This window comes from Streptomyces sp. NPDC007189 (genome assembly GCF_040703635.1).
Classification (GTDB): domain Bacteria; phylum Actinomycetota; class Actinomycetes; order Streptomycetales; family Streptomycetaceae; genus Streptomyces.
The window spans coordinates 56,636-113,059 of sequence record NZ_JBEYEY010000022.1 but is presented as its reverse complement, the minus strand read 5'-3'; the positions used below and the strand labels follow the sequence as shown (position 1 = coordinate 113,059).

The following is a 56,424-nucleotide window of genomic DNA, read 5'->3' as shown; positions in this document are numbered from 1 at the left end:
CCCCGTCCGGGCGGGGCGGCGCGCCGGCGTAGACGCGCTTGGTCGGCAGGGTGTCCAGCTCGATCGCGGTGGCGCGGGTGCGCAGCACCAGCCGTACGCCGGAGGGCTGGGACTCCACCATGGCCAGCTGCGGATCGGCGCACTGCGCGCGGGCGCGGGCCGGCAGCCGGTGCGGCAGCAGTCCGTGGGCGGTGCGTTCCCATTCGAGGGCGCCGCGCAGGAGGTCGGGGGTGAGCGGGATGGTGTGCATGGTGTTCGGCCTGCTTCGGGGGTTCAGGGGGTGGGCCAGTTGCGCAGCAGGGAGTCGAGGGCGTCCAGGATCCGGGTCCAGGACTCCTGGGAGTCGGGGGCGCTGTGGCTGAATCCGCCGGCCGACTCCAGGCTGACGTAGCCGTGGAAGACGCTGCCGAGGAGCCGGACGGCGTGTGTCTGGTCGGGTTCGGCCAGGTCGTAGCCGCGCAGGATCGCCCGGGTCAGCTGGGAGTGCCGGGGGCCGGCGCTCGCGGCGGCCGTCTCCGGGTCCAGCGGGTACCGGGCCGCCGCGTAGCGGCCTGGGTGCCGTCGGGCGTAGTCGCGGTACACGTCGGCGAAGGCGGCCAGGGCGTCCTTGCCGGCCCGGCCGGCGAGCGCGTCGGCGGCGCGGTCGGCCATCTCCTCCAGCGCCAGCAGCGCGATCCGGGTCTTCAGGTCCTGGGAGTTCTTCAGGTGCGAGTACAGACTCGCCACCTTGACGTCGAACCGCCGGGCCAGCGCCGACACGGTCACCTGGTCGAAGCCGACCTCGTCGGCGAGTTCCGCGCCCGCACGCACGAGGCGCTCGGTGGTCAGGCCTGCACGCACCATCACGTTTCCCTCCTCTGCCATAGGCGAGTATGAAACTTCCTAAAGCTTTTAGGCAAATGAGGGAGTGGCGAAGGAAGAGCGCTCGCCGACTGGAGGAAGGCTCAGCCGCCCGTCGACTCGCGGATCACCAGGGAGAACGGGCCGACGAACTCCTCCCGGTCCGCCGGCCGGCCCGCGCTGCCCAGCCGGGCGACGAGCAGGGCGACGGCCCGCTCGGCCATCAGATCGTGATCCGGATCCACCGTGGACAGCGACGGGACGAGGAACGCGCTCTCGTCGACGTTGTCGAAACCGATCACCTTGACCTGCTCGGGCACCCGCACCCCCGCGTCCGCCAGGCCGCGCAGCACGCCCATCGCCACCGTGTCCGTCACACAGAACACGCCGTCGAAGTCCAGCCCGCCCGCCGCCATCGCCCGCGCCTCACGCGCGCCCGCTTCCATGGTGAGCGCCGGCAGGCAGCGCACCAGCTCCGGGTCCTCGGGCAGAGCGGCGGCGGCCAGCGCCCGCCGGTACCCGGTGTGCCGCAGGCTCGACACGTCGACCTCGTCGCGCAGCTCCCCGCAGACGACGGCCACGCGCCGGCAGCCCCGCTCGATCAGATGCCCGGTGCCGGCCGCCGACGCCTCGACGTTGGGCATGGCCACGTGATCCACGGGCCCGCCGAAGATCCGCTCGCCGAGGATCACCACCGGGCGGTCCACCTCGAGCGCCTCGGCATCGGCCGGGCCCATGCCGACGGTGCTCAGGATCAGCCCGTCGTACAGCCGGTTGCGCGACTGGGACAGCGCCGCCAGCTCGTTCTCCCGGCGGGCGCCGGTCTGCTCGATGCCCACCCGCAGCCCGTGCCGGTCCGCGGCCGCGATGATGGCCTCCGCGAGCCGGCCGTAGTACGGGCGGTTCACCTCCGGGACGGCGAGCCCGATGGTGCCGGTGCGGCCCTTGCGGAGGTTGCGGGCCGCGACATTGACCCGGTAGTCGAGGCGGGCCATCGCCGCCAGGACGCGCTCGCGGGTAGCGGGCCGCACATGGGGGTGGTCGTTGATGACGTTGGAGACGGTCATCGCCGACACTCCGGCCGCCCGCGCCACGTCCTGGATTGTCGCCACGCTCACTCCTGCCCGGTGTCCTGCGCGGTGTCCTGTCCGGAAAGCCGCACGCCGTCCTCCGCGAGACGATAGAGCGCGGCGCCATGGGCGGGCAGGTCGGCCACCAGGCGCCGGCCGTCGTGCGCCACGCCGGTACGGGTCCACAGCTCCCGGACACGGTCGGCCGGGCGGGCGCCGATCGAGCCGAGCGGCACCTCGTACCGGCGGGGAGAGCCGGCGAGTGAGAACACGGCGGCGTAGCGGGTACGGCCGTCGGTGTCGTGGGCGGTCCACAGCACCAGGTCGCCCTCGCGCAGCACCTCGCGGTTGCCGGTGCTGTGCCACAGGACCGCCAACGCCTCGTCGTTGGTGAGCAGTTCGACCGTCTCCGGCGGGCTGGTGGGCAGGTCGCCGCCCATCATCAGGGGAGACCGGGAGATCAGCCACAGGGTGACCAGGCTGATCTGCTCGGGCCGGGTGAGCCGGGACAGCCGGTCCTCGCCGCGTTCGGCGCGGATGCCGATGCGGCCGAGCGGCAGCATGTCGGCGTCCGCCCAGCCGCCCTCGCCCTGCCAGGGGGCCCAGCGGGCCATCCGGGCGAACTGGGCCGCCACGTCCTCCCAGCGGTCCCACAGGTCGTCGCAGACCCGCCACATCGTGGCGTGCTCGCGCAGGTGGTCCAGCCGGGCGAGGGAGACGTCGGTGCCGGGGGACAGGCTCAGCTCGATCGGCCGGCCGCTGCGCTCGATCGCCCGCGCGTAGGCGGCGATCTCCCGTTCGTGGTAGGGGAAGAGCATGTCGTCGGCCTTGACGAAGTCCACGCCCCAGTCGGCGAACTGCGCGACCTGGGAGTCGTAGTAGGCCTGCGCGCCCGGATGGCCGTGGTCCAGGCCGTAGTTGTCGGGGTTCCAGGGGCACACCGAGCCGGTGTCGGCGATCTCGTCGGCCGTGAACTCCGTTCCGTGCACGGGCAGTCGGGCGGCGACGGCCCGGCGCGGGATGCCGCGCATGATGTGCAGCCCGAAGCGCAGCCCGAGGTCGTGGACCCGCCGGGCCAGCGGGGCGAAACCGGCCCCGTCGGTGGCGGAGGGGAACCGGTTGGGCGCCGGGAGCTGGCGGCCGTACCCGTCCAGGACCAGCGGCGCGTCCGTGTTGTAGCCGTGGGCGCGGGCCGTGGGCTCGTACCACTGGATGTCCACCACGACCGTGTCCCAGCCGTGGGGGAGCAGATGGCCGGCCATGAAGTGCGCGTTGGCGAGGACCTCGTCCTCGGTGACGGTCGTGCCGTAGCAGTCCCAGCTGTTCCAGCCCATCGGAGGCCGCAGCCGCCGGCCGGGAAGGGGTCGGTTCATGCTCGCGGCCTCTCAGCTGGCCAGGGCCACGGGCGCCTGGACGGTCACGAAGGAGTGCGGAGGCAGGGTCAGCACCGGCCCCCGGTCCGTCATGGAGAGGCCGTCGAAGGTGCGCGGCGCCACCGCCCGGGGCGTTTCCGGGGTGTTGTGCGCCTGCAGCCTGTCCGCCGTGAGGATACGGGCCCGCGCCTCGCCCACCCGGCCGCCGCGCAGGTCCAGGCTCACCTCGGCGGGCTCCTCGGCGTCCAGGTTGCTCAGCGACACGAGCAGCGTCCCGTCCTTCACGCTGGCCGAGACGGACACGGTCTCCAGCTCCGCGTCCCCGACCGTGCGCCGGGCGTCGTCCGCGCGCAGGTGGACGGGGAGCGACGTGGCGTCCTGGTGGCCCTTGTTCATCTCGAAGACGTGGTACGTCGGGGTCAGCACCAGGGCGTCCCCGTCCGTGAGGACCATGGCCTGCAGGACGTTGACGGTCTGCGCGATGTTGGCCATGACCAGCCGGGCCGCGTGCCGGTGGAAGACGTCGAAGTGGACACCGGCCACGAGTGCGTCCCGCAGGGTGTTCTGCTGGAACAGGAACCCGGGGTTCGTCCCCGGCTCGACGTTCCACCAGGTGCCCCACTCGTCCAGTACCAGACCGACGGTGCGCTTCGGGTCGTAGCAGTCCATGACGGTGGAGTGACCGGTGAGGATGCGGTCGACGCGCCGGGCCGAGACCATCGTGCGGTAGTAGTCCTCGGTGCCGAAGACCGTGGCGCTGCCCTTGGCGTCCCAGGGCCCGGCCAGCGTGTAGTAGTGCACGGACAGGGCCTGGTAGTAGGTGCGCGGAGCGGCCTCGCAGCCGAAGCAGTTGATCTGCCGCATCAGCGTCTCGGTCCACTTGTAGTCGTCGTCGGAGGCGCCCGAGGCGATCCGGTAGAGCGTGTTGTCACCGTGGTCCCGGCAGTACGTCGCGTACTGCCGGGCGAGGTCGGCGAAGTACTCGGCGCGCATGTTGCCGCCGCAGCCCCAGGTCTCGTTGCCGATGCCCCAGAACCTCACCCGCCACGGCTCCTCGCGCCCGTTGGCCCTGCGCAGCCGCACCATCGGGCTGTCGCCCGCCCGGGTGAGGTACTCCACCCACTCGCTCATCTCCCGGACGGTGCCGCTGCCCACGTTGCCGCTGATGTACGGCTCCGCGCCGAGGAGTTCGCACAGCGCCATGAACTCGTGGGTGCCGAAGTGGTTGTTCTCCTCCACGTCGCCCCAGTGGGTGTTGACCATCCGGGGCCGCCGCTCGCGCGGCCCGATGCCGTCCTTCCAGTGGTACTCGTCGGCGAAACAGCCGCCCGGCCAGCGGAGGTTGGGGATGTCCAGGGCGCGCAGCGCCTCGACGACGTCCCGGCGGATGCCGCCCTCGTTCGGGATCGGGGAGTCCTCGCCGACCCAGAACCCGCCGTAGACGCACCGCCCGAGATGCTCGGCGAAGTGCCCGTACAGATGGCGGCTGATCCTCGGCCCCTCGATGTCGAGGTTGATGATCGCGGTGGCGGTGGGCACGGGGGTACTCCAATCCGAGATCCTTTGTATCGATAAAAAGTCGCACCGGGGAGAGGGGCCGTCAAGGGTGGGTGGCCGTGCATCACATGTCTCAACGGAACGGCCGCCGACCGGAGATCCGGTCGGCGGCCGTACACATGCCGGTGAAGGGGATCAGACCGACGTCGTGGGGAAGGTCGGGTACTCCACGCCCGACACGTGCTGGACGACCCGGACGACCTGGCAGGAGTAGCCGAACTCGTTGTCGTACCAGAGGTAGAGGATCGCGTTGTCGCCGTCGACCTTGAGCGCGCCGGCGTCCACGATCGAGGCGTGGCGGGAGCCGATGAAGTCGCTGGAGACCGCGTCGGGCGCCGTGATGAAGTCGATCTGGCGCTTGAGCGGCGAGGTCAGCGACACCTCGCGCAGGTAGTCGTGGACCTCCTCGCGGGTGGTCTCGCGGGCCAACTGCAGGTTGAGGATCGCGATGGAGACGTCCGGCACGGGGACGCGGATCGAGCTGCCGCTGATCTTCGCCTTGAGGTCCGGCAGCGCCTTGGCGACGGCGGAGGCGGCGCCGGTCTCGGTGATCACCATGTTGAGCGGCGCGGAGCGGCCGCGGCGCTCGGACTTGTGGTAATTGTCCAGCAGGTTCTGGTCGTTGGTGAACGAGTGGACGGTCTCCACATGGCCGCGCAGCACGCCGTACTCGTCGTCCATCGCCTTCAGCGGCGGCACGATCGCGTTGGTGGTGCAGGAGGCGCAGGACAGGATCTGCTCGTCCGGCTTGATGGTGTCGTGGTTGACGCCGTGCACGATGTTCGGGACGTCGCCCTTGCCCGGCGCGGTCAGCACGACCTTCTCGATGCCGGGGCGCAGGTGCTTCGACAGGCCCTCGCGGTCGCGCCACTTGCCGGTGTTGTCGATGAGGATGGCGTCCCGGATGCCGTACTCGGTGTAGTCCACGTGCGACGGGTCGTCGGCGTAGATCACCTTGACGGCGTTGCCGTTGGCGACGATCGTGCTGGTCTCCTCGTCCACGGTGATCGTGCCCTGGAACTGGCCGTGGATGGAGTCGCGGCGCAGCAGCGAGGCGCGCTTGACGATGTCCTGGGCGCCGCCGCCGCGCACCACGATGGCGCGCAGGCGCAGGCCGTTGCCGGAGCCGGACTTCTCGATCAGCAGCCGGGCGACGAGCCGGCCGATGCGGCCGAAGCCGTACAGCACGACGTCACGGGGCTCGCGGCGCTCGATCTTGTTGGCGCCGGTGGCGCCGGCGACCGCCTCGGCGGTGAACTCGGCCACGCTCAGGCCGCGGTCGTCGGCCTTGTAGGTGGTGGCCAGCATCCCGAGGTCGATCTGGGAGGGCCCGAGGTCGAGGGTGGTCAGGGCCTCGAGGAACGGCATGGTCTCCGTGACCGACAGTTCCGCGCCGTCGATCTGACGGGCGAAGCGGTGGGTCTTGAGGATGCTGACCACCGACTTGTTCACCAGGGAGCGGCTGTGCAGCAGGACGGTCACGTCCCGCTCGCGGTGCAGCTTCCCGATGAGCGGGATCATCGCCTCCGCGATCTCCTCGCGGATCTTCCAGTTGGTGAACGAGTCGTCGTTGACAGTCACGGATCCATCTTTCGAGCTAGGGAGCGCTCATATGGTAACCACACCCCTCACCTGCTCCGTCCGGGGGAGGCGGAGTAAGGGAAATGCACCCATTCCTTGACCCATTCCTGAATCAGGGTGGAAGTGCGTAAGAAACCCGGGTCGCGGATTGCACGTCTTACCTGGCGTGCCCAAGGTCAACAGAGTGAGCACCTCCTCCGTACCGCGGCCCGACGCCGCCGCACCGTCCCGTCCCCTCGGTCCCCCGGCCCTGTCACGGATCGCCCGGCGCGGGATCCCCGAAGGGGCGCTCCCGGCCCTCGCCCTGTTCGCGGCCGTCCGGCTCGCCGGGGTCCTCGTGGTGGTCCTCACCAACGCCGCCAGAGGGCACCGGCTCGTCAGGAACTTCGCCCACTCCTGGGACTCCCGCTGGTACCTGCACATCGCCGCCCAGGGCTACGGCCACAAGATCTGGATCACCCCGCAGGGCGCCGTGCAGAGCGACTGGGCGTTCTTCCCGCTGTACCCGGGCCTGATCAGGGCGCTGACCACCGTGCTGCCGTTCACCCCCGGCCAGGCCGCGCTGCTGATCGCCTGGGCCGCCGCGGGCGTGGCGGCGTACGGCGTGTACGTCATCGGCCACCACCTCTACGGGCGCGGGGTCGCCACCGCGCTGGTCGCCCTGTGGGCCGCGCTGCCGCACTCCGTCGAACTGACCATCGCCTACACCGAGTCGCTGTTCGCCGCCCTCGCCGTCTGGTCCCTGTACTGCGTGCTCAAGGGCCGCTGGCTGTGGGCCGGCGTCCTGGCCGCCCTCGCCGGTCTCTCCCGGCCGAGCGGCTTCGCGGTCGCGGTGGCGGTCTCCCTCGCCGCCGCCCATGAGGTGCTGCGGCGGCGCGGCCGGGTCCCGGCGAGCCTGTGGGCCGGCGCCGTGACCGCCCCGCTGGGCTGGCTCGCCTATGTGCTGTGGGTGGGCAGCCAGACCGGAGACCTGCTCGGCGGCTACTTCCAGGTGCAGAGCGCCTGGGACTCCCGCTTCGACTTCGGTGTCGGCGCGGCGCGGTTCGTGAAGGCGCTGCTGCTGCACGGGGGCGGCGCCGTCTACCCCATGTCCCTGGTGATCGTCGCGGCGGGCGTGCTGCTGTTCGCGCTGCTGTGCCTGGAGCGGGCCCCGCTGCCGCTGGTGATCTTCGCCGGGGTGCTGGTCCTGCTCGTGGTCGGCGGCTCCGGCTCCTTCTCCTCCAAGCCGCGGTTCCTGCTGCCCGCCTTCCCGCTCCTCATCCCCATGGCCCGGGCACTGACCCGCACCTGGCGGGTCCGGCCGGCCCACGCCGTGGTCGTCTACGGCGGCCTCGCCGTGGTGTCCCTGCTGTTCGGCGCCTTCGTGACGGTGGTGGCCCACTCCCCGCTGTGAGTCCGCACCGGAGCGTCATGCCACGGCGGCGTTGTGCGAACGCCGTGAATCGGGGTAGGCGGGGGGACGCCCGAGGAAAGGATCGCCATGACGACGTACGTGATCAGCGTCCCCGGTACCTTCATCGCGGACATCGGGACGGACACCCGTGCCCGCCTGGCAGGCACGCTCGGCCCGTCCGACCCTCACGGGACCCGGATGGGCAACGCCCAGGGCCTGGACGTGCTCAGCGTCAACGAGGACAACACCTTCACGCTCCGTCTCACCGTCGAGGCGGACACCGGCCGGCACGCCGAGGAGGAGGCCCGCCGGGTCGCCGACGCCGCGCTCCGGGACGCGGGGCTGGACGAGCGGAGCGCGGCGCTCGGTCCCGCCGTGATCACCGGGATCGACTCCGAGGTGCGCTGACCGGGAGCCGTACCACGGCCGTCCGCGGGGCGAGATGTCCGGGTACAGGTAAAATTTAGGCGTTTGCCGAAATGTCAGGCGGCCGTCGTCGAGGGCCACCGCCTCGCCGGAAGTGATCGATGCCCCGCAAGCGCTCCACGGACGAAGGCGACGAGCTGCTGGCCAGACTCGGCTCGCTCACCGCCCAGGCACGGGAGCGCGCGGAACTGCAGCGCAGCCAGGTGGAGCTGGCCATCGCCCTCCAGCGCGGCATGCTCCCGCGGGACCTGCCCGCGGCGCCCGGACTGCACATCGCGGTCCGCTACACACCGGCCAACCTCGGCCTCAACGTGGGCGGCGACTGGTACGACGCGTTCACCCTGCCCGACGGGCGGATCGGGCTGGCCATCGGCGACGTCCAGGGGCACAACATCGAGGCCACCGCGTTCATGGGCCAGGTGCGGGCCGGACTGCGCGCCCTCGCCTCCGTGACCGGCGATCCCGGCGAACTGCTGTCCCGCACCAACGACCTGCTGCTGTCCCTGGGCACCGACCTGTTCGCCACCTGCACCTTCATGCGCCTCGACCCGGCCACCGGGGTGCTGGAGAGCGCACGGGCGGGCCACATCCCGTTCGTGTGGGCCACGGCGGACGGCAGGGCCGGCGTCGCCGACGACGAGGGCGGGCCGCCGCTCGGCATCGACTCGTGCATGGAGTTCCCGGTGAGCAGACACCGGCTCACCACGGGCGGCCACTTCGTCCTGGTCACCGACGGCGTGGTGGAGGGCCCCTCGCTGGACATCGACGACGGCCTGGAGCAGGTGGTGAGCCTCGCCGGCATCGCCGCCGTCGCCGGCCTCGCGGCCCCCGCGCTGGCCGCCGCCGTGATGAAGGGCGCCGAGGGCGTCGGCCACGACGACGACGCGGCCGTCCTGGTCGTGGGCCTGGACGGCCCCGGCAGGCACCATGCGACGGGGCCGGACCGGTCGGCGGGCCGCGTGTGACGAGGCCGGTCCGGTCGGCGGGCCGCGTGTGGCGGAGCCCGGTCCGGCCGCCATGCCGCGTGTGACGGGCTCGGTTCGCCCGCCAGGTCCGGTCCTGACGGGCCCGGTCCGGCCGGCAGGTCTTGACCGGCTTGGTCCGCTCGGTAGGTCCCGTGTGACGGGCTCGGTGCGCTCGGCAGGTCTTAACCGGCCTGGTCCGCCCGGTAGGTCGGGTGTGACGGGCCCGGTGCGCTCGGCAGGCCGCGTGTCACGGCCCGGTCCGATCTGCAGGCCGTGTGTGACCGGTCCGGTCCGATCCGGTCGGCAGGTCCTGACTGGCCCGGTCTGGTCGGCGGGCTGCGTGTGACGGAGCCCGTCGGGCGGCAGGTCTTAACCGGCCTGGTCCGCCCGGTAGGTCGGGTGTGACGGGCCCGGTGCGCTCGGCAGGCCGCGTGTCACGGCCCGGTCCGATCTGCAGGCCGTGTGTGACCGGTCCGGTCCGATCCGGTCGGCAGGTCCTGACTGGCCCGGTCCGGCCGCCATGCCGCGTGTGACGGAGTCCGTCCGGTCGGCAGGTCTTGACCGGCCTGGTCCGCCCGGGCACGTCCCGTGTGACGGGCCCAGTGCGCTCGGCAGGCCGCGTGTCACGGCCCGGTCCGGTCTGCAGGCCGTGTGTGACCGGTCCAGTCCGGTCGGCAGGTTCTGACCGGCCTGGTCCGCCCGGTAGGTCGGGTGTGACGGGCCCGGTCCGCTCGGCAGGTCCTGTCCGGCCCGGTCCGCTAGGCAGGTCCCGATTGATGGGGCCCGTGCGCCTGGCAGGCCGCGTGTGACGGGCTCGGTCCGCCTGGCAGGTCCTGACCGGCCCGATCCGCTCGCAGGTCGCAATTGACGGGGCCGGTCACGCACGGCAGGCCCCGTGTGACGGGCCGGGCCGGATGCGGGAAGGGGCTCCGCGGCGTCCGCGAGCAAAGAGTCCCGGAATTCAGCCATAGGGCTGGCCGCGCCGGGTCTCGCCTCGCCGAGCCGGGGCCTTCGGTGTGAGATGGCTGCTGTGGTGGGTAACGACGATCTGCGCCGGCCGGGCGGCTCCGCCGTCCAGGTACTGGCCGTCGCGGCCTGCTACTACGGCTCGGCCCGGCTGGGACTCCTGCGCGAACTCTCTGTGGAGGGCGCGGTCGTCAGCCCCATCTGGCCCCCGACCGGCGTCGCCGTCGCCGCCCTGCTGATCCTCGGCCTCCGCTGCTGGCCCGGCATCACCATCGGCGCCTTCTTCGCCGTGCTGGCCATCGGCACCCCCCGCATCGACGTGCTCGGCACCCTCGCCGGTCAGACCCTCGCACCCGTGTGCGCGGCGCTCCTGCTGCGCCGGGCCCGCTTCCGCACCGACCTGAGCCGGCTGCGGGACGGCATCGCCCTGGTGTTCCTGGGCGCTCTGCCCGCCATGCTGATCAGTGCGACCACCGGCGCCGGCCTCCTCGTCCTCATGCACAGGTTGAACGCGCACAGCTTCTGGCCCGCCTGGCTGGCCTGGTGGGTGGGCGACGCCATGGGCGTGCTGCTCATCACCCCCCTGCTGCTGTTACTGCACAACGCGCGCTGGCCGCCCTCCCTGGCCCGCTGGAAGGAGGCGACCGCACTGGCCCTCGTCACCTGCGGAATCGTTCCGGTGGCCGTCTACAGCACAGTCAGCGTGCTCTTCCTCGTCTACCCGCTGATCATCTGGGCCGCCCTGCGGTTCCAGCTCGTCGGCAGTGTGCTGTGCGCGCTGGCGACCTCCGTGCTGGCGACGATCGCGGCGACGGACGGCGCCGGGGCCTTCGTCGGCCTGAGCCGGATCGAGGTCATGGCGAAGCTCCAGGCGTTCAACGGCGCGATGGCCCTGACCACGCTCCTGCTGTCCGCCCTGATCACCGAGCAGCACAACACCCGGCGCTCGGTGGCAAAGGCGTGCCAGGAACTGGTCGAGGTCCTGGAACACCTCACCGCCGGCGAGGCCCCACCACCCCGCGCCCAGCCGGAGACTGGACACATCGACGGCACCGACGGCGGACCGGGCCCGCTCTCACCTGGCAGATCCCCCTAGCCGGGCCAGCACCGCCGGCAGCCCCGTAGCCGGTCCGCCCCACTGGGCAGCCCCATAGCCGGTCCGCCCCACGGGGCAGCCCTCCGTGGCCGGTCCGGTGCCACGGGGCAGCCCTCCGTGGCCTGTCCGGCACCACGGAGCAGACCCCCCTGGCCGGTCCGGTGCCACGGAGCAGGCCCCCATGGCCGTCCAGCAGCACTGGGCAGCCCTCTAGCCGGTCCAGCATCACCGGGCAGCCGCCCCCGTAGCTGGTCCGGCGTCGTCCGGCAGCCGTAACCGTCCCGCCTCACCGGCCGGAGCGGTTCACCGGTCCCTCGTCCTCGCTGCCCGGCTCCGCGGATCCTTTGCGTGACCCGGTGTCCCGTGGCGTAGGCGTCGGCGGGTGTGCGGCGCCGGTGCCGCCGGGCTGACCGCCGCCGGTGGTGCCGTAGCCGCCCGGGATGCCCGGCGGCATGTCCGCGGCGGCCTGCGCCTCGCTCACATGGCGCCGCGCCCGGACCCCCGCCCGGCGCTCCGGGTACGGGTAGTCGAACGGCTCGGCGGAGGCCCGCTCGCGGTCGCTCTCGCGCTGCCGGCGTGCGGCCTGCTCGGCGGCCGGCGTGCTCTCGCTGCGCCGTCCGTGCTCCTGGCCGTGCGTACGGCCGTCGTCGTGCTGTCGGTCCCTGTCGTTCATGCGGCGCCGAGTACCCGGGCCGTGCCCGCCGTCACCAACGTCCCGGCGTGTCGGACGGCCGGTCCGGGGCACTGGGAGACGATGGGCTCAGCCCGGAAGGGCACGGGCGGGACCGGAGGAGCGGACGCGGCATGGACCAGCGGACGACGGGCGCGGCGGACCGGCCCCGCGCCCACCGCCAAGAACGGCCCGGCGGCACGGTCGCGGGAGCGTCGGACGGCGTCGTACGGCTGCCCGAGAACGGCCCGCCCTCGCCAGGCGGCGCCGATGCCCGCCGCCGTATTCCGCGCACCGACCGCCTGCTGAGTGACCCCCGGCTGTCCGCGGCGGTGGAGCGGCTCGGCGCCGGTGTGGTGAAGGCCGCCGTGCGCGAGGCGCAGCAGCGGGCCCGGGAGGGCGGCATCCGGCCCGAGCAGGTGCCGGAGACGGCCGTCGCGCTGCTGCCCGGCACCGCGAGCGGACTGCGGCCGGTGATCAACGCCACCGGGGTGCTGCTGCACACCAACCTCGGCCGGGCCCCGCTGTCGGCGGCCGCCCGGCAGGCCGTCCAGGAGGCCGCGGGGCCCACGGACGTCGAACTGGACCTGGCGACCGGCGTGCGCGCCCGCCGGGGCCGCTCCGCCCTCGCCGCTCTGACCGAGTGCGTCCCGTCGGCGGGGGCCGCGCACGTCGTCAACAACGGCGCCGCCGCCCTCGCGCTCGCCGCCACCGCCCTCGCGGCCGGCCGGGAGATCGTCGTCAGCCGGGGCGAGATGGTGGAGATCGGCGACGGCTTCCGCCTGCCCGACCTGCTGGTCTCCACCGGCGCCCGGCTGCGCGAGGTCGGTACGACCAACCGCACGACCCCCGCCGACTACGCCGCCGCGATCGGCCCGGACACCGGGTTCGTGCTCAAGGTGCATCCGTCCAACTTCCGTATCACCGGCTTCACCCGGTCCGCCGAGACCGCCGAACTCACCGGTCTCGGTGTGCCCGTCGTCGTCGACATCGGCTCTGGGCTGCTCGCCCCGCACCCGGCGCTGCCCGAGGAACCCGACGCCGAGACCCAGCTGCTGGCCGGCGCCTCGCTCGTCACCGCGAGCGGCGACAAGCTGCTCGGCGGCCCCCAGTGCGGGCTGCTGCTCGGCCAGCGGGACCTGGTGCGTTGTCTCGCCCGGCACCCGCTGGCCCGCGCCCTGCGCGTCGACAAGCTGACCCTGGCCGCCCTGGAGGCCACCCTCACCGGCCCGCCCACCCCGACCGCCCGCGCCCTCACCGCCGACCCGGCCCGCCTGCGCGAGCGCGCCGACCGGCTCGCCGGCGCTCTCGCCGCCGACGGCGTCGACGTACGGGCCGTCGACTCCACCGCCACGGTCGGCGGCGGAGGCGCCCCCGGCGTGACGCTGCCCAGTGCGGCGCTCTCCCTGCCCGAGGCGTACGCCGCCGCGCTGCGCACCGGCCCGGTCCCCGTGGTGGGACGGCTGGAGGCGGGCCGCTGCCTGCTGGATCTGCGCGCGATGCCCGAGGGCGACGACGAACGGCTGGCCGACGCCGTGCGCTGCGCCCGGCCGGCCGGGGGAGGGCGGGCGTGATGCGGGTGCTCGCCACCGCCGGCCACGTCGACCACGGCAAGTCCGCCCTGGTCCGCGCCCTCACCGGCATGGAGCCCGACCGGTACGAGGAGGAACGCCGCCGGGGACTCACCCTCGACCTGGGCTTCGTGTGGACGCGGCTCGGCCCGGACGGGGACCACCTGGCCTTCGTCGACGTGCCCGGCCACGAACGCTTCGTGCCCACCATGCTGGCCGGCGTCGGACCGGTGCCCGCCGTGCTGTTCGTGGTCGCCGCCGACCAGGGCTGGCAGCAGCAGTCCGAGGAGCACCTGGCGGTCCTCGACGCGCTCGGCGTCCGGCACGCCGTCCTCGCGGTGACCCGCAGCGACCTCGCCGACCCCGGACCCGTCCGCGCCGACGCCGTGGAGCGGCTGGCCCGCACGAGCCTCGGCAAGGCGCCCGCGGTCGCCGTGAGCGCGGTCACCGGGGCGGGACTCGACGAGCTGCGCGGCGAACTGGCCCGGCTGGCGGGCGAGTTGACCGACCCGGACCCCGACGCCGACGTACGGCTGTGGCTCGACCGGGCCTTCACCGTGCGGGGGCACGGCACCGTGGTGACCGGCACCCTCGGCGCGGGCACCCTGCGGGTCGGCGACCGGCTGGTCACCGGCGACGGCTCGGCCGTGCTCCGGGTGCGCGGACTGCAGAGCCTGCACCAGGACCGGACGGCGGTGAGCGGGGTGGCCCGCGTGGCGGTCAACGTGCACGGCCCCGGCGACGACGGCCTGCGCCGCGGCCAGGTGCTGCTGACCCCGGACCGCTGGCTGGGCAGCGAGGTGATCGACGTGCGGGTCACCGGGGAGCGGGTAGCCGGCCTGCCCCGCTGTGTCACCCTGCACATCGGCACCGCCGCCGTCCCCGTGACCGTCCGTCCGCTCGGCGAGGACACCGCCCGGCTCACCCTCGCCCGCGCCCTGCCCCTGCGGGTCGGCGACCGGGCCGTGCTGCGCGAACCGGGCGGCGGCCGCATGCCCTGCGGCGTGACCGTCCTCGACGTACGGCCGCCCCGGCTGACCCGGCGCGGCGCCGGCCGGGCCCGCGCCGCCGAACTCGCCGGGATGACCGGCCGTCCCGACGCCACCGCCGAACTCCGCCGCCGCAGGCTCATCCGGCGCGCGGAGCTGCGGGCCATGGGCGTCCCGCCGCCTGCCGCTTCCGAGGCCGGGGACCCGGCGCGCACCACCCCCACGGAAGGAGCGGAGAAGGGCGTCCCCGTGGGTCCCGTCGCCGGGGACTGGCTGGCCGACGCGGCGTACTGGAACACCCTGAAGGAGCGGCTGGCCGCCGAGGCCGGCCGGCACGCCCGCGCCCACCCGCTGGAGCCCGGCCTGCCCACCGAGGCGGCCCGCCGTCTGCTCGGCCTGCCCGACCGCGCCCTGGTCGACGCGCTCGCGGAGGCCACACCCCGACTCCGTGCCCGCCAGGGCCGGCTGTACCACGCCGACAGCCTCCGGCCCGACCTGCCCCCGCCCGTGCGCGCCGCCGTGGACGCCGTGCGCCGCGACCTCGCCCACGCCCCCTTCCGCGCCCCCGAGGCCGGGCGGCTCGCCGAACTGGGCCTGGATCGCCGGGCGTTGGCCGCCGCCGTCACGGCCGGGGCGCTGCTGCGGATCGCCGACGGGATCGTGCTGCTGCCCGGCGCCGACGCCCAGGCCGCCGCCGTGCTGCGCACCCTGCCCCAGCCGTTCACGCTCAGCGAGGCACGCAAGGCGCTCGACACCACCCGCCGGGTCGCCGTACCGCTGCTGGAGTTCCTGGACGCCCGGGGACACACCGAGCGCGTCGACGACCAGCGCCGGCGCTGCCGTACGGAGGCGGTGGACGGAGGCGGACGGGAATCGAACCCGCCGGCCCGAGATCCTCGGGCCCCTCGGTTTTGAAGACCGGGAGGGCCACCAGGCACCCACACGCCTCCACCGCTCGTCAGGCTACTGCCCCAGGAGACCGCCGGTATGACCTCGACATCCGCATCGATCCGCCAGGCGCCCGTCCGGCTCACCCAGTACGCCCACGGCGGCGGCTGCGCCTGCAAGATCCCGCCCGGAGAGCTGGAGGAGGTGGTCGCCGGGCTGACCGCACCCCCGCTCACCGGCGGTGACACCCCGCTGCTGGTCGGGCTCGCCACCGGCGACGACGCCGCCGTCGTCACGCACCGGGGAACGGCACTCGTCTGCACGGCCGACTTCTTCACCCCGGTCGTGGACGACCCCTACGACTGGGGGCGCATCGCCGCCGCCAACGCCTTGTCCGACGTGTACGCCATGGGCGGCCGGCCGGTGCTCGCCGTGAACCTGCTGGCCTGGCCCCGCGACCGGCTCCCCTTCGACCTGGCCCGCGAGGTGCTGCGCGGCGGCCTGGACATCGCCACCGAGGCCGGCTGCCATGTCGGCGGCGGGCACAGCGTCGACGACCCGGAGCCGAAGTACGGCATGGCCGTCACCGGTCTCGCCGACCCCGATCGGCTGCTGCGCAACGACGCCGGCCGGCCGGGGCTGCCGCTGACGCTGACCAAGCCGCTGGGCGTGGGCGTGCTGAACAACCGGCACAAGGTCACCGGCGAACGGTTCGAGCAGGCCGTCGCCGCGATGACCGCGCTCAACCGGGACGCCGCCGAGGCCGCGCTCGCGGCCGGGGCCGTCTGCGCCACCGACGTCACCGGGTTCGGATTCCTCGGCCATCTGCACAAGCTGGCGCGGGCCTCCGGCGTGACCGCCGTGGTCGACACCGCGGCCGTCCCGTACCTGGACGGCGCCCGGGAGGCCGTACGCGACGGGTACGTCAGCGGCGGCACCCGGCGCAACCTGGAATGGGTCGCCCCGCACACCGACTTCGGCGACACCGACGAGGACACCCGGCTGCTGCTGGCCGACGCCCAGACCTCCGGCGGGCTGCTGGTCGCGGGCGAGGTGCCCGGGGCGCCGGTCGTGGGGGAACTGGTGCCGCGCGGGAGCCATTCCGTCGTGCTCAGGTGATCCGGCGCCGACCCCTCGTGCTCGGGTGACCGGAGGCCGGCCCACGGGGGCTCGGGCGATCCCGCTTCGCCGATCCCGTGCCGGCCCTCCCGGGCTTGGCTGTTCCCGGGCCGGCCCCTGCGCTCAAGTGATCCAAGCGCCAGCCCCCCGCGGCCCGCGTGTCTCAGGGCTCGGTCCCGGTGTGCTCGTCGATGCGCGCTCGCGTCCGGTAGGCGCGCACCAGCTCCACGGACGCCGGGCCCCGGGGCCTGCGGCCGGGGCGGATGTCCACGGCGAACGCCTTCGTCTCCTGGATGTGGGTGTTCGGGTCCAGGGCCAGGTGCAGCAGCTCGTTGGCTGCGTCCCCGGTGCTGTAGCCGTTGGGCCCCCAGTGGTAGGGCAGGCCCACCTGGTGCAGCCGGCGCCCCTGCACCGTCAGCGGCGCCATCCGGTCCGTCACCAGCACCCGCGCCTCGATCACCCCGCGCGCGCTGACGATCGTCGCCCACCCGGTGTGTTCCAGGCCCCGCTCGGCCGCCAGCTCGGGGGAGACCTCGCAGAAGAACTCCGGTTGCAGCTCCGCGAGATACGGCTGCCAGCGGGACATGCCGCCCGCCGTGTGGTGCTCCGTGAGCCGGTAGGTGGTGGCGACGTACGGGAACACCTCGGAGCCCGGTTCGTCACCGCTCGGCTGGTAGCGGTTGTCGGGCACCGACGGCATCAGCTGCCGTACCGGATTGCGCTGCTGGTCGTAGAGCAGGTTGGGGAACGGCGAGTCCTGCGGCTCGTAGTGGGTGGGCAGCGGGCCGTCGGTGAGTCCGGACGGCACGTACAGCCAGGCCTTGCCGTCGGCCTGCATGATGAACGGGTCCGTGCCGGTCAGCGCCTCCGGGCCGGTCGCGTCCTCGGGCGGCCGGTGGCCGGGCGACTTGTCCTTCTTGAAGTCGGGCACGTCGTGCCCGGTCCACTCGCCCTTCTCCGCGTCCCACCACACCAGCGCCTTGCGCTCGCTCCACGGCCTGCCCTGCGGGTCGGCGGAGGCGCGGTTGTACAGGATCCGGCGGTTGGCCGGCCAGGCCCACGCCCACTCGGCCGCCACCCAGTCCTGCTCCCGGCCCGGCCTGCGGCGGGCGGCCTGGTTGACGCCGTCGGCGTACACCCCGCAGTAGATCCAGCAGCCGCAGGCGGTCGAGCCGTCGTCCTTCAGTTCCTCGTACGAGGACAGCGGACGGCCCTCGGCGTCATGGCCGTTGATCTCGGCGAGTACCGCCTCCGCGTCCGGTTCGGCGTGCCGGCCCTTCGTCGGGTAGTCCCAGGCCAGGTCGAGCACCGGCCGGTCCATCTCGTCGGCGGACCCGGCGAGCTTCTCCCGGATGATCCGCCCCAGGTGGTAGGTGAACCACAGGTCGCTGCGCGCCTCGCCGGGCGGCTCGACCGCCTGGTGGTGCCACTGCAGCAGCCGCTGGGTGTTGGTGAAGGTGCCGTCCTTCTCGGTGTGCGCGGCGGCCGGCAGGAAGAACACCTCGGTGCGGATGTCCTCGGTGCGCAGCTCACCGGTGTCGATCTCGGGCCCGTCCTTCCACCAGGTCGCCGACTCGATCAGGGAGAAGTCGCGCACGACCAGCCAGTCCAGGTTCGCCATGCCGAGCCGCATCAGCTTGGAGTTGGCGTTGCCGACCGCCGGGTTCTCGCCGTACAGGAAGTAGCCCTTGCAGGTGCCCTCCCGCTGGGCCATGGCCGTCTCGTACGTCGAGTGGCTGCCGGTCAGCCGGGGCAGGTAGTCGAAGCAGAAGTCGTTGTCCGCGCTCGCCGCGTCGCCCCAGTACGCCTTGAGCAGACTCACCAGGTACGAGCGCATGTTGCCCCAGTAGCCCTTGTGGGCCGCCTCGGCCTGCACGAAGGCGTCCAGGTCCTGGTTCTGGTGGGCGTGCGGCATCGGGATGTAGCCCGGCAGCAGGTTGAACAGGGTCGGGATGTCCGTGGAGCCCTGGATGGAGGCGTGCCCGCGCAGCGCGAGGATGCCGCCGCCCGGCCGGCCGATGTTGCCGAGCAGGGTCTGCAGCACGGACGCCGCGCGGATGTACTGCACGCCCACCGTGTGCTGCGTCCAGCCGACCGAGTAGGCGAACGCCGTGGTCCGGTCGCGGCCGGAGTTCTCCGTGACCAGCTCGCACACCTGCCGGAAGAGGTCCCGCGGCACCCCGCAGACCTGCTCGACCATCTCCGGTGTGTAGCGGGCGTAGTGCCGCCTGAGCAGCTGGAACACACACCGCGGATGGGCCAGGGTCTCGTCCCGCTCCGGCTCGCCCTCGCCGATGACCGCGCCGCCGGAGCCGTGCGCCTCGCCGCGCGCCGCCTCGGTCACCGAGCTGCCGCCGCGGGTGCGCTCCTCGTACTCCTGGTCGCGTTCACCGGAGGCCGCCTGGACCTCCGTGCCCTCGTACTGCCAACTGCCGTTGTCGTAGGACCGGTTCCGGGCGTCGAGGCCTGAGAAGACGCCGGCCAGGTCCTCGGTGTCGCGGAAGTCCTCGCGCAGGATCACCGGGGCGTTGCTGTAGGCCACGAGGTAGTCGCGGAAGTACTTCTCGTGTTCCAGCACGTAGTGGATGATCCCGCCGAGGAAGGCGATGTCCGTGCCCGCGCGCAGCGGCACATGGACGTCGGCCAGCGCGCTGGTGCGGGTGAAACGCGGGTCGACGTGGATCACCTTCGCGCCCCGCGCCTTGGCCTCCATCACCCACTGGAACCCGACCGGATGGCACTCGGCCATGTTCGAGCCCTCGATGACGATGCAGTCCGCGTTCTGCAGGTCCTGCTGGAAGGTGGTCGCGCCGCCGCGTCCGAACGAGGTTCCCAGACCGGGAACGGTGGAGGAGTGTCAAACGCGCGCCTGGTTCTCGATCTGGATCGCTCCGAGCGCCGTGAACAGCTTCTTGATCAGGTAGTTCTCTTCGTTGTCGAGGGTGGCCCCGCCCAGGCTCGCGATGCCGAGCGTGCGCCGGGTGCGGGTCTCGTCGACCTCCCACTGCCAGCCCGCCCGGCGTGCCTCGATGACCCGGTCGGCGATCATGTCCATCGCCGTGTCCAGGTCGAGGCGCTCCCACTCGGTGCCGTGCGGGCGCCGGTAGAGCACCTGGTGCTCGCGGGCGTCCCCGGTGGTCAGCTGCAGGCTCGCCGCGCCCTTGGGGCACAGCCGGCCGCGCGAGATGGGGGAGTCCGGGTCGCCCTCGATCTGGGTGACCTTGCCGTCCTGGACGTACACGTTCTGGCCGCAGCCCACCGCGCAGTACGGGCAGACGGACTTCACCACCTGGTCCGCGTCGGCCACGCGGGGCGTGAGGCGCTCACTGCGCCCGCTCTTCGCCGCGGCGCCCCGGCCCAGCGGATCGGTGCCCGTCAACTGGCGGTAGACCGGCCAGGAGCCGATCCAGGTGCGTACGCCCACGGCCACTCCTCCCGCTCGGTGCCTCGATTTTCCCGCAGCCCGCCCGCCACGGCATCCGGGGCCGCGGTGAGCCGTGGAGTACCCGCACCGGCGGTGACCAAACGGACACCGGCAGGTGTGAGGGCGGCGAGCCGGGAAACTCCGCCGCTGGTGTGTCGGCGCACGGACCGTACCGGGTGCCCGTAATGTCCGGATGGCCACGGTCCCGACGGAGGTGACGGGAGTGATCGCATGAGCGTCAGGGGCATCGGGATGAAGGCGGCGGAGCCCGTCGGCATGACGTCGGTGGCGCTCAGCGGGCCGCCGGCCACGGTGCCAGGCGAGGTGAAGGCGGTGGCCCGGTGAGGCAGCGTCAGATCTTCGGGACCGTCTTCACGCTGGAGGCGATCGTCGCCGGCGGCGTTTTCCTGGTGATCCTCGGCGTGCTCGCCTGGGTGCTGGCGCGGCGCCGCTCCGAGGTCTCGGACCGGTCCGAACGGCCCCGGCTGGAGGCCTTCTACGTCGGCGCCCTCGCCGCCTTCGCGGTCTTCCTGGTGGCCTGGACCGCCTGGCAGAACCACCGCGAACACCACACGGCCGACCCGGCACCGCTGCGTGTCGACGTCACCGGCTTCCAGTGGTGCTGGACCTTCGGCTATCCGCAGTCCCCGGCGCACCGCAGCGTGACCGGCACCTGCAAGGGCAAGGACATCCCGACGCTCGTCGTGCCGACCGGCCGCACGGTGCAGCTGCGCCTCACCTCCCGGGACGTCATCCACTCCCTCTGGGTGCCGGACCTGCGGTACAAGATGGACGCCTTCCCGCACCACGTGAACACCTTCGCCCTCACCCTGGACCGGGCGGGCCGCTGGCGCGGCCGGTGCGCGGAGTTCTGCGGACAGCGGCACTCCACCATGGACTTCTGGATCAAGGCGGTCCCGCCCCGGGAGTACGACCGCTGGGCGCACGGGGGGAGCGCTGCCGTATGACGGTCGCGCCGCCCGCCGCCGAGCAGCGCGGCAGCTCAGGCCGCCCGGTGCCGCCGGGCGGCTGGCTCGGCTGGCTCTCCACCACCGACCACAAGCGCATCGGCCTGCTGACCGTCGGCACCTCCCTGGTGCTGATGCTGGTCTACGGCGTCTTCGCGCTCTTCATGCGCAGCCAGCTCGCCCAGCCCGACGAGAACTTCCTGACCCCGCAGACGTACAACGAGCTGTTCACCATCCACGGCTCCGGCATGATCTACATGGTCATGACCCCGTTCGCCATCGGCATGGGCGTCTATCTGGTGCCGCTGCAGATCGGCGCCCCCGGCATGGCGCTGCCCCGCCTGACCCTGCTCGGCTACTGGCTCTACGTGTTCGGCGCCCTCACCATGCTGGCCGGCTTCGCCACCCCCACCGGGGCGGCGGCCGACGGCTGGTTCTCCTATCCGCCGATGGCCGACAGCACGCACTCGCCGGGCGCCGGCACCGATCTGTGGATCGCGGGCGTCCTCCTCGCGGTCACCGGCACCATCCTGATGGGCTGGGCGGTGCTGTGGACCGTGCTGCGCCGCCGCACCCGCGGGATGACCATGCTCCGGCTGCCGGTCTTCTGCTGGTCGATGATCGCCACCTGCCTGATGGTGATCGGCGCCTTCCCGGCCCTGCTCGCCGCGCTCGTCCTGCTCGCCGTGGGCCGGGCCGATCCCTCGGTCTTCGCCTCCAACGTGTGGAACATCGGCTACCAGCACATCTTCTGGTTCTACGGCCACCCCGTCGTGTACGTGATGTTCTTCCCGTACCTGGCCGCCGTCGCCGAGGTGCTGGCGGTCTTCTCCGGCCGCCGCTTCTTCGGCTACAAGGGCATGGCGCTGTCGCTGCTGGTGTTCGCCGCGCTGTCCATGAGCGTGTGGGGCCACCACATGTTCGCCACCGGCCAGGCGGCGAACGACTACTACTCGCTGACCTCCATCGCCCTGCTCGTCCCCGCCGGAGTGGAGTACTTCGGCATGCTCGGCACACTCCTCGGCGGCCGGCTGCGGCTGCGCACGCCCATGCTGTTCGCGCTCGCGTTCGTCCCGCAGTTCCTGATCGGCGGCCTCACCGGCATCATGGTCGGCACCCCGGTGATCGACTACCACGTCACCGACAGCTACTTCGTCGTGGCCCATCTGCACTACGTGCTCTTCGCGGGCAGCGCCTTCGGCCTCTTCGCCGCCGTGTACTTCTGGTTCCCGAAGGTCACCGGCGCCCTGCTCGACGAACGCATGGGCCGCACGCACTTCTGGCTGCTGGTGCTGGGCACCAATCTGACGTTCCTGCCGATGTTCGCCCTCGGCTACCTCGGCATGCCCCGCCGGGTCGCCACCTACGCGGCCTTCGACGGCTTCGGCCTGCTGAACCTGCTCGCGACCGTCGGCGCCGCCTTCCTCGCCGCCGGCATGACCGTGTTCGCCGTCAACGTGCTGTGGACCCTGCGCAGGCGCTCCCTGGGGCGGTCCGAACCGGCCGGCGACGACCCGTGGGAGGCGCACACCCTGGAGTGGGCGACCACCTCCCCGCCCCCGCGGCTGAACTTCCCGGCCGACCGCCCCCTCCCGCCGGTCAGCAGCTTCGCCCCACTGCTGGACCTGCGGCAGCGGGAGAGGAGCGGCACGTGAAACGGCACCTGTCCGCGGTGGTGGTCGCCGGCTGGGGCCTGCTCAACGGCGTCCTCCTCGCCGTCCTCGCGGTCTACGGCGAGAGCGCGCTGGTCTTCTGGCTGTGGGGCGGCGTCGTCCTGGTCCTCGAACTGGCCGCCGCGGCCGTGCTGTTGTCCTCGCGCACGGCCCCCGACGCGCATGTCCGCTATCGCGTCCCCGACCGGGGCGCGGGCGCCGTCCTGCCCGCGGCGGTCGGCCTGCTGCTGGTCGCCCTGTGCTTCGTCTACGGCCGCTGGCTGCTCGCCGTCGCCGTACCGCTGCTGGCCGTCTCCGCGGCCCTCGCGGTGCGCGGCACGGCGGCCCGGGAGAGGTGAGGAACATGGACCACTCCGCGCACATGTCCGTCGTCCCGATGGCCTTCTCCGCCGTGCTGGTCGCCGCCCTGATCCCCGGCGCCGTCCACCTGCTGCGGCGCTCCCCGCTGTGGGAGCGGATCAGCGTCCCCGCGCCCGTGGCCCTGCCCCTGCTGGTGCTGGTCCACGCCTGGGCCGTCCTCGGCGCGGACGCCGGCCTGGGCACTCCCGGCGGCGCCCTGGCCCGCGAGCCGGCCCTGCTCGCCGCCGCCGTCCTGTTCTGGATCCCGGTCCTGGCCCGCACCCGGCACCGCCTCGACGACCCGGGGCGCTGCCTGTACCTGTTCCTCGCCACGCCCCTGCTGGACCTGCCCGCCGTGGGCGTCGTCGCCACGGGCCGCTCCATGGAGGGCCTGACCATGATCGTCGGCATGCTGCCCGTCGGCATCGCCGCGGCGGCCCTCACCTGGTCCTGGGTGAACCGCGAGGAACGGGAGGCGCAGCGTCTCGGCGTGTCCGCGCCCGGAGGCGACCCCCTGGCCCGCTGACGGCGCGGGCGACGCGGTCACGTCTGCCGGGAGTGCGTGGGGTCGTTGGCGACCTCGTCCGGGCACTTCCGGTGCGGCCGGGGCCCGCGCCGGTCGCGCTGCCAGTCGAACGCCGCGAGCGCCAGGGACGCCGCCATGCCGACGAGGGCGGCACCCAGCGCGGTGGCGAGGGCGGTGCGGTAGTCGCCGCCCCTGCCGAGGACCAGGTAGAAGAAGCCGGGCAGGGCGGCGGTGCCCACCGCGGCGCCCAGCCGCTGCCCGGTCTGCAGGGCGCCGCCCGCCGCGCCCGCCATGCGCACCGGCACGTCCCGCAGCGTCATGGTGATGTTGGGGGAGACGACGGAGCCGCTGCCCACCCCGGCCAGGAACAGCACCGGCACGGCGGCCCAGGGCGCGATGCCGAGGGGTGCGAGGCGCAGCAGCAGCGCGGTGCCGCCCAGGCCCACGATCACGGCGGTGAGGCCGCACACGGTGAGCAGGCGGCCGAACCGGTCCACCAGCCGGCCGGCGACCACGGACGAGCCCGCCGAGCCCAGCGCGAAGGGGGTCACGGCCAGACCGGAGCGCAACGGCGAGTAGCCGAGACCGTGCTGGTAGAACAGCGCGAAGACCAGCCACACACCGCTGAACCCGATGAAGTACAGCGTGCCGACCCCGGCCCCGACGGCGTACCCGCGCACGGTGGTGAACAGGCGCGGGTCGAGCAGCGGCTGGACACCCCGGGCGACGAGCCGGCGCTGCCACCAGGCGAAGCCGCCGAGGATCGCCGCGCCGGCGGGGAACAGCCACCACACCCGGCCGATGCCGCCGGAGTCCGCCTGGACCAGCGGATACATCAGCGCGAGGACACCGAGACCGAGCAGCAGGATCCCCGGCACGTCCAGGTGCCCGCGGCCGGAGCGCCGGGTGCGGGGCAGCAGGCGGCGGCCGAGGAGCACGGCCAGGACGCCGATGGGCACGTTGACGTAGAAGATCCACCGCCAGCCCTGGGGGCCCGAGGCCAGGGCGAGGATGACACCGCCGGTGACGGGCCCGGTGGCCGCCGACAGGCCGACCGTCGCGCCGAAGAAACCGAAGGCGCGCCCGCGCTCGGCGCCGCGGAACATCTGCTGGATGAGCGCGGAGTTCTGCGGCGCCATGAAGCCCGCCGCCAGCCCCTGGGCCAGCCGGGCCACCACCAGCAGCGTGATGTCCGGGGCCGCTCCGCAGGCCGCGCTGAAGAGCACGAAACCGCTGAGGGCCAGCAGGAAGATCCGGCGCCGGTCCAGCGCGTCCCCGAGGCGGCCGGCGGTGACGAGGGCCAGGCCGAAGCTGAGGGCGTATCCGGACACCACCCACTGCACCTGCGCGGGGGAGGCGTGCAGATCGCGCTGGACGGTGGGCAGGGCGACCGCCACGATCGTCACGTCCAGCAGGCTCATGAAGCCGGCCACCAGGGTGACCCACAGGGCCCGCCACCGGTTCGGATCCGGCTCGTACCCGGCCTCCGGGGCGTCCTGGTGCCGCCCGCCCGCAACCGACCTCGTCACCTGGGCTCCTCTCGCCGGGTGCGCACCCGGTTGGACGAGGTTCCCCGACCGGGGCACAGGCACACACACCGGCGCGCGCCATCCGCCCGGCCCGCCCCGACAGCGCACCGGAGGACGCCGCCCGTCACGGTCCGTAGCCACGTGAACGCCTCCGTTTGAGTCCGCGAGAACTGCGCAGGCGGTGGTGGGAGAACACGTACGGCGAAAGGAACACCCCCATGGCGGTGACGGGCGGCGAGTCGGTGGACCCGGCGGCGATGAGGCGGCACCGGGTGCTGTTCCGCGCGGTCGAGAAACGACGCCACCCCAAGCTGCGCCGCAGCGACATCACCGTGACCGACGAGGCCGTGGTCAAGCGCGCCACCAAGGCCGCCGCCCTCGGCAACGCGATGGAGTGGTACGACTTCGGCATCTACAGCTATCTGGCCGCCACGATCGGGAAGGTCTTCTTCCCCTCGGGCAGCGACACCGCCCAGCTCCTCAGCTCCTTCGCGACGTTCGCGGTGGCCTTCCTGGTGCGCCCGCTCGGCGCCATGGTCTTCGGGCCGCTCGGCGACAAGATCGGCCGCAGGAGCGTCCTCGCCGTCACCATGATCATGATGGCGGTGGGGACCTTCGCCATCGGCCTCATCCCCTCGCACGACGCCATCGGCTTCGTGGCCCCGGGCCTGCTGATCTTCTTCCGGCTGGTGCAGGGCTTCTCCACCGGCGGGGAGTACGGGGGCGCGGCGACCTTCATCGCCGAGTACGCGCCGGACAAACGGCGTGGCTACTTCGGCAGCTTCCTGGAGTTCGGCACGCTCGGCGGGTACGTCGGCGCCTCCGGCCTGGTCGTCGTCCTCACCGGCGTGCTCACCCAGGACCAGATGCTGCACTGGGGCTGGCGCATCCCCTTCCTGGTCGCGGCCCCGCTCGGCTTCATCGGCCTCTACCTGCGGCTCAAGCTGGACGAGACGCCCGCCTTCCTGAAACTGGAGGGCGGACGGGCCGGGACGAGCGACGCCGCCGCGGTGGAGACCTCGGCCACCGCCGACCTCGGGAAGATCTTCACCCGCTACTGGCGGCCGCTGGTGCTGTGCCTCGCCCTCGTCGCGGCGTACAACGTCACCGACTACATGCTGCTGTCGTACATGCCGGCGTACCTGTCCGACGAACTCGGCTACGGCACCAACCGCGGCCTGCTCATCCTGGTCCTGGTGATGGTCGTCCAGATGTGCGTGATCAACCAGGTCGGACGGCTCTCCGACCGCTTCGGGCGACGGCCGCTGCTGATGACGGGGATGCTCGGCTTCCTCGTCCTGTCCGTGCCGTCGTACCTCCTCATCCGGCAGGGCAGCATCGCCCTGATCGCCCTCGGCCTGCTGCTGCTCGGGCTCTGCCTGGTGGCGCTGCTCGGCACGATGTCCGCGGCGCTCCCGGCGATCTTCCCCACCCATGTCCGCTACGGCTCCCTCGCGGTCGCCTACAACCTCTCCACCTCGCTCTTCGGCGGCACGACCCCCCTGGTGACCACCGCCCTGATCAGCGTCTTCCACACCACGCTCATGCCGGCCTACTACGCGACGCTCGCCGCCGCCGTCGGCGTCGTCGCGGTGCTGTGCATGAAGGAGACCGCCCAAAAGCCCCTCGCCGGCTCGCCGCCGTGCGTGGAGACGGACGAGGAGGCGGCCGAACTGGTCCAGGACCAGTCCCCGCGCCCCCGGTTCTGAGCAGCTCCCGCTGCGGCAGGACCGTGGCCGAAGCGCAGGGCTGCCGAGCCGGTGAGCAGTGCGGCGCCGGCGGCGAGCGCCGGACACCGGTCACGCCCGCAGAACAGGGCCAGGGCGGGCGTCAGCGTCCGCGTCGCTCCATTCGCTCCCGCTGGGGTACGACCGTGTACTTCGGGTCCTCCGCCGAGGCCACCCCGGCGTGGAAGACACCGAAGCGCAGCGCCGCCGAGCCGGTGAGCAGCGCGGCGCCGGCGGCGAGCGCCAGACGCCGGTCCCGACCGCCGATCAGGGCCAGGACCGCACCGCCCGCCGTCAGCGCCTCCGCCGCGCGCAGCAGCAGGTGCGGCCTGCCCTGCTCGAAGGGCTCGGCGGACAGGCCCATGCGCCGCTTCATCGCCTGGAACGCGCCCAGTTCCAAGGCCGCGCCGAGGACGGCCAGCCGGCGGGCCGGGCCGGCCTGCGCGACCGGGGCGGCGGCCAGCGCCAGGCCGGAGGCGGCGGTCGCGGCGGAGCCCGCGAAGACGAAAGGCAGCTCGCGGTAGCCCTCGTGCCAGGACGGCACGGCCGTGTCCGCGAGCAGCACCGCCGTGTACGTGGCCACGGCCGGGCCCAGCACGGCGGAGGCCACCGTGGCCGCCGAGCCCAGCAGCCGGTACCGGCCCGCCACCTCGGTCGCCGCGGCGGTCAGCGTCAGCGGCGCGTACCCCGCCAGCAGCCACGAGCCCACGCTCATGGGCGAGGTGGGCTTCAGCACCCGCAGCATGTTCAGGAACCGGGCCGGCCTCCCCAGGTCGTGGACCAGCGCGGCCAGCGACAGGGAGATCGCCCCGGCCGCCCCGAGCTTCGCCGGAGCCGCGAGCCCCGGCCGGCCGCTCGCCTGCGCCCCCGCCGCGAGCAGCGAGGACGCCCCGGCCAGGCCGCCGAGGTACAGGTATCCGGCGATGTCCAGCGGCTTCCATGTCGGCTTGTTCAGCACCGGCTTGCCGTAGTACGACGAGAACTCCGCCTCCGGCACCATCGGCTGCTCGCCGCGCCCGCGCCGTCCCCGGCGGCGCCCGGCGTGCGCGCCCGTCGGCGCCTGCCGGCCGGGCCGTGCGCCCTGGACGCCGTCCCGGGTGACGTCGGACTCGCTCATCGCGGCCTCCTCGCGAAGCTGCCCAGGGCGAGGGCGGCCAGCGACACGGCGGCCAGCGCCGCGTGCCGCCACATGTCGGGCAGGTCCCGGGTGGTCACCACCGGGTCCGGGGGCAGGCCGTAGACCTCCGGCTCGTCCAGCAGCAGGAAGAACGCGCCGTCGCCGCCGACCCCGTCGTCCGGGCTCTCGCCGTACAGCCGGGCGTCGGTCACCCCGGAAGCGTGCAGCTGCGCCACCCGGCCCGCCGCCCGCTCCCGCAGCTCCTCCAACGGGCCGAACTGGATGGAGTCGGTGGGGCAGGCCTTGGCGCAGGCGGGCTCCATGCCGGCGCCCAGCCGGTCGTAGCACAGGGTGCACTTCCACACCCGGCCGTCGTCCTCGCGCTGGTCGATGACGCCGTAGGGACAGGCGGGCACGCAGTAGCCGCAGCCGTTGCAGACGTCCTCCTGGACGACGACCGTGCCGAACTCGGTGCGGAACAGCGCACCCGTCGGGCATACGTCCAGGCAGGCGGCGTGCGTGCAGTGCTTGCACACGTCGGAGGCCATCAGCCAGCGCAGCTCGGTGCGGCCGTCCGGGGAGAGGGGCGAGATCTCCCCGGCGGGGGCGCCCGCCGGGGCCCGCCCGGGCGGGGGAGCGGTGGCGCCCGGTCCGGGGGAGGAGGCGCCGGTGCCGAGCCGTGCGGCGGCGGCGAACACGTCGACGTCCTCGTGCGCGACCCCCGGCTCCTGCCCGCCGAACGGCTTGCGCTGCTCGATGAAGGCCACATGCCGCCAGGTGTCGGCGCCCAGGCCCTGGGTGTTGTCGTACGACATGCCGGTGAAGACGAGACCGTCCTCCGGGATGGCGTTCCACTCCTTGCACGCCACCTCGCACGCCTTGCACCCGATGCACACCGAGGTGTCCGTGAAGAACCCCATCCTCGGCGGGGCGTCCGGGTAGCCGGAGGCCCCGGCCACGTCCGGCTGCGGGCCGTACAGCAGATGTCCGCGCCCCTCGTCGCCGTCCCTCATCGCCGTACCTCCCTGCTCATGACTCCTCTGCCCCCTCGGTTACCTCGCCCGGCGCGGCCCGCACGAACTCCACCCGGCGTTTCTCCCAGGCGGTGGCCGGCATCTCCACGCTCTTGCCGAAGTACCAGCGGCTGAGGGCGTTGCGCAGCCGGTGCCGGTGGAACCAGCGCCACGCCTCCGTGCCCTCCGCGCGGGGCCGGGGCGTGTCGCGCACGAGGATGCGATAGGCCTCCTCGCGGGGCAGCAGGGTGTGCGCCTCCTCGTAGCCGCCGCCCGCCGTGCGCCGCACCTCCCCCGTCGCCCCGCCGTCCAGCAGCCGCTGCCGGTCGGCGGCCTGCAGACCGAGGCAGGCCCGTTTGGTGGCGTGGTACGTCACGAACGGCAGCACGAACAGGGCGGTGCGGAAGGAACGGGTGAGCAACTCGACCGGCAGGTCGAACTTGTAGGCCAGCACGTCCTGTCCGCCGGCCATCAGCAGCACCGCGTACGCCGCGACGGCCGCCGCGCCCAGCGCGGTGCGCGTCGGCTGGTTGCGCGGCCGGTCGCACAGGTGCTGCTCGGGCAGCGGCCCGGTGAGCCAGCGCTCGAAGAACGGATAGGCGTACAGGACCAGGAACAGCACCGCGGGCAGCATCACGCCCGGCAGGAACACGTCCCAGACGATCGTGTGCCCGGCGAAGTCCGTCTCCCAGGCCGGCATCAGCCTGAGCGCGCCCTCCAGATAGCCCACGTACCAGTCGGGCTGCGCGTCCAGCGACACATGGTCCGCGCGGTACGGCCCGAAGGCCCAGACCGGGTTGATCTGGAGCAGGGCCGCCATCAGCGCGAGGACGCCCGCCTGGATGAAGAACAGGCCCGCGGACTTCGTCGCGTACTGGGGGACCAGCGGCTTGCCGATCACGTTCCGGTTGGTGTGGCCGGGCTTCGCCCACTGGGTGTGCTTGTGCACCACGACGAACGTCAGATGCGCCCCGACGAGCGCCAGCAGCAGACCCGGCACCAGCAGGATGTGGGTCACGTACAGCCGCGGGATGATCTCGTGCCCCGGGTACTGGCCGCCGAAGACGAAGAACGACAGGTAGGTGCCCACGACCGGGATGGACAGCACGATGCCCTGGGCGGTGCGCAGACCGGTGCCCGAGAGCAGGTCGTCCGGGAGCGAGTAGCCGCAGAAGCCCTCCAGCAGGGAGAACAGGAAGAGCGTCACGCCGATGGTCCAGTTGACCTCCCGCGGCCGCCGGAACGCCCCGGTGAGGAAGATCCGCAGCAGGTGCACGCCGATCGCCGCGACGAACACCAGGGCCGCCCAGTGGTGCATCTGCCGTATCAACAGCCCGCCGCGCACATCGAAGCTGATGTGCAGCACCGACGCGTACGCCTCGGACGTCATCGTGCCGCGCAGCGGCAGGTACGAGCCGGTGTACGGCCGTTCCGTCATGTCCGGATGGAAGAAGAACGTCAGCCATACCCCGGTGAGCACCAGCACCAGCAGGCTGTACAGCGCCAACTCGCCCAGCAGGAACGACCAGTGGTCCGGGAACGCCTTGCGCAGGAACTCCTTGCCGGCCGAGGCGACGGGCAGCCGCCGGTCCAGCGCGGACACCAGGCGCTCACCGCGCCCGTCGTCCCCGTCCGACCGCCGTTCCTCGGACACCGCCACCGCGCCCTCGCCTTCCGTCCGTGCCGGATCCTTCACTCAGGGTGCTCTTCCTCGAGCCTGGCACGGGTCCCCCGGCTGCGCCCGCCCGAAACGGCCGCCACTCGTTTGCCCCGACCGGCGCCGGGCTACCCGTGGGCGCGGACGTGTGCGGGCGGGAGGAGGCCGGCGTGGTGAACGTGTCGGAGGGCGTCGCGGCCCGGCTGCGGGCCTGGGGCGCCGAGCGGGTGTACGGCGTGCCGGGACCGGAGGCCGATCCGCTGGCCGCCGCCCTGTGCGGCGGGCCGGAGGCGGCGTGGTTCGTCCAGGCGCGCGGCGCGGAGTCCGCCGCCCTCATGGCGTGCGCCGACGCCAAGCTCACCGGCCGCCTCGGCTGCTGCCTCGCCCCGGCCGGCGCGGCGGCGCTCCGGCTGCTGGGCGGACTCTGGGACGCGGCGGCGGACCGGACCCCGGTGCTCGCCGTCGTCGGCGAGGAAGCGACCGCCCGGCCGGTGGGGGGACGGATCGTGCGCCATCTGGCGGAGCTGTCGGTGTTCTGCGAGGAGGTCTCCGGGCCGGAACTCATGGGCGACGCCCTGGACCGGGCCGCACGGGCCGCGCTCACCGACCGGGGCGTGGCGAGCCTCGTCGTCTCACGCACCGTCCTCGAGGCGACGGCACCCGACGGCTCGGGCCGCGCGGCACCCGTCCACGCGGCCCCGCCGGTGCGCGTCCCGGACGAGGGGGACCTCCGGCGCGCCGCCGAGACGCTCGACGGCGCCGGGAGGCCGGCGGTGGTCGTGGGCAACGCCGGGCGCGCCGCCTCCGGTCCGGCCACGGGCGTGGCGTCGCTCCTCGGCGCCGGTGTCGCCACGACGGCGCTGGCCCGCGACGTCCTGCCCGACGACCTGCCGTACCTGACGGGCGTGGCCGGCCCTCTCGGCAGCGAGGCGGCGGCCGCACTGCTGCGGGAGTGCGACACGCTGCTGCTCGTGGGCGCGGAGGACCTGGACCCCGCGCTGCTGCCCCCCGAGGACGGCTGCCGGATCGTCAGCGTCGACCCCGGACCGGCCGACTGCCCCCTGGACCGGGCCCGTCCGGCCGTGCGGCTGACCGGCGACGTCGCCGCCGCCCTGGAAGCCCTCATCCCCCTGCTGCACCGCGCCACCGACACGAGGTGGCGCACCCGTGTCGAGGACGCGGTACGTGCCTGGCGGGACGAGGGGGACACGCGGGCGAACCGCTATTTCGGTACGTCCGTCAACCCGCGCTCCGTCGTCGCCGAGCTGTCCGAGCGGCTGCCCGACCGGGCCGTCGTCGTCACCGACTCCGGGACCGCCCTGGACTGGTGGACCCGGCACCTGCGGCTCCGCAACGGCATGCGCTCCCTGCTGTCCGGGCATCTCGGGATGCCGGGCGCCGCCGTCCCCTACGCCGTGGCCGCCCGGTTCGCCGTCCCCGACCGGCCGGTCGTCGCCCTCGTCGGCGACGGCGCCTTCCAGTCCGGCGGGCTGAACGAACTGATCACCGTCCGCCGCCATCTGGACCGGCTGGCGGACCTTCCCCCGCTGGTCTTCTGCGTCCTGAACAACGGCGACCTGAACCGGCTGACCTGGCAGCGCCGGGCGGCGGCCGGCGATCCGCTGATCCCGCTGTCGGCCGAGGTCCCCGCCATGCCGTACGCCGAGTGGGCGCGGCTCACGGGACTGCCGGCCGTCCGCTGCGACCGGCCCCGGCACGTCGCCTCCGTCTGGGCCGACGTGCTGCGCCAACCCGGGCCGGCGGTGGTGGAGTTCGTGGTGGACGGCGAGATCCCGCCGGACTGGGCCCGGGGCGAGGGATCCCGTCAGGCGGGGGTGACGACGCGCAGGAAGACGCCGGGTTCACTGTTGTCGTCGCGGTAGGCGTCCTGGCTGTCGACGGCGGGCCGGCCTCCGGGCGCGCGGTCCGGCCAAGCCCCGGGCGCCCGCACGCGGGCCCTCACTCGGCGGTCAGCGGCACGATGGCGGTGACCCGCTTGCCGTACGACAGCCGTGTCACCTCCAGGGCGTTGGAGAGCATCGTGACGAGATGCAGGCCGTGGCCGCCGACCCGGCGCGGATCGGGAGGGCGCCGCAGGGGCGGGTCGGGGGAGGTGTCCGTCACCGTGATGCGCAGCGCGGCGGCGTCGGGCGGCAGTTCCAGGCGGACGGCGCACGGACCGGGGGCGTGCTTGGCCACGTTGGTGACGAGTTCGCTGACGACGAGCTGGGCGTCCTGCACCGAGCGCTTCCCCGGGGCGGGGCGCACCCGGGAGAGCAGGGCGGCGACGGCGTCCCTGGCATCGGCGATGCCGGCCGCGGCGGAGTCCCAGGTACGGCTGTAGCGCAGGGGCGCGGGCCGTGCCTGCGTCGTCGTGTGCGTCCCGAGCGTCATGTCCATGTGGCGTCGCCCTTTTCCTCCGGCACCTGGTGCTCGTCCCTGTCCCTGCTCATGTCCCTGTCTTGTCCCGGCTCTTGTCCTGCCTGCTGGACCCTCCCTCGTTGCCCGGATACCCGCTGATCCTCCGCGCAAAGGGACGTCCGCCGTGAATCCTCCGGTTGCACGGGTCTCCCTGGTCACGGGCGGCTCCGGCCGGGCACACGGAACCGGTCCGGAGGTGGTCAGCACACTGCACACGGTGCTCGCCCCCCGGACCGGTTCGTGATCGGCAGAGCGCGTCAAGCGGGCGCGATCAGTGCTTGAAGGTGTCCTTGGTCTTCTCCTTGGCCTGCCGGGCGTCTCCCTCCGCGCCCTTCATCCGGCCCTCGGCCTCCATCTGCTCGTTGCCGACGGCGCGGCCCACGGCCTCCTTGGCCTTCCCCTTGGCCTGCTCCGCCTTGCCCTTCGCCTTCTGGTTGCCAGCCATCGGGTCTCATCTCCCACGTTCTCTGCGATTTCCGGTCCCCACTCGGCTTGCCGCTGGAACGCCCCCCAAACCGGAAATCCCGGACACATGGTGAAACCTCGGCCCGGATTACTTACGCTTGGTTGAACAGTCCAGACTGATAAACCTATCGTTAGTAATCATGGACACGATTGCACTCGCCGCCGCCCTGCGGCTGGCCATGGGCCGGATCGTGCGCCGACTGCGCCAGGCACACGCGGTCGGCGACGTGACGCTCTCCGGCGTCTCGGTGCTGGCCCGGCTCGCCCGCACCGGCCCGGATTCGCCCGGCGCGCTCGCCGAACTGGAACGGGTCCGGCCGCAGGCGATGGCCAGCACCCTCGCCGGGCTCGAACAGCGCGGACTGGTGAGCCGTACACCCGACACGGCCGACGGCCGCCGGGCCATCGTCTCGATCACCGACGAGGGACGGACCATGCTGGAGCAGCGCCGCTCGGAGTCCGTGGGCCGCCTCGCCCACGCCCTGGACGAGTTCACCCCGCAGGAGCGGCAGGCCCTGCAGGACGCCCTGCCCCTGCTCGACCGGCTGGCGGACCGGCTGTGACCGGCGGCGCGCCCGCACCGGGCATACGCGGCCGCCTCCTCGCCCGTTCGGCGCGGCTGAGGGACACGCCTCCAGGCCCCCGCTACAAGTGGATCGCCCTGTCCAACACCACGCTCGGGGTCCTGATCGCCACGATGGACGCCTCCATCGTGATCATCTCGCTGCCCGCCATCTTCCGCGGCATCGGCCTCGACCCGCTCGCCGCCGGCAACATCGGCTATCTGCTGTGGATGATCCTCGGCTATCTGCTGGTCTCGGCCGTCCTGGTGGTCGTCCTCGGCCGGCTCGGCGACATGTTCGGCCGGGTCCGCATCTACAACCTGGGCTTCCTGGTCTTCGCCTGCGCCTCCGTCGCGCTGTCCCTGGACCCCTTCGCGGCAGGGGCGGGCGCACTGTGGCTGATCCTGTGGCGCATCGTGCAGGCCTTCGGCGGCTCCATGCTCACCGCCAACTCGGCCGCCATCCTCACCGACGCCTTCCCGGCCCGGCAGCGCGGCATGGCTCTCGGCGTCAACCAGATCACCGCGCTCGCCGGGCAGTTCCTCGGCCTGCTCGCCGGCGGCCTGCTGGCCGCGGTCGACTGGCGGGCGGTGTTCTGGGTGAGCGTCCCGGTCAGCGTCACCGGCACCGTCTGGTCGTACCTCAGCCTGCGCGAGACCTCGGCCGGCGGCCGCGGCCGCGTCGACTGGCTGGGCAACCTCACCTTCGCCTCGGGCGCCGGCATCCTGCTCGCCGGCATCACCTACGGCATCCAGCCCTACGGCGGCCACCCCACCGGCTGGACCAGCCTCTGGGTGCTCACCGGCCTGATCGGCGGCGTGCTCCTGCTGCTGGCGTTCGTCTGCGTCGAGAGGCGCGTGGCCGAGCCGATGTTCCGGCTGTCGCTGTTCCGGGTGCGGGCGTTCGCCGCCGGCAACCTGGCCGCCCTGCTGACCGCGATCGCCCGCGGCGGACTGCAGTTCATGCTGATCATCTGGCTGCAGGGCATCTGGCTGCCGCTGCACGGCTACGACTTCGAGGACACCCCGCTGTGGGCCGGCATCTTCATGCTGCCGCTCACCCTCGGCTTCCTGGTCGCCGGGCCGGTCTCCGGCTATCTGTCCGACCGGTTCGGCGCCCGCCTCTTCTCCACCGCCGGACTGCTCGTCGTCGCCGGGTCCTTCCTCGGCCTGCTGGCCCTGCCGGTCGACTTCGACTACGGCGTCTTCGCGACGCTGCTGCTGCTCAACGGCCTCGGCCAGGGCATGTTCTCCTCGCCGAACACCTCGTCCATCATGGGCAGCGTGCCGGCCCGCTACCGGGGTGTCGCCTCCGGCATGCGCTCCACCTTCCAGAACTCGGGTACGGCCCTGTCCATCGGCGTCTTCTTCTCGCTGATGGTCTCCGGCCTCGCCGGTTCCCTGCCGAAGACGCTCAGCAGCGGACTGCAGGCGCACGGCGTGCCCGCCGGGACCGCGCACCAGGTGGCCTCGCTGCCGCCGGTCAGCACCCTGTTCGCCACGTTCCTCGGCAACAACCCGATCGGCCATCTGCTCGGCGACGGCGGCACCCTGGACCATCTGACCGCCGCCCAGCGGGCCACCCTGACGGGCCACACCTTCTTCCCCGAGCTGGTCTCCGGGCCCTTCCACCACGGCCTGACCATCGTCTTCAGCGTCGCCGCGGGCATGGCCCTGGTGTCCGCGCTCGCCTCCGCCCTGCGCGGCGGCCACCAGCGCGCCGACGACGACACCCGGCGGACCGAGCCGGACCGCACGCCGAAGGACCGGCCCACGGGCACCTCGTCCTCCCGGCCGAGGTAGGCGCACACCCCCGCGGCAGGAGGGGCCGGACACGGCGAAGCTCCCCCAGCACTTCTCCGAACCGGGGGAGCCCCGGACCCGCGACCCCGGGGCGCGGCCTTCTTCCAGTGTGCGTCGCCGGAACGGGCGCCGGCCACAGTCAGCCGCGGGGCGGTCAGCGCTCGCGGCGGCGCCGGACGACGTGCCGTACGACGAAGGCCGCGATCAGCAACGCGGCGGCGACGAGGACGTAGATCTGGTAGCGCGCGACCTCGTCGTAGACGGTCGTGATGTGGCTGCCCACCAGATACGACAGGGTGGCCCACAGGCCCACCCAGAGGGCCGCGCCCAGGGCGTTGAAGGCGAGGAAGCGGCGCCAGGGCATGCCCGTGGTGCCGGCGATGATGCCGTTGGCCTGGCGCAGGCCCTCGATGAACCGGGCCACGGTCACGATCTTGCCGCCGTGCCGGCCGAAGAACTCCTCGGCGGCCTGGAACCGCTTGGGCGTCAGGAAGACATAGCGCCCCCACCGGTGCACGAAGGCCCGTCCGCCGAGATGGCCGATCAGATAGCCGATGTTGTCCCCGACCACGGCCGCCACGAAGGCGATGACCGCCACGGCCACGATGTTCAGCCGGCCCGCGCCCGCGTACACGCCCGCGGCGAGCAGGATCGTCTCGCCGGGCGCGGGCACCCCGAAGTCCTCCAGCAGGATCACGGCCCCCACGGCCCAGTAGCCGTAGTGGCCGAGCAGCGGCGCCAGATGCGCGAGCGGACCCGGAAGCGGAGGGGCGGCCATGCCTCCACGGTAGCCTCGGCCCCTCGCCCCGGCGGCGCGCGGCCGCCGGGCGGGGAAGCGGCTAGGACTCGGAGCGGATCATGCCCTCGCCGTCGGCGGAGGCGCCCTGGCACATGTGGCACAGTTCGTGGGTCCCGTCGCGGGTGACGACGGTGCCCCAGCCAAGGCACACCTCGCAGTCGCGGGCCAGGCCGATGTCGGGGTGGGGAGGCAGGAAGGGGCTGCGGTGGGCTCCGTGCGCCATAGGCTGAGCGGCTCCTCGGAAGTCGCATGAGAACGGTGAGTGCGCTGGCGTCCGCGCTGACAACGCTGTCCGTATGACGTCCATTATGTCCTATTTATTTCCGTTGTCAGTGACGAATGTCACCCAGTGCCCTGCCGCGCCCGGAGCCGCCCGCCCGGCTCACCCCATCCGGCCCAGCCGTGCCTCCCGCCACAGGTCCACGCCGCCGTCGGTCGCGTGCTTGTCGATCTCGGCCAGTTCCTCCGCGTCGAACGCCAGGTTCTCCAGCGCGGCGACGTTCTGCTCCAGCTGCTCGGTCCGGGAGGCGCCGATGACGACGGACGTCACCCGCTCGTCGCGCAGCGCCCAGGCCAGCGCCAGCTGCGCCAGCGTCTGACCACGCCGGGCCGCGATGTCGTTCAGGGCGCGCAGCCGCCGCAGCATGTCATCCGTCAGCCACGACGGGTCGAACGACGTGCCGCGCGCCGCCCGCGAGTCCTCGGGCACCCCCTGCAGATACCGCCCGGTCAGCAGGCCCTGGGCCAGCGCCGTGAAGCCGATGACCCCGAAGCCCTCCTCCTCGGCCGCCTCCAGCAGGCCGTCCGTCTCGATCCAGCGGTTGAGCATGCTGTACGACGGCTGGTGGATCAGCAGCGGAGTGCCCAGCTCCCGCAGGATCGCCGCGGCCTGCCGGGTGCGCTCGGCGTCGTAGGAGGAGATGCCGACGTACAGCGCCTTGCCCTGGCGTACGGCGGTGTCCAGCGCCCCCATCGTCTCCTCCAGCGGCGTGGACGCGTCCAGCCGGTGCGAGTAGAAGATGTCCACGTAGTCCACGCCCATCCGGTGCAGCGACTGGTCCAGCGAGGCCAGCAGGTACTTCCGGGAGCCGCCGCCCTGCCCGTAGGGGCCGGGCCACATGTCCCAGCCCGCCTTGGTGGAAATCACCAGCTCGTCCCGGTACGGCGCGAGGTCCCGCTTCAGCAGCCGGCCGAAGTTCAGCTCGGCCGCGCCGTACGGCGGGCCGTAGTTGTTGGCCAGGTCGTGGTGGGTGATCCCGAGGTCGAAGGCGCGCAGAGCGATCTCGCGCTGGGCCTCGAAGGGGCGGTCGTCGCCGAAGTTGTGCCAGTAGCCCAGGGACAGGACGGGCAGGTCCAGCCCCGAGCGGCCGGTGCGCCGGTAGCGCATGGTGCCGTCGTAGCGTGCGGGGTCCGCGACGTGGGTCATCGGTCTTCTCCGGATGGTGCCGTGGTGGTCGCCCCTCCGGTGCGCGGACGGGCCCGTCCACCCTGCGCCCGCGCGCCGCGCAAGTCCAACCGCCGCACGCGATGGGATTGAGCGGTTCCGTTTCTGAATCGCCCGAAGGGGCAGGCGGTGACCGGTGGACCGACGGAAGGAGGCGTTTCGTGAGCGAGGCGAGGCCGGACGGGCGGACGCCGGGGGCCGTGCTGCGGCTGCCCCGCCAGGTCCGCGACGAGCTGACCCGCAGGGTCCGGGGCCGGCGGGCCTTCGGCCAGGACGACATCCAGGTCGTCGAACCGCCGCTGCTGCGCCGCGCCGTGGGCGCCTCGGCGCTCGGGAACTGCATGGAGTGGTTCGACTTCGGCGTCTACAGCTATCTCGCCGCCACCCTCGGCAAGGTGTTCTTCCCCGGCGCCTCCCCGGCCGCCCAGGTCATCTCCTCCTTCGCGACCTTCGCCGCCGCCTTCGTCGTCCGGCCGCTCGGCGGCCTGGTCTTCGGGCCGCTCGGCGACCGCATCGGCCGGCAGAAGGTGCTCGCCACCACCATGATCCTGATGGCGGTGGGCACCTTCGCCATCGGCGTCATCCCCGGCTACGGCACGATCGGCATCGCCGCACCGGTGCTGCTCCTGCTGGCCCGCATGGTCCAGGGCTTCTCCACCGGGGGTGAGTACGGCGGCGCGACCACCTTCGTCGCCGAGTACTCGCCGGACCGCAGGCGGGGCTTCCTCTCCAGCTGGCTCGACTTCGGCACCTTCGTCGGCTACTCGCTCGGCTCGGCCGTGGTCACCGTGCTCAACGTCGCCCTGACGGACGCTCAGATGCTGTCGTGGGGCTGGCGGATCCCGTTCCTGATCGCCGGGCCGCTCGGCGTGATCGGCCTCTACATGCGGCTCAAGCTGGAGGAGTCCCCGGCCTTCCAGAAGCAGCTGGACGAACACGAGAAGGCGCTGGCGCAGGAATCGGCGCGCAGCGAGTTCAAGGACATCATCCGCGTCCACTGGCGGGAACTGCTCGTCTGCATGGGCCTGGTACTGCTGTACAACGTCACCAACTACATGGTCACCGGCTATCTGCCGACCTATGCGACCGAGACCCTGCACCGCTCCAGCGGCACCGCGGACCTCCTGGTGCTCGTCGGCATGCTCTGGATCGTCGTGCTGATCACCTTCATCGGCCGGCTCAGCGACCGCGTGGGCAGGCGGCCCGTCTACGGCTTCTCCGCCGCCGCGATGATCGTGCTGGCCGTGCCCGCGTTCCTGCTCATCAAGGCGCACGGCACCTGGCCGCCGTACCTCGGGGTGCTCGTGCTGGCCACCCTGCTGGCCTGCTTCGCCGCGCCGAGCGCGGCCACGCTGCCCGCCCTGTTCCCGACCGCCGTCCGGTACGCGGCCATGGGCATCGGCTTCAACGTCGCCGTCTCCGCGTTCGGCGGCACCACCCCGCTGGTCACGGCCGCGCTGGTCACCGCCACCCATGACGACCTGATGCCCGCGTACTACCTGATGCTGGCCGGTGCCGTCGGCCTTCTGACGGTGAAGTTCCTCCCGGAGAGCGCCCAGGTGCCGCTCAAGGGCTCGCAGCCGATGGTCGGCTCGCGCGAGGAGCGCAGCGAACTCATCGCCGTGTCGCGGCAGTTGTCGACCCTGGCACAGCACGGGGACGGCGCGCGCAAGCGCTGACGCGGCCGCGCCGTCCCGTCGTCGTTCGATCCTACGAACTTCTCGCGAGCCGGGTTACCGTGGCCCGCCGCGTTTGATAGGAAACTTTCCTACCAGAGCTGGTCCGGGCCAACTCCCTCTGCCCACCCCCCACTTCCCCCAGGAGCCCTGTGGTGAACGCCGACCGCGAGACAGCAGCCCCCGCCCACATCTCCCGCCGCAGCGTCGTCGCCCTGCTCGGCGCCGGCGTCGCCTCCGGCGCCCTGCTGGTGTCCCAGCGCGCCACCGCCGCCCCGGCCGCGGCACCGGGTCTGGACGACCCCGCGAAGAAGGAGATCGCCATGGAACTGGTGTCGAGCGCGGAGAACTCCTCGCTCGACTGGAAGGCCCAGTACAAGTACATCGAGGACATCGGCGACGGCCGCGGCTACACCGCCGGCATCATCGGGTTCTGTTCCGGCACCGGCGACATGCTCGAGGTGGTCCAGCTCTACGCCGACCGCAAGCCCGGCAACGTCCTCGCCAAGTACCTGCCCGCCCTGCGCAAGGTCAACGGCACCGACTCGCACGAGGGCCTGGACCCGAACTTCCCCAAGGACTGGCGCAAGGCCGCCCAGGACCCGGTGTTCCAGCAGTGCCAGAACGACGAACGCGACCGGGTCTACTTCAACCCCGCCGTCGCCCAGGGCAAGGCCGACGGACTGCGCGCCCTCGGCCAGTTCTGCTACTACGACGCCATCGTCATGCACGGCGACGGCGACGACCCCACCAGCTTCCGCAACATCCGGGCGCGCGCCCTGCGCAGCGCCGAGCCGCCGGCGCAGGGCGGTGACGAGAAGACGTACCTCAACGCCTTCCTCGACGCCCGGGTGTGGGCCATGAAGCAGGAGGAGGCGCACAGCGACACCAGCCGTGTCGACACCGAGCAGCGGGTCTTCGTGCGCAAGGGCAACCTCGACCTGAACACCCCGCTCGACTGGAAGACGTACGGCGACAGTTACCACATCGGCTGACGCGCCGGCGTCACGAGACGTGCGGCAGGCCGGCGGGAGCGGGCACCTGGCCCCCCGCGCCGAACCCGGCGGCCTGTCGCACCGTGATGCGCTGGATGACGCAGACCGCCAGGGCGCCGGCGAGGAGGTCGAGGGCCTCGGCCGCCACGAGCAGCGGCAGCGACGTCGGGCTGCCCACGTTCATGCCCACGAAGGTCACCAGCGCGTGCCCCGCCCAGGCGGCCCACCACACGTTCACCAGGAGGTTCTCTCGGTCCGCAGCCGCGCCCGCCGGGGCGCTCGCGCGCTGCACGTCGAGCACGAGCCCGCGCGGAACCCACAGGTTGAGGACCGGTATCAGCCAGCCGGCCACGGCCCAACCGACCGAGCCGCGCGCCGCACCCGGCGACAGCAGGTCCGCGTTGCGCCGGCAGCGGGCGAACCACACGAGGAACAGCACGACCGCCGCCGTCGTCACGTACAGATAGACCTGCGTCACCTGCGCGAACCGGGCCTCCGACGTGGTCGACGGATGCAGCAGACGGCCACGGGCCTCGACCGCCCGGACGACGTCGGCGACGGCCGCCGCGGCCACGGCGAGCTGAGCGGAACGCGCAAGGGACCAGGGAGCCTTGACGGTGGATCCGGACATGGTCAGACCTGTCTGTGGAAGGCGTCCCGCACGGGCGGCGGGAGGCGGAGATCGGGAGCACCGGATCATAGGCCGGGGCGCACTCGCGTGTCAGGGCCCTGACGAGCAAAGATGGGCGTGAGCGATCGATCCGACGATGCGGAGGAGCGGACTCATGCCGCACGAGCGAGCCGGCCGGCCGGCCGGTCCCGAGGACCTTGTCGACGTGGCCCGGCTGGTCACGGCGTACTACGCACTGCACCCGGACCCGGCCGACCCGGCACAGCGGGTGGCGTTCGGCACCTCCGGACACCGGGGTTCGTCCCTGGCGAGCGCCTTCAACGAGGACCACATCGCCGCCACCAGCCAGGCCATCTGCGAGTACCGCGTGCAGCAGGGGACCGACGGCCCGCTGTTCCTCGGCGCCGACACCCACGCCCTGTCCGAGCCCGCGAAGGTCACCGCGCTGGAGGTGTTCGCTGCCAACGGCGTCACCGTGCTCGTCGACAGCGCCGACGGCTACACGCCCACCCCGGCCGTCTCGCACGCGATCCTCACCCACAACCGGGGCCGTACCACCGGCCTGGCGGACGGCGTGGTCGTCACCCCGTCCCACAACCCGCCCGCCGACGGCGGCTTCAAGTACAACCCGCCGAGCGGCGGCCCCGCGGCCTCCGACGCCACCTCCTGGATCCAGGACCGGGCCAACGAGATCATCACCGGCGGCCTGAAGGACGTGCGCAGGATGCCGTACGCGCGGGCGCTGGCGGTGCAGACGACCGGGCGGTACGACTTCCTCGGCGCCTACGTCGGCGATCTGCCGAGCGTGCTGGACCTGGACGCCGTACGCGCGGCCGGTGTGCGCATCGGCGCCGACCCGCTCGGCGGGGCCTCCGTGGCCTACTGGGGGCGCATCGCCGAACAGCACGGCATCGACCTCACCGTGGTCAACCCGCACACCGACCCCACCTGGCGGTTCATGACGCTGGACTGGGACGGCCGGATCCGCATGGACTGCTCCTCGCCGTACGCGATGGCCTCCCTGATCGACCGGCGCGACCGGTTCCGCATCGCCACCGGCAACGACGCCGACGCCGACCGGCACGGCATCGTCACCCCCGACGCGGGCCTGATGAACCCCAACCACTACCTCGCGGTCGCCATCTCCTACCTCTACCGGCACCGCGACCGGTGGCCTTCGGACGCCGGCATCGGCAAGACGCTGGTGTCCTCCACGATGATCGACCGGGTGGCCGCCGACCTCGGCCGGCCGCTGGTCGAGGTGCCGGTCGGGTTCAAGTGGTTCGTGGACGGACTGGCCGGCGGCACCCTCGGCTTCGGCGGCGAGGAGTCCGCCGGCGCCTCCTTCCTGCGCCGGGACGGATCGGTGTGGACCACCGACAAGGACGGCATCCTCCTCGCCCTGCTCGCCTCCGAGATCACGGCCGTCACCGACCGGACCCCCTCGGAGCACTACGCCGACCTGACCGCCCGCTTCGGCGAACCCGCCTACGCCCGCACCGACGCGCCCGCGACCCGCGAACAGAAGGCGCTGCTGGGCAAGTTGTCACCGGCCCAGGTCAGCGCCGACACGCTCGCCGGGGAGGCCGTCACGGCGGTGCTGACCGAGGCGCCCGGCAACGGCGCCGCGATCGGCGGCATCAAGGTCACCACCGACAACGCCTGGTTCGCGGCCCGCCCCTCGGGTACCGAGGACGTCTACAAGGTCTACGCAGAGTCCTTCCTCGGCCCCGACCACCTCGCCCGGGTGCAGGAGGAGGCACAGGCGGTGGTGCTGGGGGCGCTGGGCGGCTGAGCGGAAGCGGGGCCGTCCGATGCGGCGGCCCCGCGCCCGGATCAGTCCCGTCCGCGTCCCTGGCCGAGCCGCTCCAGCACCGCCTGTGCCATGGCGTCCTCTCCCTTGGCGTTGGGGTGGGCCGGGGCGGCGGGGGCGGCCGGCTGAAGGGGTTCGATCCAGCGGTCCGCGGGCGCCTTGCACATGTCGTGGCCGGCGGTGTGGGTGTAGGTGTCCACGTACTCGGCGCGGTTCACCCCGGCCACCAGGCGCAGCATCAGGTTCAGCCGCTTCTCGGTGTCCCTCAGGTACGGGAAGTCCTTCTGCGCGAACGGCACCTGCGGGAAGCAGCCGCTGCCGTCGTCGGGCAGCAGGTCCGGGTAGCCGACGACGACCACGCGCGCGTGCGGCGCCCGCGCGTGCACCGCCTGCAGCACCCGGGCGACCTTCGGCGCGGTCTGCACGATCGCCAGGGCCAGCCGGTCGTAGCCGGCCGCGTGGTAGGAGCGCTCGCAGGGGTTGCCCGTCGGGTCCTGGGCGGCCAGGTGGGCGCACGTGCTGATGATCGGCCCGAAGCCCACGTCGTTGCCGCCGATCTGGACCGTCACCAGGTCGGTGTCCCGGTGCACGGCGTCGAGCTGGGGCGCGTTGGTGCCCTGCGCCTGCCACATCTCGGCGGTCGTGGCTCCGGCACAGCTGACGTCGTCGAAGCCGCTCGCCTGCCGCCGCGCCGCCACCAGCGAGGGGTAATTGTGGTCGGAGCGGGCGCAGTCGGCGTCCACCTGCTGCGGGATGCCGGGGCCCGAGGTGTAGGAGTCGCCGAGGGCGACGTAGTCGGTGCCGTGTCCGTGTCCCCGGGCATGCGCGGAGGCAGGCGCCGTGGCGGCGGCCACGAGGACGCAACCGCCCAGCACCGCCCCCAGTACGGCCGCTCCCCGCCGGCCTCTCGCCCCGTCCGCCGCACCCGTGCCGTTCGCCATGGATCCTCCCCCTGAGGCCGGTTCATCGCGCGGTGGCGGCCCCGAAGAGCGGCCCTCGCGCGTTCGACTGGGTCTGTATACCGTCCGGTAGGTCTCCCCGACCAGAAGCGGGAGGCAACGAGTTGGGCGTCCCACGGGTTCCCGGCGGGAGCCACGGCCGCGCGCTGCATGGCCGAGCCCAACTCCCCGGAGGCGGGCGGCCGTTGGAGACTGCCGTCGGCTGGGGCACGCGGCGACCTGCGGGAACCGTGTGCCAAGCTGGTGCGGGTCAGCTTACGTACGACGTCCAGGAGCTCTGCCGGTATGGCCATCATCCACCGCACCACGCTCAAGCCCACGAAGCTGGAGCTGCTCACCGACTGGCTGCCCTCGCGCCCCTGGTACCGCGGCGGCCCGGACACCCCGGTGCTGACGAAGTCCGGCGGCTTCCGGCTGGAGGACCCCGAGGGCGAGGTCGGCATCGAGTTCATGGTGACCACCGACACCTCCACCCCCGAACCCACCGCCTACCTGGTCCCGTTGACCTACCGCGCCGCGCCGCTGGCCGGAGCCGAGCACGCCCTCGTCGGCACGACGGAGCACGGCGTGCTGGGCAGCCGCTGGGTCTACGACGGCTGCCACGACCCGGTGCTGCTCGCCGAGCTGCTCGCGCTGATCGAGGGCAGGGTCCCGGCGCACGCCCAGAGCATCGACGGCGCCCTCGACCCCGAGGTGGTCCGCTCCTACACCGGCGCCCCCCTGACCCCGGACGTCCTCACCCCCGAGCCGGCCGACGACCGCGAGAGCACCCGCATCCCCGCCCCGCACGGCACGGTCCTCCGCATCCACCGGGTTCTGAGCCCCGTCCCCGAGAACCCGCCGCTGCGTCCTGAGGGAGCGATCGGTCATGTGGCGCGTGGCTGGCAGGACCCGCAGGGCGCCCCGCTGACGGCGGTCTTCGTGACGCTGCGCCCCGCCTGACCGGCAGGCCTCCCTGCCGCCACGCGCACCAGCGTCGCGTCCTTCCGGATCCGGCACCGGCCGGCCGTGGGACGCGCCCCTTTCCGGCTCCTCCCACGGCCGGCCCGGACGCCACCCGGGGCCACCCATACGGCCCAAGCGCGGCCCGCGATGGCTTCGTTGGGCGGCTCCCGGAGTGCGGCACGGCCCGAGACCAGGTCAGATGGGTTTCGTGCGAAGCTCCATATGCCTCAAGCGCGGCCGCTCACGCCTGGCCCTCATGGGCGCCCTGACCGGCCTTCTCCTGACCCTGTCCAGCCCCGCGGCCCGATCGGACTGGGCTCCGGACATACCCCCGCGCGGCAGCGCCTACATGGGCATCGGCGTCCTCGCCCACGACGGACGCGCCGCCGACGCCCTGCCCTCCGCCAGCCGGGCGAGCCAGCCGGAGGGCGTCGACGTCTCCAGCCACCAGGGCGACGTCGCCTGGCCCACCCTGTGGGCCGGCGGCACCAAGTGGGCGTACACGAAGGCCACCGAGGGGACCTCCTACACCAATCCCTACTTCACCCAGCAGTACAGCGGCTCGTACACCACGGGCATGATCCGCGGGGCGTACCACTTCGCCACCCCGGACTCGACCGGCGGCGCCGCGCAGGCCGACTACTTCGTGGCGCACGGCGGCGGCTGGAGCCGTGACGGCAAGACCCTGCCCGGGGTGCTCGACATCGAGTGGAACCCGTACGGCGACGCCTGTTACGGCAAGTCCGCGAGCGCCATGGTCGACTGGATCCGCGACTTCCTGAACCGCTACAAGTCCCGCACCGGACGGGACGCCGTCATCTACACGGCGACCAACTGGTGGAAGCAGTGCACCGGCAACTACTCCGGCTTCGGCGGCAACCCGCTGTGGATCGCCCGGTACGCCTCGACCGCCGGGACACTGCCGTCGGGCTGGTCGATCTACACGATGTGGCAGTACACCTCGTCCGGCAAGACCGTGGGCGACCACGACCGCTTCAACGGCTCTTTGGACCGGCTGAAGGTGTTCGCGAACGGCTGACCCGTCCGCCGGGCGCCGCCGCACCGGCGGTCAGGGCCCACCCGTTCGACGCCGCACGCTCCGGCACCGGCGGTAAGCGCCCACCCCCCTTCGACGCGGCTCGCTGCGGCACCGCGGATCGACGCCGAACTCCCGGTCTCCCGCGTGCGGTTGACGCCGCTAGGAACCGGGCGCGGCGAACATGCGCAGGGCGAGTACGGCCATCACCGCGCTGGAGAGCACGGCCGTGACCAGCCGGCCGCGACTGCCCGTCAGGAGCCGGCCGAGCAGCGCCCCGCCGCCGGCCAGGAGCAGCTGCCAACTGGCGGACGCCGCGAAGGCGGCCAGCACGAACACGGTCCGGTCGAGGCGGTCCGCTGTCGTCGAGGCCTGGCTGCCCAGCACCAGGGCGGCGAAGTAGACCACGGTGACGGGGTTCATCATCGTGACACCCCACAGCCCCAGGAAGGCCCGGGCCGGACGCGGGGGCGTCTCGTCGCTCCGCGCGGCCGTCCGCGGCCTGCGGTAGCGGGCGATCGCCGTCGCCGCGCCGCGGACCGCCAGCACCACCAGCACCGAGCCGGCGAGCAGGCGCAAGGGATTCATGAGGGGCTGGAGGGCGTGTGTCAGCGCCGAGCCCCCGATCATGGCGATCAGGGCGTAGACGCCGTCCGCGGTCGCGACCCCCAGTGCGGCGCACGCGCCCGTCTTCCACGAGGTCCGGGCGGTCAGCGCCACCAGATACGTCCCGACGGCCCCCACCGGCACGGTGATGCCGTACCCGGCGACGAGCCCCGCGACCAGCGCGGCGGTCATGCGGGGACGGGCGCCGGCCTCCGCCGTCGGCCGCGCTGCTGCTGCCCGGACACCGATCGGTCGGTGGCGGCGGGAGACAGGAAGGCGGTCAGCGAGATCATGGGGCGATCATGACGGCAGTCCGGCCGCCGCGACAACACCTTTTCCGGCACTGCCGCGCGGGCGGTGCGGCCCGTAGGCTCGGCGTGTGCCGCGTGTGGAAATCCTTCAGCTGCTGGTCTCCCCGGTGCACCGGCTCGCGGGCCGGCCGGGGGACGGGATGCCCGACGTGCCGCCCGGCGAACTGGTGACGACGGCAGAGGTGCGTGCCGGACTGGGGCTGGTCGGCGACCGGTACTTCAACCAGCCCGCGCACCGCAACGCCTCCCTCACCCTCATGGCCGTCGAACGGCTTCCGCAGGCGGGACCGGCGGACCTGCTGCGCACCCGGCGCAACGTCCTGCTGCGCGGAGTCGACATCGACGGTTACGTCGGCGCGACCGTCTTCCTCGACTGCGGCACCGGCCCCGTGGAACTGCAGGTGCGCAGCGCGGCGCGGCCCTGCGCCTGGATGGACACCACCGTCGGCCCCGGTGCGCAGCGCGCGCTGCGCGGCGGCGGGGGAGTGCGCTGCCGGCCGCTGACCGACGGCATCCTCACTGTGGGCCCGGCCCTGTTCGGTGTACGGAGCCCGGCGCCGCCCAGGCATCCGACGCACGGCGGATGAGTACGACGACTCAGGCGCCGCACACCGGCGATCCCGGAGCCTGAGGGCATGACGACGCCCTCACCCACGACGCACCCAGCCCACCCGCATCCCGCACCGCAGTCCCCGCCGCCCCGCTCACGGCGTCGTTCGGCCGTCGGCCTGGTGGCCGCGCCGATGGTCCTCGTGTGTGCCGTGGTGGCCGTCCGATCGTCGGGGGACGGGGACTCGCGCCCGCTGGAGGGCAGACCGCGGGTCACGGACACCCGGGCCGGCCTCTCCTACGCCGTACCGGAGGGCTGGACGCACGACCCCGCGAAGGACAAGGACCTGATCGACGCGTTCACCTCACGGATCGGCACGGCCGGCTCCGGCGGGCCGGGGCCCGGCGGCGGCAGCGTCGTCGCGGGCCGCGCGGGGCAGCCCGTGGCGCGGGCCGATCTGCCGCGCGCGACGGAGACGGCCGCCCGCTCCAACGCCGAGTTCTTCTTCCCCGACCGGCCCGCCTCGGTGGAGGAGTCGAGGGACACGGTCGTGGACGGGCAGCCGGCGCACACCACCGTGCTGCGCGTCGCGGGGGAGGAGGGCACCGCCCGTGTGGAGATGACGCTGATCACGGTCCACGGCGAGCGCACCTCCTTCCTTCTCGGCGTCACCACCGGCACCGAGGATCCCCAGGTCACCGCGGACATCGAAGCGGTCGTCGGCAGCACCACCGCGAGCTGAGCGGACCCGGTCAGGCGTCCGGGACGACCAGCTGCTCGGCCAGCCGGTGCGCCTGGGCGAGCAGCGCGCCGTACGTGGCGACCTCGTCGGGGTCGTCCGTCGTGGAACGGACCAGATCCCGGCGGAGCGTGTCCAGCGTCGTGCGCAACCGCGCCACCGCGGCACGCAGTTCGTCGCCGCGCTCGTCGTCGAACCGGCTGTGGCTGTAGAGCCGCAGCGCGTGGGCGGTGCGGTAGAGGAACTCGCCGTAGCGGCGCGCCAGTTCGGGGTGCGGGGGCGGTGCGGCGCGGTCCTCGGTGGCGGCCTCCAGCACCGTGCGGGTGACGCCCGCCGTGTGCACGGCCGCGTAGTCCAGCACCAGGATCGCGTCGTCGTACCCCTTGCCGGGCGGTGGCACGCGACCGGTGCGACGCCGCAGATTGGCGCGCAGGCTCTCCCGGCTCCACGCGACCGTGGAGCGGGCCTGCTCCACCAGCCCGTGCAGCCGCAGCGCCCGCTCGTGCCAGGCGGCGGCCTCCTCGGCGTCCCAGCGTCCCTCGGTCAGCCCCTCCGCGACGGCCCGCAGGATGTCGTGGGCCTCCTCGGTCGCGTCCCGCAGCACGGCCCGGCTGTCCCGGAGGTACAGCGGCGGCCGGAGCAACGCGTTGACGGCGATGCCGACCACGGCGCCGAACAGCGCCTCGGCGAGCCGGGCCGCTGAGGTGGCCACGCTGACGGCCCCGTTGGTCAGGACGAACAGGGCGCCGGTGGCCGCGTAGATACCCTGGCTGCCCAGGCGCCGCCACTGGCCGAGCAGCATCGCGAGCGGCAGTACGACGGCCATCGCGGCCATGGTTCCGGGCAGCAGCAGTGCCACGGCGGTCGCCAGGATCGTGCCGGCCGCGATCGCCGCCAGTTGCTGCAGGCCGTGCGCGATCGACCGGTACACGGTGGACTCCACCAGGACCACCGCCACCCACGGCGCGACGAACGCCACCGGGGCGTGCAGCCACCAGCCCGCCACCGCCCACGCCAGCCACGCGGCCAGCGCCGCCTTCACCGCCTGCGCCGCCAGATCCCGCTCCCGGCACGGCCCCGCCCAGGTCCGCACCACAGCGCGCGCCGCGGCGGTCAGCTCCCGCCGCAGCGCCTGCCCCATCGTCCGTATGCCCCGCACACCGTCCTGGGTGCCACCAAGAACCCGGTCCACACCGCCGACCTGCGGTGTCGGCGATCACTGCCGTCACAAGGACGGGTGTGGCGTGGCCCGATGGATGTCAGGGCAGGGCGGGTGGGGTCCAGTCGGCGTGGCGGAGGATCGTGCGCATCGCCGCTCGCGACGGGGTGATCCGCAGCGCGGTGTTGCGCAGGGCGACGGCCAGGGGATGGGACAGTTGCCGGCCCATCCGGCCGGCCTGACGTGCGGCGCGGGCGACCGCCTGGGCGCGTGGGCGGCGTTCGGCGTCGTAGCGGTCCAGTGCCGAGGCCACCGAGGTTTCCGCGGCGAGCGCGGCGGCGAGTGTGGCCGCGTCCTCCAGGGCCTGGCAGGCGCCCTGGCCGAGGTTCGGCGTCATGGCGTGCGCCGCGTCGCCGAGGAGCACCACCCGGCCCGGCACGAACGACCGCAGCGGCGTGGCCAGTTCATGGATGTCGTGGTGGAGGACGGCCTCCGGCCGGGTCGCGTCCAGCAGCGCCGGGATCGGATCGTGCCAGCCGCCGAAGCGCCGGCGCAGCATGCCGAGCGGGTCGGCGTGGCGGACGCCGGGCGGCGCGGTCAGCACCGCGTGCCACTCGGCCCGGCCGTCGGCGAAGGCGATGTGCCCGAACTCCGCGCCCTCGCCCCAGGTCAGCTCGAAGTCGGTGCGCAGATCGAGCGGCCGGTCGGTGACGGCCCGCAGCACCGTCGAGCCGCTGTACGCCGGGCCCGGATGACCGGGGAACAGCAGTCCGCGCAGCCGGCTGCCCACCCCGTCGGCCGCGACGACCAGGTCCGCCTCCAGCACCTCGTCCCCGGCCGGCACGCCCACCCGGTCCGCGGCCGAGCGGTCCACCCCGGGCACGGTGACGCCGACGCGCAGGCACTCCGGCGGCAGGGCCGCGCGCAGCAGGCGGTGCAGTTCCGCGCGCCGGATGCCGACGATCGGCGTGCCGAGGGCGCGTTCGAGGGCGGCGCCGTCCATCGCCGCGAGCCACCGGCCGGAGGGGGTGCGGGTGCCGCCGGTGTACTGCGGGCGGGCCGCCGCCCGCACGCCCGCGCCGACGCCGAGCGCGTCCAGCGCGCGCAGCCCGTTGGCGTGCAGCGAGATGCCCGCGCCCGCGTCGGCCAGGGTGCCGGCCCGCTCCAGGACCCGTACGTCCCAGCCGATCCGGCGCAGCCCGATCGCCGCCGCGAGACCGCCGACGCCACCCCCGACCACCACCGCCGTGCCACCCATGCCGGAACCCCCTTCGACGTCGCCGCAGGTCTTCTACAGGTGTAGAAAACCTGCGGCGGAGCCTACAACCGGCCCTCTACGGCTGTAGAAGCGGGAGTGTAGAAAGAGGGCGTGTCCACAGACCGACGTACTCTCCTCGCCGACGCGGCCATCGGCGTGCTCGCCGACGCCGGGATGCGGGGCCTGACGCACCGCGCGGTGGACCGGGCGGCGGCACTGCCTCCCGGTACGACCTCCGCCTACTTCCGCACCCGGCAGGCGCTGCTGACGGCACTGGTCCGGCGTCTGGTGGCCCTGGACCAGGCCGAGCTGGTGGAGATCGGGGCACGGGCGCCGTCGCCGCTGACCGCCGAGGAACTGGTCGCGGGGCTCGTGGAGTTCGTCGGCGTACGGCTCAGCGGGGAGAGCCGCAGGCGGTCGCTGGCGCGTTATGCGTGCGCGGTGGAGAGCGCGCGGCATCCGGAGCTGCGCGAGATCCTCGTGCCCCGCGACAACGTGGCGCGCCGGGCGGTGAGCGACTTCCTCGCCGCGCAGGGCGTGGCGGAACCGGAGCAGCGCACGGTCACGCTGCTGACGTGTGTGGACGGCCTGGTCTTCGACCGGCTGGTGAACGGCGGAAGCGTGTCGGAGGAGGAGATCCGCGGACTGGTGACGGCGGCTCTGCGCTGAGCGGCGAGGCCGGCGCTATCGCGAGCGGCCGGCAGGTGCCCTCTACGGCGGCACCGCGCGCAGTGCGCGGAGCACCGCCCACACCACCGACACCAGTGGTACGGCCACCACGGCGCCGATCACCCCCGCGACGATGCTGCCGGCGATCACCGACACGGCGACGACCAGCGGATGCAGCCGCACCGCCCAGCTCATCACCAGCGGATGCAGCACGTGCCCCTCCAACTGGCCGATCACCACGATCAGCGCCAGCACGGCCAGCGCCGTCAGCGGCCCCCGCCCGGCGAGCGCGACGACCGTGGCCACGCCGAGCGCCACCGGCGAGCCCACCAGCGGCACGAACGCGGCGAAGAACTCCAGCAGCGTCAGCGGCAGCGCGAGCGGCACCCGCAGCGCGAGCAGCGCCACGCCGACGAGCACGGCGTTGGTGGCGGCCACGATGATGATTCCGCGGGTGTACCCGGCGAAGGCCCGCCAGGCCGCCCACCCCGCCCTGTCCCAGGCCGGACGCGCACCGGCCGGCAGCAGCTGGTCGCGGGCCCAGTGCCACAGGCGTTCCCCGGAGTGGATGAAGAACACCGAGGCGAACAGCGCGAGCACGCCCCCGGTGGCCACCTCGATCACCCGCGTCAGCCCGCTCACGGCCCGGTTGAGCAGGCTGGACCGGTGCGCGGCGAGGTACCGCGTCACCTGGTTCTCCAGCTCGGACAGCCGGCCGGGACTCAGATGGAACGGCGGCCGCTGCAGCCACTGCTCGATACGGTGCACACCGCCCCGGAACTCGCCCGCGAGCCGCGCCGACTCGCCCGCCACGGCGTTGCCCACCAGGGCGAGCAGCGCCAGCAGCAGCAGGATGCTGCCCACCAGGGCCACGGCGACGGACAGCGGGCGCGGCAGGAACCGGTTCAGCAGATCCGCGAGCGGGTGCAGCACGGAGGTGACGACCAGCGCGAGGAACAGGGCCACGGCGATGAGCTGGAAGCTGCCGAGGACGCTGAAGACGCCGTAGACGACGATCCCGACGAGGATGAGCCGCCAGGCGTAGGCCGCGCCGACCCGCAGCCACGGCACGGTGCGCTCGGCCACCGGCGCCGGCTCGGTGCGCGGGACGGCCGGGAGCCGCACGGTGTACCCCGGCCGGCTGCCCAGCACCCGCGGCCTGCGCCGCCGGCCGTCCGGCCCGGTCGCCCGCCGACGCGCATCGCCCACCACCGCTCCGGCTCCTCTCCGTCACCACTGATGACGGTCGGTCACATGGAAAGAACGGTAAGCGCCCATGACGCGCGCGGCGCGCGGAACGCGTCCGCGCGCGGTTTCCACCGGACGGCGGAGTTTCGGTGTGTCCGTCAGCCAGTGGCCGTGCCCTCGTCGCTCTACGACGCGGCCTCTAGCCGATCGACACGCCCGCGCAAAGGATCAGCTCCGGCGGAGGCGACACCACGTCCGCGACCTCTCCTGCCGTACTGACGGAGGCCGGCCGGCGGATGTGACGAAGCGGCGTGCGGAGGGCGGCTCGCCACGGCAGCCCCGGCTGCGCGCTTGTGCCACAGAGCTGCGACGATGGCCGGCGTCGCCGGAACGCGCTCACAGGACATTCACATGCGTGGCGGGTGGCCGGGTGTGCCGGGGGCACTCGGGCGGTGTCGCCGGCAGAGAGAAGTCCGCCGTGATAACTGTCGCCGTGTTGTTGCTCCCCGTGCTCAGCATCCTGCTGTACGGCCTCGACCAGGTCGAGGACCGATGGTTCGTGCGGCCTCCCGCCGCCCGGAAGGCCAAGCCACACCGGCACCGCCGTATGAAGGTGGGCCGTCACTGAACAGCAGCGAGGCGGCCACCCCGTCTGCTGGGGAGGCCGCCTCGGCGCACCGGTCACCGGTCCGTCGTGCTGCCCTTGCCGCCCTCGGCGCACCGCCGGTAGCGCACGATCGCCCGGCCCAGCTCCGTGCGCTCCTCTTCGGGAAGCGTGCCGCCCTGCGCGTAGTCCAGGATGTGCTCGGCGACGGTCCGCAGTTTGGTGTTGGTGCGCTGGGAGACGTCCCGCAGCGCCCGCCAGGCTTCCTCCGGGGCGATCTGCCCGAGGACGACCACGGCGCCGATGGCCTGGTCGATCACCGCGTGCGAGGTCACCGCACGCTGCAACTGCTGGTTCTCGGCGACCAGCCGGTCGTACTCCGCGGCGAGGTCGGTGTTCGAGAGCAGGACCAGCGGCTCATGCCGCGACAGGGCGAAGAAGGTCATGGAGCACCTTTGCGGGTGGAGGGCGTCATACTGCCACGCCTGCCCTCGATGGGCGCTTGCACACCAGCCCCCGATGGGCGCTTGACCACCCATTGAACCAGTGGCGCGCGGCACCGTCACGCCGCACGGGCCTCCCGTACGGTGCGCACATCCGTGCGCCGGTTCCGCGCCCGCGTGCGCGCGCGCCGCGCGCCGGTGTCAGGCCTCCTGGCGAGCGCTCTCGGTGGCCCGGGCCACCGGCAGCAGCTCCCGGATGTCCCGGGGGAGGGCCTCGGCCATCCGCTCGGTCAGTTCCGGGGCGAGCGCGGCGTCGAGCACCTCCAGCACGGCGGCGGCCTCGCGCAGCGCCCTGTCCTCGTCGGTGCCCGCCCGGTCGGCGATGCGTCCGGCGAACACCGTCAGCCCGAACCGTTCGCCCGCCGCACCGGAGTCCGTCCCGGCCGAGGCGTCGGCCGCCTCCCGCATCGCCGCCGCCATGTCGGGCGGCAGCTGGGCGGCCACGTGCCGGGCCAGCCCGGACGGCAGCCGCTCCGCCAGCGTCCGCACGACCGCGTGCGCGGCCCGTTCGGCCGAACCCCGGTCCGGCAGTTGCGCCAGCGCCTGCACCTTTCCGATCATCTCGTCGTGCCGCATGAGACCGGTCCCTTCTTCACGAAGCCCTGACGGTGCGGTACGTGCCGACCGCGGTACGTCCCGACCGCGGGCAAGGCACGAAACCCCGGTTCCGCCGGAGGCGCCGCCCGAGTACCCGGTCGCCGCGGCCGGTACGCGGCTCGCCGGAGTGCCGGTCCCGTCGCGGGGTAGGTGTGGGCGGCGGATCATCGAACGACCCGGACGTCGGCGGAGCGAGAGTGAGGTGTGCATGACCGGAGCGGGTCTGGCGGCGCCGTTGTGGGACCTGCACAACGGCCAGGGACTGCGGCAGCTGGCCGAGCTGGCGCTGGCGCTGCTGCTCTCCAGCCTGATCGGCTGGGAGCGGGAGGCGCAGCAGAAGAGCGCCGGACTGCGCACGCACACGCTGGTCGGCATCGCGAGCGCGCTGATGATGGAGGTGTCCCAGCACGGGTTCACCGCGGTGCTCGGCCTGCAGAACGTCTCCTTCGACCCCTCCCGGGTCGCGGCCCAGATCGTCTCCGGCATCGGCTTCATCGGCGGCGGCCTGATCTTCGTACGACGGGACGCCGTACGCGGCCTGACGACGGCCGCCACCATCTGGCTGACCTGCGCGGTCGGCATGGCCTGCGGCGGCGGGCTGCCGGTCCTCGCGGTGGCGGTGACGGCGCTGCACTTCCTCGTGGTGCGGGGCTACGCGCGGTTCACGTCCCGGCTGGTCCCGGGCACGGCCGCCGGCGTCTTCGAGGCTCGGCTGACCTACCGCACCGGCACGGCGCTGCTGCCGCGTCTGATGCAGACCTGCACCGGACGCGGCTTCAGGATCAGGCAGGTCAAGGTCGAACGGCTGCCCGGCCGCACCGACGACGCGGCCCGCGTGCTGCTGGAACTGGAGGGCGCCGGCGACCCGACCGGGCTGGCGTCGGAGCTGTTCCAGGACGAGGGCGTCATCGACGTCGAGGTGAGCGCAGCGGCGGACGACGCCTAGCGTGCAGGGCCGACCAGCGGATACGGCAGGGCAGGCAACGGCAGAGCAGGCAGCCCTCGCGCCATCGACTCAGCTCTCCGCCGTCTGCTGGGTCCACGTCCAGGCGTACTGCAGCCAGTCCGCGACCGTCAGCGCGCCGAGACCGCCGCAGACCAGGCGGGTGAGCCGGGGCGCCGCCGTGTAGGAGCACACCAGGGTGCCCGCGACCCAGGCGGAGGTGCAGAACGGGCAGCACAGCAGGGCGCCCACGGCGCGTCGCAGCCCGTCGCCCCGCGGTTCGTCGATGACCTCGTTCGCCTCGCCCTCGTCCGCGCGGCGGGTGAACGGCGCCCGCAGAAAGCTCGTGACCTTGTCCCGGGTCAGCAGCCTGGACGCCTTGTACGTCGCCGTCCCCAGCAGGACGACGTCCCACGGCGGCACCGTCTCCGGCAGCCGCACACCCCGGCGCCGGGCCACCAGCGCGAAGGCCCCGGCGCCGGACGCGAAGACGGAGGCGAGCGTGGCGTACCCGCTGAGAGGGACGTCGCTCTGGTCCTCGTACTGCCCGGCGTCCGTCGTCATGCCCCTGACCTCCGGTGAGTGTGCTGGCGTAGCCCGCGACGAGTTCCCCGGGCCGCGAAGGCGACACGTGACCGGCTCGGAGCCGGCAGCGGATCGCAGACGGTGCCGGGAGGGGAGGGGTGGCGCAGCCGCCCGCCGGCGTGGGCGATGCCACATATGACCTGCTTCGCACTCCCTCCCGGCGACGCCCCGTGCCGGGCTACCGTTGCGTGGAGCTTCTGTTCCCCATCGCCTCTCGGACGGCCCGGCTGTGCTCACAGATCTGTCCCCCCTCATCGCCGCGACGGCGCGCTGGCTGACGGGCGCCTATCCGCCCAGCGGCGGCGCGCTGGCCGCCGCGCTGTGCGACGTGCAGGCCCGGCAGGCCGTGACCGTCGCCGCATGGCTGCGCTACCCGACCGACATGGACGCGGCCCTCGTCACGATGGCCGGCCCCGGCGGCGCCGCCCGGCTGGACTGGATCACCGGCGCCGAGCGGACCGGCGAGCACGGCGCGGACGAGGACTGGGCCTGGCGGACCTGGGTCGACGAGGTCGTGGCCAGCTGGGCGGCCGGCCTGCTGACCGACCCCGAGCTGGCCCGGCTGGCCGTCGCCGCGCTCGCCGAGGGGGAGCACGCCGCGGGCACGACGGCCGAGTTCCGCCGCCTGCTCGCCCCCGACGACGGCGACCGGCGCGCTGCCGCCCTGCTGCGTCACCCCGACCTCC

51 protein-coding genes, 1 tRNA gene and 1 pseudogene (2 of these 53 only partly in view) are annotated in these 56,424 nt (G+C 73.3%); 26 read left to right on the top strand and 27 right to left on the bottom strand.

The genetic code is table 11. The features are described from left to right. From AB0950_RS34590 to AB0950_RS34565, 6 genes are all read right to left on the bottom strand, one after another. A protein-coding gene (locus AB0950_RS34590) for a GDSL-type esterase/lipase family protein (RefSeq protein WP_360151059.1) crosses the window boundary here: on the bottom strand, positions 1-250 show its 5' end (the start). The gene continues 917 nt to the left of window position 1, outside the view; the window shows 250 of its 1,167 coding nt (coding positions 1-250); the start codon lies at positions 248-250; its stop codon lies off the left edge, out of view. Between the two features lie 23 nt (positions 251-273). After that, the gene (locus tag AB0950_RS34585) at positions 274-843 is read right to left on the bottom strand and encodes a TetR/AcrR family transcriptional regulator (RefSeq protein WP_360569976.1); all 570 of its coding nucleotides are present in this window, start codon (positions 841-843) and stop codon (positions 274-276) included. 101 nt (positions 844-944) lie between these two features. Further along, positions 945-1,952, bottom strand: coding sequence for a LacI family DNA-binding transcriptional regulator (locus AB0950_RS34580; RefSeq protein WP_366780196.1), 1,008 nt, complete (start codon positions 1,950-1,952; stop codon positions 945-947). 2 nt (positions 1,953-1,954) lie between these two features. Beyond that, positions 1,955-3,283 carry a glycoside hydrolase family 27 protein gene (locus AB0950_RS34575; RefSeq protein WP_366780195.1) on the bottom strand — a complete coding sequence of 443 codons (1,329 nt, stop codon included), beginning with the start codon at positions 3,281-3,283 and terminating at the stop codon, positions 1,955-1,957. A 12-nt stretch (positions 3,284-3,295) separates the two neighbouring features. After that, positions 3,296-4,822: an alpha-L-arabinofuranosidase C-terminal domain-containing protein gene (locus tag AB0950_RS34570; protein ID WP_366780194.1), complete on the bottom strand. Its 1,527-nt coding sequence runs from the start codon at positions 4,820-4,822 to the stop codon at positions 3,296-3,298. Positions 4,823-4,975: 153 nt separating this feature from the next. Next, positions 4,976-6,421 carry a glyceraldehyde-3-phosphate dehydrogenase gene (locus AB0950_RS34565; protein ID WP_360569970.1) on the bottom strand — a complete coding sequence of 482 codons (1,446 nt, stop codon included), beginning with the start codon at positions 6,419-6,421 and terminating at the stop codon, positions 4,976-4,978. A 184-nt stretch (positions 6,422-6,605) separates the two neighbouring features. Here AB0950_RS34565 and AB0950_RS34560 point away from each other — a divergent pair, with 184 nt between their 5' ends. The 4 genes from AB0950_RS34560 to AB0950_RS34545 all read left to right on the top strand — a co-directional run bounded on the left by AB0950_RS34560 (position 6,606) and on the right by AB0950_RS34545 (position 11,267). Beyond that, positions 6,606-7,814, top strand: a complete 1,209-nt coding sequence (locus AB0950_RS34560) for a hypothetical protein (RefSeq protein WP_360569968.1) — start codon at positions 6,606-6,608, stop codon at positions 7,812-7,814. Between the two features lie 87 nt (positions 7,815-7,901). Continuing rightward, positions 7,902-8,222 (top strand): hypothetical protein, encoded by a 321-nt coding sequence (locus AB0950_RS34555; protein ID WP_360151080.1) that lies wholly within the window; start codon positions 7,902-7,904, stop codon positions 8,220-8,222. A 119-nt stretch (positions 8,223-8,341) separates the two neighbouring features. After that, a complete protein-coding gene (locus tag AB0950_RS34550) occupies positions 8,342-9,205 on the top strand; it encodes a PP2C family protein-serine/threonine phosphatase (protein ID WP_360151083.1) in 864 nt (287 codons plus the stop codon). A gap of 1,030 nt (positions 9,206-10,235) precedes the next feature. Then, on the top strand, positions 10,236-11,267 hold the full coding sequence (locus AB0950_RS34545; protein ID WP_360569964.1) for an MASE1 domain-containing protein: 1,032 nt from the start codon (positions 10,236-10,238) through the stop codon (positions 11,265-11,267). A gap of 286 nt (positions 11,268-11,553) precedes the next feature. On the opposite strand, the gene AB0950_RS34540 is transcribed toward AB0950_RS34545, so the two are convergent. Beyond that, the gene (locus AB0950_RS34540) at positions 11,554-11,940 is read right to left on the bottom strand and encodes a hypothetical protein (RefSeq protein ID WP_360569962.1); all 387 of its coding nucleotides are present in this window, start codon (positions 11,938-11,940) and stop codon (positions 11,554-11,556) included. Between the two features lie 131 nt (positions 11,941-12,071). On the opposite strand from AB0950_RS34540, the gene selA reads away from it, so the two are divergent. Beyond that, positions 12,072-13,511 (top strand): L-seryl-tRNA(Sec) selenium transferase, encoded by a 1,440-nt coding sequence (gene selA, locus AB0950_RS34535; RefSeq protein WP_366780193.1) that lies wholly within the window; start codon positions 12,072-12,074, stop codon positions 13,509-13,511. After that, positions 13,511-15,319, top strand: a pseudogene (locus AB0950_RS34530) (SelB C-terminal domain-containing protein); the annotation flags it as partial. The gene selA and the pseudogene AB0950_RS34530, both read left to right, overlap by 1 nt. Positions 15,320-15,350: 31 nt before the next feature. Here AB0950_RS34530 and AB0950_RS34525 read toward each other — a convergent pair. Beyond that, positions 15,351-15,447, bottom strand: a tRNA-Sec gene (locus AB0950_RS34525). A 37-nt stretch (positions 15,448-15,484) separates the two neighbouring features. Between AB0950_RS34525 and selD the strand changes: the two genes are divergently transcribed. Continuing rightward, a complete protein-coding gene (selD, locus tag AB0950_RS34520; protein WP_366780192.1) occupies positions 15,485-16,504 on the top strand; it encodes a selenide, water dikinase SelD in 1,020 nt (339 codons plus the stop codon). A gap of 163 nt (positions 16,505-16,667) precedes the next feature. Here the strand turns inward: selD and fdh are convergent, their stop codons facing one another. Next, a complete protein-coding gene (gene fdh / locus AB0950_RS34515) occupies positions 16,668-19,928 on the bottom strand; it encodes a formate dehydrogenase (protein WP_366780191.1) in 3,261 nt (1,086 codons plus the stop codon). A 341-nt stretch (positions 19,929-20,269) separates the two neighbouring features. Here fdh and AB0950_RS34510 point away from each other — a divergent pair, with 341 nt between their 5' ends. From AB0950_RS34510 to AB0950_RS34495, 4 genes are read left to right on the top strand one after another with little or no spacing between them, the layout of a single operon-like run. Next, complete coding sequence (locus AB0950_RS34510) at positions 20,270-20,896, top strand: cytochrome c oxidase subunit II (RefSeq protein ID WP_366780190.1); 627 nt, start codon at positions 20,270-20,272, stop codon at positions 20,894-20,896. After that, positions 20,893-22,551, top strand: coding sequence for a cbb3-type cytochrome c oxidase subunit I (locus AB0950_RS34505; protein ID WP_366780189.1), 1,659 nt, complete (start codon positions 20,893-20,895; stop codon positions 22,549-22,551). Before AB0950_RS34510 ends, AB0950_RS34505 begins: the two co-directional genes overlap by 4 nt. Continuing rightward, the gene (locus tag AB0950_RS34500; protein WP_360151107.1) at positions 22,548-22,907 is read left to right on the top strand and encodes a hypothetical protein; all 360 of its coding nucleotides are present in this window, start codon (positions 22,548-22,550) and stop codon (positions 22,905-22,907) included. Before AB0950_RS34505 ends, AB0950_RS34500 begins: the two co-directional genes overlap by 4 nt. 5 nt (positions 22,908-22,912) lie before the next feature. Next, positions 22,913-23,434, top strand: a complete 522-nt coding sequence (locus AB0950_RS34495; protein WP_360151110.1) for a hypothetical protein — start codon at positions 22,913-22,915, stop codon at positions 23,432-23,434. Positions 23,435-23,451: 17 nt separating this feature from the next. Here the strand turns inward: AB0950_RS34495 and AB0950_RS34490 are convergent, their stop codons facing one another. Continuing rightward, the gene (locus AB0950_RS34490) at positions 23,452-24,963 is read right to left on the bottom strand and encodes an MFS transporter (protein ID WP_366780188.1); all 1,512 of its coding nucleotides are present in this window, start codon (positions 24,961-24,963) and stop codon (positions 23,452-23,454) included. 218 nt (positions 24,964-25,181) lie between these two features. Here AB0950_RS34490 and AB0950_RS34485 point away from each other — a divergent pair, with 218 nt between their 5' ends. Then, positions 25,182-26,672, top strand: coding sequence for an MFS transporter (locus AB0950_RS34485; RefSeq protein WP_360569946.1), 1,491 nt, complete (start codon positions 25,182-25,184; stop codon positions 26,670-26,672). A 121-nt stretch (positions 26,673-26,793) separates the two neighbouring features. On the opposite strand, the gene nrfD is transcribed toward AB0950_RS34485, so the two are convergent. Genes nrfD through AB0950_RS34470 form a run of 3 tightly spaced genes read right to left on the bottom strand, consistent with a single transcriptional unit; the run spans position 26,794 to position 30,426 of the window. Beyond that, positions 26,794-27,807: an NrfD/PsrC family molybdoenzyme membrane anchor subunit gene (gene nrfD / locus AB0950_RS34480; RefSeq protein WP_360569944.1), complete on the bottom strand. Its 1,014-nt coding sequence runs from the start codon at positions 27,805-27,807 to the stop codon at positions 26,794-26,796. Continuing rightward, a complete protein-coding gene (locus AB0950_RS34475; protein ID WP_360569942.1) occupies positions 27,804-28,820 on the bottom strand; it encodes a 4Fe-4S dicluster domain-containing protein in 1,017 nt (338 codons plus the stop codon). Before AB0950_RS34475 ends, nrfD begins: the two co-directional genes overlap by 4 nt. A 16-nt stretch (positions 28,821-28,836) precedes the next feature. Further along, positions 28,837-30,426: a cytochrome b N-terminal domain-containing protein gene (locus AB0950_RS34470; RefSeq protein ID WP_366780209.1), complete on the bottom strand. Its 1,590-nt coding sequence runs from the start codon at positions 30,424-30,426 to the stop codon at positions 28,837-28,839. 221 nt (positions 30,427-30,647) lie between these two features. Between AB0950_RS34470 and AB0950_RS34465 the strand changes: the two genes are divergently transcribed. Continuing rightward, the gene (locus AB0950_RS34465; protein ID WP_366780187.1) at positions 30,648-32,360 is read left to right on the top strand and encodes a thiamine pyrophosphate-dependent enzyme; all 1,713 of its coding nucleotides are present in this window, start codon (positions 30,648-30,650) and stop codon (positions 32,358-32,360) included. Between the two features lie 76 nt (positions 32,361-32,436). Here the strand turns inward: AB0950_RS34465 and AB0950_RS34460 are convergent, their stop codons facing one another. Both AB0950_RS34460 and AB0950_RS34455 read right to left on the bottom strand, forming a co-directional pair. Beyond that, on the bottom strand, positions 32,437-32,877 hold the full coding sequence (locus AB0950_RS34460) for an ATP-binding protein (protein ID WP_360151128.1): 441 nt from the start codon (positions 32,875-32,877) through the stop codon (positions 32,437-32,439). A gap of 292 nt (positions 32,878-33,169) precedes the next feature. After that, positions 33,170-33,343 (bottom strand): CsbD family protein, encoded by a 174-nt coding sequence (locus AB0950_RS34455; RefSeq protein ID WP_360151131.1) that lies wholly within the window; start codon positions 33,341-33,343, stop codon positions 33,170-33,172. 160 nt (positions 33,344-33,503) lie between these two features. Here AB0950_RS34455 and AB0950_RS34450 point away from each other — a divergent pair, with 160 nt between their 5' ends. Both AB0950_RS34450 and AB0950_RS34445 read left to right on the top strand, forming a co-directional pair. Next, positions 33,504-33,926: a MarR family transcriptional regulator gene (locus AB0950_RS34450; protein WP_360151134.1), complete on the top strand. Its 423-nt coding sequence runs from the start codon at positions 33,504-33,506 to the stop codon at positions 33,924-33,926. A 92-nt stretch (positions 33,927-34,018) separates the two neighbouring features. Continuing rightward, positions 34,019-35,728: an MFS transporter gene (locus tag AB0950_RS34445; RefSeq protein WP_366780208.1), complete on the top strand. Its 1,710-nt coding sequence runs from the start codon at positions 34,019-34,021 to the stop codon at positions 35,726-35,728. A 154-nt stretch (positions 35,729-35,882) separates the two neighbouring features. On the opposite strand, the gene AB0950_RS34440 is transcribed toward AB0950_RS34445, so the two are convergent. The 3 genes from AB0950_RS34440 to mgrA form a co-directional block, all read right to left on the bottom strand. Next, positions 35,883-36,506, bottom strand: coding sequence for a DedA family protein (locus tag AB0950_RS34440; protein WP_360151137.1), 624 nt, complete (start codon positions 36,504-36,506; stop codon positions 35,883-35,885). Between the two features lie 61 nt (positions 36,507-36,567). After that, the gene (locus AB0950_RS34435) at positions 36,568-36,750 is read right to left on the bottom strand and encodes a hypothetical protein (RefSeq protein WP_360151140.1); all 183 of its coding nucleotides are present in this window, start codon (positions 36,748-36,750) and stop codon (positions 36,568-36,570) included. A gap of 159 nt (positions 36,751-36,909) precedes the next feature. After that, positions 36,910-37,953 (bottom strand): L-glyceraldehyde 3-phosphate reductase, encoded by a 1,044-nt coding sequence (gene mgrA / locus AB0950_RS34430; protein ID WP_360569937.1) that lies wholly within the window; start codon positions 37,951-37,953, stop codon positions 36,910-36,912. A gap of 179 nt (positions 37,954-38,132) precedes the next feature. Here mgrA and AB0950_RS34425 point away from each other — a divergent pair, with 179 nt between their 5' ends. Then, positions 38,133-39,650 carry an MFS transporter gene (locus AB0950_RS34425; RefSeq protein ID WP_366780186.1) on the top strand — a complete coding sequence of 506 codons (1,518 nt, stop codon included), beginning with the start codon at positions 38,133-38,135 and terminating at the stop codon, positions 39,648-39,650. A 149-nt stretch (positions 39,651-39,799) separates the two neighbouring features. Continuing rightward, the gene (locus tag AB0950_RS34420; RefSeq protein ID WP_360151149.1) at positions 39,800-40,642 is read left to right on the top strand and encodes a chitosanase; all 843 of its coding nucleotides are present in this window, start codon (positions 39,800-39,802) and stop codon (positions 40,640-40,642) included. Between the two features lie 10 nt (positions 40,643-40,652). On the opposite strand, the gene AB0950_RS34415 is transcribed toward AB0950_RS34420, so the two are convergent. Next, entirely contained in the window at positions 40,653-41,273 is a 621-nt protein-coding gene (locus tag AB0950_RS34415; protein ID WP_366780185.1) for a DUF4328 domain-containing protein, read from the bottom strand. 154 nt (positions 41,274-41,427) lie between these two features. On the opposite strand from AB0950_RS34415, the gene pgm reads away from it, so the two are divergent. Further along, positions 41,428-43,068 carry a phosphoglucomutase (alpha-D-glucose-1,6-bisphosphate-dependent) gene (gene pgm, locus AB0950_RS34410; RefSeq protein WP_366780184.1) on the top strand — a complete coding sequence of 547 codons (1,641 nt, stop codon included), beginning with the start codon at positions 41,428-41,430 and terminating at the stop codon, positions 43,066-43,068. A gap of 41 nt (positions 43,069-43,109) precedes the next feature. Here the strand turns inward: pgm and AB0950_RS34405 are convergent, their stop codons facing one another. Beyond that, on the bottom strand, positions 43,110-44,027 hold the full coding sequence (locus AB0950_RS34405) for an SGNH/GDSL hydrolase family protein (RefSeq protein WP_366780183.1): 918 nt from the start codon (positions 44,025-44,027) through the stop codon (positions 43,110-43,112). Between the two features lie 303 nt (positions 44,028-44,330). On the opposite strand from AB0950_RS34405, the gene AB0950_RS34400 reads away from it, so the two are divergent. Continuing rightward, positions 44,331-44,987, top strand: coding sequence for a 1,4-alpha-glucan branching protein (locus AB0950_RS34400; protein ID WP_366780182.1), 657 nt, complete (start codon positions 44,331-44,333; stop codon positions 44,985-44,987). Between the two features lie 259 nt (positions 44,988-45,246). Beyond that, positions 45,247-46,029 carry a lysozyme gene (locus tag AB0950_RS34395; protein ID WP_360152061.1) on the top strand — a complete coding sequence of 261 codons (783 nt, stop codon included), beginning with the start codon at positions 45,247-45,249 and terminating at the stop codon, positions 46,027-46,029. A 159-nt stretch (positions 46,030-46,188) separates the two neighbouring features. Here the strand turns inward: AB0950_RS34395 and AB0950_RS34390 are convergent, their stop codons facing one another. Continuing rightward, a complete protein-coding gene (locus AB0950_RS34390; RefSeq protein ID WP_366780181.1) occupies positions 46,189-46,824 on the bottom strand; it encodes a LysE family transporter in 636 nt (211 codons plus the stop codon). A 187-nt stretch (positions 46,825-47,011) separates the two neighbouring features. Here AB0950_RS34390 and AB0950_RS34385 point away from each other — a divergent pair, with 187 nt between their 5' ends. Continuing rightward, a complete protein-coding gene (locus AB0950_RS34385) occupies positions 47,012-47,530 on the top strand; it encodes a molybdenum cofactor biosysynthesis protein (RefSeq protein ID WP_366780180.1) in 519 nt (172 codons plus the stop codon). A 48-nt stretch (positions 47,531-47,578) separates the two neighbouring features. Then, positions 47,579-48,235 (top strand): hypothetical protein, encoded by a 657-nt coding sequence (locus tag AB0950_RS34380; RefSeq protein ID WP_366780179.1) that lies wholly within the window; start codon positions 47,579-47,581, stop codon positions 48,233-48,235. A 10-nt stretch (positions 48,236-48,245) separates the two neighbouring features. On the opposite strand, the gene AB0950_RS34375 is transcribed toward AB0950_RS34380, so the two are convergent. Together AB0950_RS34375 and AB0950_RS34370 are read right to left on the bottom strand one after the other, a co-directional pair. Next, positions 48,246-49,373: an aromatic acid exporter family protein gene (locus AB0950_RS34375; RefSeq protein ID WP_360152064.1), complete on the bottom strand. Its 1,128-nt coding sequence runs from the start codon at positions 49,371-49,373 to the stop codon at positions 48,246-48,248. Between the two features lie 118 nt (positions 49,374-49,491). Beyond that, complete coding sequence (locus AB0950_RS34370) at positions 49,492-50,649, bottom strand: FAD-dependent monooxygenase (protein WP_366780178.1); 1,158 nt, start codon at positions 50,647-50,649, stop codon at positions 49,492-49,494. Between the two features lie 111 nt (positions 50,650-50,760). Here AB0950_RS34370 and AB0950_RS34365 point away from each other — a divergent pair, with 111 nt between their 5' ends. After that, positions 50,761-51,318 carry a TetR family transcriptional regulator C-terminal domain-containing protein gene (locus AB0950_RS34365; RefSeq protein ID WP_360569919.1) on the top strand — a complete coding sequence of 186 codons (558 nt, stop codon included), beginning with the start codon at positions 50,761-50,763 and terminating at the stop codon, positions 51,316-51,318. Between the two features lie 42 nt (positions 51,319-51,360). Here AB0950_RS34365 and AB0950_RS34360 read toward each other — a convergent pair whose 3' ends face one another. Further along, positions 51,361-52,530 carry an AI-2E family transporter gene (locus tag AB0950_RS34360; RefSeq protein ID WP_360151179.1) on the bottom strand — a complete coding sequence of 390 codons (1,170 nt, stop codon included), beginning with the start codon at positions 52,528-52,530 and terminating at the stop codon, positions 51,361-51,363. Between the two features lie 454 nt (positions 52,531-52,984). Between AB0950_RS34360 and AB0950_RS34355 the strand changes: the two genes are divergently transcribed. Continuing rightward, entirely contained in the window at positions 52,985-53,134 is a 150-nt protein-coding gene (locus AB0950_RS34355; RefSeq protein ID WP_360151182.1) for a hypothetical protein, read from the top strand. A 53-nt stretch (positions 53,135-53,187) separates the two neighbouring features. On the opposite strand, the gene AB0950_RS34350 is transcribed toward AB0950_RS34355, so the two are convergent. Both AB0950_RS34350 and AB0950_RS34345 read right to left on the bottom strand, forming a co-directional pair. Further along, on the bottom strand, positions 53,188-53,556 hold the full coding sequence (locus AB0950_RS34350) for an ANTAR domain-containing protein (protein ID WP_366780177.1): 369 nt from the start codon (positions 53,554-53,556) through the stop codon (positions 53,188-53,190). A gap of 198 nt (positions 53,557-53,754) precedes the next feature. Next, on the bottom strand, positions 53,755-54,189 hold the full coding sequence (locus AB0950_RS34345) for a DUF2267 domain-containing protein (protein WP_360151188.1): 435 nt from the start codon (positions 54,187-54,189) through the stop codon (positions 53,755-53,757). A 229-nt stretch (positions 54,190-54,418) separates the two neighbouring features. Between AB0950_RS34345 and AB0950_RS34340 the strand changes: the two genes are divergently transcribed. Continuing rightward, the gene (locus AB0950_RS34340) at positions 54,419-55,156 is read left to right on the top strand and encodes an MgtC/SapB family protein (protein ID WP_360569917.1); all 738 of its coding nucleotides are present in this window, start codon (positions 54,419-54,421) and stop codon (positions 55,154-55,156) included. A gap of 69 nt (positions 55,157-55,225) precedes the next feature. Here AB0950_RS34340 and AB0950_RS34335 read toward each other — a convergent pair whose 3' ends face one another. Further along, positions 55,226-55,717, bottom strand: coding sequence for a DUF1360 domain-containing protein (locus AB0950_RS34335; RefSeq protein WP_360151194.1), 492 nt, complete (start codon positions 55,715-55,717; stop codon positions 55,226-55,228). A gap of 250 nt (positions 55,718-55,967) precedes the next feature. Here AB0950_RS34335 and AB0950_RS34330 point away from each other — a divergent pair, with 250 nt between their 5' ends. Then, on the top strand, positions 55,968-56,424 hold the 5' portion of the coding sequence (locus AB0950_RS34330) for a hypothetical protein (RefSeq protein ID WP_360151197.1). 74 nt of this gene lie beyond the right edge of the window; the window shows 457 of its 531 coding nt (coding positions 1-457); it begins with the start codon at positions 55,968-55,970; its stop codon lies beyond the right edge, outside the window.

Bases quoted from the DNA above. Each gene is read 5' to 3' on its own strand.
- AB0950_RS34375 (WP_360152064.1), bottom strand. From the start codon at position 49,373: ATGGGGCAGGCGCTGCGGCGGGAGCTGACCGCCGCGGCGCGCGCTGTG.
- AB0950_RS34370 (WP_366780178.1), bottom strand. From the start codon at position 50,649: ATGGGTGGCACGGCGGTGGTGGTCGGGGGTGGCGTCGGCGGTCTCGCG.
- pgm (WP_366780184.1), top strand. From the start codon at position 41,428: ATGCCGCACGAGCGAGCCGGCCGGCCGGCCGGTCCCGAGGACCTTGTC.
- AB0950_RS34550 (WP_360151083.1), top strand. From the start codon at position 8,342: ATGCCCCGCAAGCGCTCCACGGACGAAGGCGACGAGCTGCTGGCCAGA.
- selA (WP_366780193.1), top strand. From the start codon at position 12,072: ATGGACCAGCGGACGACGGGCGCGGCGGACCGGCCCCGCGCCCACCGC.
- nrfD (WP_360569944.1), bottom strand. From the start codon at position 27,807: ATGAGCGAGTCCGACGTCACCCGGGACGGCGTCCAGGGCGCACGGCCC.
- AB0950_RS34405 (WP_366780183.1), bottom strand. From the start codon at position 44,027: ATGGCGAACGGCACGGGTGCGGCGGACGGGGCGAGAGGCCGGCGGGGA.
- mgrA (WP_360569937.1), bottom strand. From the start codon at position 37,953: ATGACCCACGTCGCGGACCCCGCACGCTACGACGGCACCATGCGCTAC.
- AB0950_RS34350 (WP_366780177.1), bottom strand. From the start codon at position 53,556: ATGACCTTCTTCGCCCTGTCGCGGCATGAGCCGCTGGTCCTGCTCTCG.
- AB0950_RS34475 (WP_360569942.1), bottom strand. From the start codon at position 28,820: ATGAGGGACGGCGACGAGGGGCGCGGACATCTGCTGTACGGCCCGCAG.
- AB0950_RS34460 (WP_360151128.1), bottom strand. From the start codon at position 32,877: ATGGACATGACGCTCGGGACGCACACGACGACGCAGGCACGGCCCGCG.
- AB0950_RS34505 (WP_366780189.1), top strand. From the start codon at position 20,893: ATGACGGTCGCGCCGCCCGCCGCCGAGCAGCGCGGCAGCTCAGGCCGC.
- AB0950_RS34575 (WP_366780195.1), bottom strand. From the start codon at position 3,283: ATGAACCGACCCCTTCCCGGCCGGCGGCTGCGGCCTCCGATGGGCTGG.
- AB0950_RS34390 (WP_366780181.1), bottom strand. From the start codon at position 46,824: ATGACCGCCGCGCTGGTCGCGGGGCTCGTCGCCGGGTACGGCATCACC.
- AB0950_RS34455 (WP_360151131.1), bottom strand. From the start codon at position 33,343: ATGGCTGGCAACCAGAAGGCGAAGGGCAAGGCGGAGCAGGCCAAGGGG.
- AB0950_RS34540 (WP_360569962.1), bottom strand. From the start codon at position 11,940: ATGAACGACAGGGACCGACAGCACGACGACGGCCGTACGCACGGCCAG.
- AB0950_RS34440 (WP_360151137.1), bottom strand. From the start codon at position 36,506: ATGGCCGCCCCTCCGCTTCCGGGTCCGCTCGCGCATCTGGCGCCGCTG.
- selD (WP_366780192.1), top strand. From the start codon at position 15,485: ATGACCTCGACATCCGCATCGATCCGCCAGGCGCCCGTCCGGCTCACC.
- AB0950_RS34435 (WP_360151140.1), bottom strand. From the start codon at position 36,750: ATGGCGCACGGAGCCCACCGCAGCCCCTTCCTGCCTCCCCACCCCGAC.
- AB0950_RS34485 (WP_360569946.1), top strand. From the start codon at position 25,182: ATGGCGGTGACGGGCGGCGAGTCGGTGGACCCGGCGGCGATGAGGCGG.
- AB0950_RS34555 (WP_360151080.1), top strand. From the start codon at position 7,902: ATGACGACGTACGTGATCAGCGTCCCCGGTACCTTCATCGCGGACATC.
- AB0950_RS34335 (WP_360151194.1), bottom strand. From the start codon at position 55,717: ATGACGACGGACGCCGGGCAGTACGAGGACCAGAGCGACGTCCCTCTC.
- AB0950_RS34400 (WP_366780182.1), top strand. From the start codon at position 44,331: ATGGCCATCATCCACCGCACCACGCTCAAGCCCACGAAGCTGGAGCTG.
- AB0950_RS34585 (WP_360569976.1), bottom strand. From the start codon at position 843: ATGGTGCGTGCAGGCCTGACCACCGAGCGCCTCGTGCGTGCGGGCGCG.
- AB0950_RS34345 (WP_360151188.1), bottom strand. From the start codon at position 54,189: ATGCGGCACGACGAGATGATCGGAAAGGTGCAGGCGCTGGCGCAACTG.
- AB0950_RS34450 (WP_360151134.1), top strand. From the start codon at position 33,504: ATGGACACGATTGCACTCGCCGCCGCCCTGCGGCTGGCCATGGGCCGG.
- AB0950_RS34340 (WP_360569917.1), top strand. From the start codon at position 54,419: ATGACCGGAGCGGGTCTGGCGGCGCCGTTGTGGGACCTGCACAACGGC.
- AB0950_RS34415 (WP_366780185.1), bottom strand. From the start codon at position 41,273: ATGTCCGGATCCACCGTCAAGGCTCCCTGGTCCCTTGCGCGTTCCGCT.
- AB0950_RS34495 (WP_360151110.1), top strand. From the start codon at position 22,913: ATGGACCACTCCGCGCACATGTCCGTCGTCCCGATGGCCTTCTCCGCC.
- AB0950_RS34395 (WP_360152061.1), top strand. From the start codon at position 45,247: ATGGGCGCCCTGACCGGCCTTCTCCTGACCCTGTCCAGCCCCGCGGCC.
- AB0950_RS34380 (WP_366780179.1), top strand. From the start codon at position 47,579: ATGACGACGCCCTCACCCACGACGCACCCAGCCCACCCGCATCCCGCA.